The organism is Roseomonas acroporae (genome assembly GCF_023223525.1).
Lineage (GTDB): Bacteria > Pseudomonadota > Alphaproteobacteria > Acetobacterales > Acetobacteraceae > Roseomonas_E > Roseomonas_E acroporae.
Genome location: NZ_JALPRX010000034.1, coordinates 1 through 56,717, shown reverse-complemented (window position 1 = coordinate 56,717; position 56,717 = coordinate 1). Strand labels below are relative to the sequence as shown.

General features: G+C 74.0%; 46 protein-coding genes and 2 riboswitches. Of the genes, 11 read left to right on the top strand and 35 right to left on the bottom strand.

All coding sequences use genetic code 11. The features are described 5' to 3' along the window. Positions 1-171 precede the first annotated feature (171 nt). The 24 genes from M0638_RS08965 to gcvT form a co-directional block, all read right to left on the bottom strand. Positions 172-933 (bottom strand): ABC transporter ATP-binding protein, encoded by a 762-nt coding sequence (locus tag M0638_RS08965; RefSeq protein ID WP_248666634.1) that lies wholly within the window; start codon positions 931-933, stop codon positions 172-174. Next, entirely contained in the window at positions 930-1,859 is a 930-nt protein-coding gene (locus M0638_RS08960) for a branched-chain amino acid ABC transporter permease (RefSeq protein ID WP_248666633.1), read from the bottom strand. The genes M0638_RS08965 and M0638_RS08960 overlap by 4 nt, the downstream gene beginning before the upstream one ends. Next, the gene (locus M0638_RS08955; RefSeq protein ID WP_248666632.1) at positions 1,856-2,788 is read right to left on the bottom strand and encodes a branched-chain amino acid ABC transporter permease; all 933 of its coding nucleotides are present in this window, start codon (positions 2,786-2,788) and stop codon (positions 1,856-1,858) included. Before M0638_RS08955 ends, M0638_RS08960 begins: the two co-directional genes overlap by 4 nt. Positions 2,789-2,819: 31 nt before the next feature. Beyond that, complete coding sequence (locus M0638_RS08950) at positions 2,820-4,181, bottom strand: ABC transporter substrate-binding protein (protein ID WP_248666631.1); 1,362 nt, start codon at positions 4,179-4,181, stop codon at positions 2,820-2,822. 80 nt (positions 4,182-4,261) lie between these two features. After that, complete coding sequence (locus tag M0638_RS08945; RefSeq protein ID WP_248666630.1) at positions 4,262-4,720, bottom strand: MarR family winged helix-turn-helix transcriptional regulator; 459 nt, start codon at positions 4,718-4,720, stop codon at positions 4,262-4,264. A 194-nt stretch (positions 4,721-4,914) separates the two neighbouring features. Beyond that, positions 4,915-6,324 carry a gamma-glutamyltransferase gene (locus tag M0638_RS08940; protein WP_248666629.1) on the bottom strand — a complete coding sequence of 470 codons (1,410 nt, stop codon included), beginning with the start codon at positions 6,322-6,324 and terminating at the stop codon, positions 4,915-4,917. Positions 6,325-6,567: 243 nt separating this feature from the next. Further along, positions 6,568-7,986, bottom strand: coding sequence for an aldehyde dehydrogenase family protein (locus M0638_RS08935; protein ID WP_248666628.1), 1,419 nt, complete (start codon positions 7,984-7,986; stop codon positions 6,568-6,570). Between the two features lie 3 nt (positions 7,987-7,989). Then, on the bottom strand, positions 7,990-9,045 hold the full coding sequence (locus M0638_RS08930) for a DODA-type extradiol aromatic ring-opening family dioxygenase (protein WP_248666627.1): 1,056 nt from the start codon (positions 9,043-9,045) through the stop codon (positions 7,990-7,992). Between the two features lie 44 nt (positions 9,046-9,089). Next, positions 9,090-10,136 carry an ABC transporter substrate-binding protein gene (locus M0638_RS08925; RefSeq protein WP_248666626.1) on the bottom strand — a complete coding sequence of 349 codons (1,047 nt, stop codon included), beginning with the start codon at positions 10,134-10,136 and terminating at the stop codon, positions 9,090-9,092. Positions 10,137-10,211: 75 nt separating this feature from the next. Next, the gene (locus M0638_RS08920; RefSeq protein WP_248666625.1) at positions 10,212-11,213 is read right to left on the bottom strand and encodes an amidohydrolase family protein; all 1,002 of its coding nucleotides are present in this window, start codon (positions 11,211-11,213) and stop codon (positions 10,212-10,214) included. A 15-nt stretch (positions 11,214-11,228) separates the two neighbouring features. Beyond that, positions 11,229-11,705: a (2Fe-2S)-binding protein gene (locus M0638_RS08915; protein ID WP_248666624.1), complete on the bottom strand. Its 477-nt coding sequence runs from the start codon at positions 11,703-11,705 to the stop codon at positions 11,229-11,231. Beyond that, positions 11,702-12,529, bottom strand: coding sequence for an FAD binding domain-containing protein (locus M0638_RS08910; protein ID WP_248666623.1), 828 nt, complete (start codon positions 12,527-12,529; stop codon positions 11,702-11,704). Before M0638_RS08910 ends, M0638_RS08915 begins: the two co-directional genes overlap by 4 nt. Beyond that, positions 12,526-14,883 (bottom strand): xanthine dehydrogenase family protein molybdopterin-binding subunit, encoded by a 2,358-nt coding sequence (locus tag M0638_RS08905; protein ID WP_248666622.1) that lies wholly within the window; start codon positions 14,881-14,883, stop codon positions 12,526-12,528. Before M0638_RS08905 ends, M0638_RS08910 begins: the two co-directional genes overlap by 4 nt. Positions 14,884-14,887: 4 nt before the next feature. Next, positions 14,888-16,105, bottom strand: a complete 1,218-nt coding sequence (locus M0638_RS08900) for an FAD-dependent oxidoreductase (protein WP_248666621.1) — start codon at positions 16,103-16,105, stop codon at positions 14,888-14,890. 112 nt (positions 16,106-16,217) lie between these two features. After that, a complete protein-coding gene (locus M0638_RS08895) occupies positions 16,218-17,423 on the bottom strand; it encodes an FAD-dependent monooxygenase (protein ID WP_248666620.1) in 1,206 nt (401 codons plus the stop codon). 63 nt (positions 17,424-17,486) lie between these two features. Next, the gene (locus M0638_RS08890; protein WP_248666619.1) at positions 17,487-18,434 is read right to left on the bottom strand and encodes an ABC transporter permease; all 948 of its coding nucleotides are present in this window, start codon (positions 18,432-18,434) and stop codon (positions 17,487-17,489) included. Positions 18,435-18,537: 103 nt separating this feature from the next. After that, positions 18,538-19,347 carry an ABC transporter ATP-binding protein gene (locus tag M0638_RS08885; RefSeq protein ID WP_248666618.1) on the bottom strand — a complete coding sequence of 270 codons (810 nt, stop codon included), beginning with the start codon at positions 19,345-19,347 and terminating at the stop codon, positions 18,538-18,540. Next, on the bottom strand, positions 19,334-20,368 hold the full coding sequence (locus M0638_RS08880) for an ABC transporter substrate-binding protein (protein WP_248666617.1): 1,035 nt from the start codon (positions 20,366-20,368) through the stop codon (positions 19,334-19,336). Before M0638_RS08880 ends, M0638_RS08885 begins: the two co-directional genes overlap by 14 nt. Before the next feature lie 326 nt (positions 20,369-20,694). Then, positions 20,695-22,164, bottom strand: a complete 1,470-nt coding sequence (locus tag M0638_RS08875) for a sensor histidine kinase (RefSeq protein ID WP_248666616.1) — start codon at positions 22,162-22,164, stop codon at positions 20,695-20,697. Positions 22,165-22,194: 30 nt separating this feature from the next. Continuing rightward, positions 22,195-23,298: an FIST signal transduction protein gene (locus M0638_RS08870; RefSeq protein WP_248666615.1), complete on the bottom strand. Its 1,104-nt coding sequence runs from the start codon at positions 23,296-23,298 to the stop codon at positions 22,195-22,197. 331 nt (positions 23,299-23,629) lie between these two features. Continuing rightward, entirely contained in the window at positions 23,630-24,811 is a 1,182-nt protein-coding gene (locus M0638_RS08865; RefSeq protein WP_248666614.1) for a fatty acid desaturase family protein, read from the bottom strand. A 661-nt stretch (positions 24,812-25,472) separates the two neighbouring features. Beyond that, on the bottom strand, positions 25,473-28,391 hold the full coding sequence (gcvP, locus tag M0638_RS08860; protein ID WP_248666613.1) for an aminomethyl-transferring glycine dehydrogenase: 2,919 nt from the start codon (positions 28,389-28,391) through the stop codon (positions 25,473-25,475). Then, the gene (gene gcvH / locus M0638_RS08855; RefSeq protein ID WP_248666612.1) at positions 28,388-28,765 is read right to left on the bottom strand and encodes a glycine cleavage system protein GcvH; all 378 of its coding nucleotides are present in this window, start codon (positions 28,763-28,765) and stop codon (positions 28,388-28,390) included. Before gcvH ends, gcvP begins: the two co-directional genes overlap by 4 nt. A 78-nt stretch (positions 28,766-28,843) precedes the next feature. Next, on the bottom strand, positions 28,844-30,025 hold the full coding sequence (gene gcvT, locus M0638_RS08850; RefSeq protein ID WP_345893012.1) for a glycine cleavage system aminomethyltransferase GcvT: 1,182 nt from the start codon (positions 30,023-30,025) through the stop codon (positions 28,844-28,846). A gap of 43 nt (positions 30,026-30,068) precedes the next feature. After that, a riboswitch (glycine riboswitch) is annotated at positions 30,069-30,179 on the bottom strand. A 3-nt stretch (positions 30,180-30,182) separates the two neighbouring features. Then, positions 30,183-30,289: riboswitch (glycine riboswitch) on the bottom strand. Between the two features lie 177 nt (positions 30,290-30,466). Here gcvT and M0638_RS08845 point away from each other — a divergent pair. From M0638_RS08845 to M0638_RS08825, 5 genes are all read left to right on the top strand, one after another. Further along, on the top strand, positions 30,467-31,834 hold the full coding sequence (locus M0638_RS08845; protein ID WP_248666611.1) for an Hsp70 family protein: 1,368 nt from the start codon (positions 30,467-30,469) through the stop codon (positions 31,832-31,834). Positions 31,835-32,075: 241 nt separating this feature from the next. After that, entirely contained in the window at positions 32,076-33,662 is a 1,587-nt protein-coding gene (secD, locus tag M0638_RS08840) for a protein translocase subunit SecD (RefSeq protein WP_248666610.1), read from the top strand. 5 nt (positions 33,663-33,667) lie between these two features. Then, on the top strand, positions 33,668-34,870 hold the full coding sequence (gene secF / locus M0638_RS08835) for a protein translocase subunit SecF (RefSeq protein ID WP_248666609.1): 1,203 nt from the start codon (positions 33,668-33,670) through the stop codon (positions 34,868-34,870). A gap of 44 nt (positions 34,871-34,914) precedes the next feature. Then, positions 34,915-35,889 carry a tripartite tricarboxylate transporter substrate-binding protein gene (locus tag M0638_RS08830; RefSeq protein ID WP_248666608.1) on the top strand — a complete coding sequence of 325 codons (975 nt, stop codon included), beginning with the start codon at positions 34,915-34,917 and terminating at the stop codon, positions 35,887-35,889. Positions 35,890-36,154: 265 nt separating this feature from the next. Next, positions 36,155-37,129 carry a Gfo/Idh/MocA family protein gene (locus M0638_RS08825; protein ID WP_248666607.1) on the top strand — a complete coding sequence of 325 codons (975 nt, stop codon included), beginning with the start codon at positions 36,155-36,157 and terminating at the stop codon, positions 37,127-37,129. Between the two features lie 413 nt (positions 37,130-37,542). Here M0638_RS08825 and lpxB read toward each other — a convergent pair whose 3' ends face one another. Continuing rightward, positions 37,543-38,715: a lipid-A-disaccharide synthase gene (gene lpxB, locus M0638_RS08820; RefSeq protein WP_248666606.1), complete on the bottom strand. Its 1,173-nt coding sequence runs from the start codon at positions 38,713-38,715 to the stop codon at positions 37,543-37,545. Next, complete coding sequence (locus M0638_RS08815; protein ID WP_248666605.1) at positions 38,712-39,224, bottom strand: Fur family transcriptional regulator; 513 nt, start codon at positions 39,222-39,224, stop codon at positions 38,712-38,714. Before M0638_RS08815 ends, lpxB begins: the two co-directional genes overlap by 4 nt. Before the next feature lie 153 nt (positions 39,225-39,377). On the opposite strand from M0638_RS08815, the gene hisI reads away from it, so the two are divergent. Continuing rightward, positions 39,378-39,794 (top strand): phosphoribosyl-AMP cyclohydrolase, encoded by a 417-nt coding sequence (hisI, locus tag M0638_RS08810; protein ID WP_248666604.1) that lies wholly within the window; start codon positions 39,378-39,380, stop codon positions 39,792-39,794. A 144-nt stretch (positions 39,795-39,938) separates the two neighbouring features. On the opposite strand, the gene M0638_RS08805 is transcribed toward hisI, so the two are convergent. The 3 genes from M0638_RS08805 to M0638_RS08795 all read right to left on the bottom strand — a co-directional run bounded on the left by M0638_RS08805 (position 39,939) and on the right by M0638_RS08795 (position 42,302). Then, positions 39,939-40,496 carry a lipocalin family protein gene (locus tag M0638_RS08805; protein WP_248666603.1) on the bottom strand — a complete coding sequence of 186 codons (558 nt, stop codon included), beginning with the start codon at positions 40,494-40,496 and terminating at the stop codon, positions 39,939-39,941. 179 nt (positions 40,497-40,675) lie between these two features. Further along, positions 40,676-41,614 carry a polysaccharide deacetylase family protein gene (locus M0638_RS08800; protein WP_248666602.1) on the bottom strand — a complete coding sequence of 313 codons (939 nt, stop codon included), beginning with the start codon at positions 41,612-41,614 and terminating at the stop codon, positions 40,676-40,678. 160 nt (positions 41,615-41,774) lie between these two features. After that, on the bottom strand, positions 41,775-42,302 hold the full coding sequence (locus tag M0638_RS08795; RefSeq protein WP_248666601.1) for an MOSC domain-containing protein: 528 nt from the start codon (positions 42,300-42,302) through the stop codon (positions 41,775-41,777). Between the two features lie 129 nt (positions 42,303-42,431). On the opposite strand from M0638_RS08795, the gene hutI reads away from it, so the two are divergent. The 3 genes from hutI to M0638_RS08780 all read left to right on the top strand — a co-directional run bounded on the left by hutI (position 42,432) and on the right by M0638_RS08780 (position 45,892). After that, positions 42,432-43,691, top strand: a complete 1,260-nt coding sequence (gene hutI, locus M0638_RS08790) for an imidazolonepropionase (RefSeq protein WP_248666600.1) — start codon at positions 42,432-42,434, stop codon at positions 43,689-43,691. Beyond that, entirely contained in the window at positions 43,688-44,314 is a 627-nt protein-coding gene (locus M0638_RS08785; RefSeq protein WP_248666599.1) for a PaaI family thioesterase, read from the top strand. The genes hutI and M0638_RS08785 overlap by 4 nt, the downstream gene beginning before the upstream one ends. 174 nt (positions 44,315-44,488) lie before the next feature. Then, a complete protein-coding gene (locus tag M0638_RS08780) occupies positions 44,489-45,892 on the top strand; it encodes a CoA transferase (RefSeq protein ID WP_248666598.1) in 1,404 nt (467 codons plus the stop codon). A 175-nt stretch (positions 45,893-46,067) separates the two neighbouring features. On the opposite strand, the gene M0638_RS08775 is transcribed toward M0638_RS08780, so the two are convergent. The 5 genes from M0638_RS08775 to M0638_RS08755 form a co-directional block, all read right to left on the bottom strand. Next, positions 46,068-47,267 carry a CaiB/BaiF CoA transferase family protein gene (locus M0638_RS08775; protein WP_248666597.1) on the bottom strand — a complete coding sequence of 400 codons (1,200 nt, stop codon included), beginning with the start codon at positions 47,265-47,267 and terminating at the stop codon, positions 46,068-46,070. A gap of 158 nt (positions 47,268-47,425) precedes the next feature. Beyond that, complete coding sequence (locus tag M0638_RS08770; protein ID WP_248666596.1) at positions 47,426-48,721, bottom strand: aspartate aminotransferase family protein; 1,296 nt, start codon at positions 48,719-48,721, stop codon at positions 47,426-47,428. Between the two features lie 99 nt (positions 48,722-48,820). After that, positions 48,821-49,423 (bottom strand): nitroreductase family protein, encoded by a 603-nt coding sequence (locus M0638_RS08765; protein WP_248666595.1) that lies wholly within the window; start codon positions 49,421-49,423, stop codon positions 48,821-48,823. Between the two features lie 476 nt (positions 49,424-49,899). Then, positions 49,900-51,111 (bottom strand): 3-oxoadipyl-CoA thiolase, encoded by a 1,212-nt coding sequence (gene pcaF, locus M0638_RS08760; RefSeq protein WP_248666594.1) that lies wholly within the window; start codon positions 51,109-51,111, stop codon positions 49,900-49,902. 353 nt (positions 51,112-51,464) lie between these two features. Beyond that, the gene (locus tag M0638_RS08755; protein WP_248666593.1) at positions 51,465-53,084 is read right to left on the bottom strand and encodes a lytic transglycosylase domain-containing protein; all 1,620 of its coding nucleotides are present in this window, start codon (positions 53,082-53,084) and stop codon (positions 51,465-51,467) included. An 869-nt stretch (positions 53,085-53,953) separates the two neighbouring features. Here M0638_RS08755 and M0638_RS08750 point away from each other — a divergent pair. Both M0638_RS08750 and M0638_RS08745 read left to right on the top strand, forming a co-directional pair. Then, positions 53,954-55,402, top strand: coding sequence for a leucyl aminopeptidase family protein (locus M0638_RS08750; RefSeq protein ID WP_248666592.1), 1,449 nt, complete (start codon positions 53,954-53,956; stop codon positions 55,400-55,402). A 261-nt stretch (positions 55,403-55,663) separates the two neighbouring features. Beyond that, entirely contained in the window at positions 55,664-56,065 is a 402-nt protein-coding gene (locus M0638_RS08745; RefSeq protein WP_248666591.1) for a MarR family winged helix-turn-helix transcriptional regulator, read from the top strand. A 167-nt stretch (positions 56,066-56,232) separates the two neighbouring features. On the opposite strand, the gene M0638_RS08740 is transcribed toward M0638_RS08745, so the two are convergent. After that, the gene (locus tag M0638_RS08740) at positions 56,233-56,649 is read right to left on the bottom strand and encodes a hypothetical protein (RefSeq protein ID WP_248666590.1); all 417 of its coding nucleotides are present in this window, start codon (positions 56,647-56,649) and stop codon (positions 56,233-56,235) included. Positions 56,650-56,717 lie beyond the last annotated feature (68 nt).

Sequence of the window (56,717 nt, the reverse complement as noted above, 5' to 3'; positions counted from 1 at the left end):
CCAGACCCCATCCGCCAGGAGGGCGAGGCCCTCCTGGACCTCTCTTCGTCTGGGCCTCGGTGGTTCGACGTGCGAGGCTCGCTTCCATAATGGGGTTTCCAAAGGGGCTTCGCCCTTTGGTGGGTGGGGGCGCGGGGGAGGGCAACGCCCTCCACCGCCACCGGGCGCCTCTCAAGCCACGGCATTCGGCACCACCCCGATCACCGTCCGCTGCACCTCGGGGTCGTTCAGGATCTCCCCCGGCGGCCCGAGCGCCGCGATCCTCCCCTGGCCCCACACCGCCACGCGGTCCGCGAAGCGCGCCACCACCTCCATGTCGTGCTCCACGAACACCGCCGTCACGCGCGCCTCGCGCAGCACGCGCACCAGCGTCTCCACCACCTGCATCTTGTCGGCGGCCGCGACGCCGCTGGTCGGCTCGTCCATCAGCAGCAGGCGCGGGCGCAGCGCCACCGCCATGGCGATGTCGGCCAGCTTGCGCGCCCCTTCGTTCAGCGCATCGGCGCGCCGGTCGGCCAGGTGCAGCAGGCCGAAGCGTTCCAGCAACTCCTCCGCCTCGGCGCGGATGGCGGGGCGCAGCAGCGGCGCGAAGGGCCGCCAGATGCCCTCGCGCGCCGCCAGCGCCAGCGCCGCGTTCTCCAGCACCGTGTGCTCGGTGAAGAGCTGGGGAAGCTGGAAGGAACGCCCGACGCCGAGCTTCACGATGCGCCGCGGCGGCAGGCCGAGAAGCTGGTGCGTGCCGTCATAGGTGATGCTGCCGGCCTGCGGGCGCAGATAGCCGGTGCTCATGTTGATGAAGGTGGTCTTGCCGGCGCCGTTCGGCCCGATGATGGCGAGGAATTCGTGCTCCATCACGTCGAGGTCGATGCCGTCCGCGGCCTTCACCCCGCCGAAGGCGAGGCGCAGCCCGCGTGCGGAGAGCAGCGCGCTCATGCCGTGCGCCTCCCGCGCAGCAGGGCCCAGAGGCCGCCGGGCGCGAACAGGATCACCGCCAGCAGCACCGCGCCGAGGATGAGCTGCCACGCATCCGCGACCGCCGCCGCCGCGTAGACCCGCGTCAGCTCGTAGGCCACGGCGCCGAGGAACGGCCCGACCACGCTGCCCGCCCCGCCCAGGATGCCGATGAACACCAGCTCGCCCGAGGCGGTCCAGTAGGCCAGGGCCGGCGTGACGTGCCGGCTGGTCATGGCGATGATCGCCCCGCCCACGCCGCCCATCAGCGCCGAGAGCACGTAGGCCGCGAGCAGCACGCGCCGGCCGGAGACGCCCATGAACTCCAGCCGCGTCTCGCGCGTCTTGATGCCCATCAGCGCCTGCCCCATCGACGAGGCGAGGTAGACGCGCACCAGCGCGCCGAAGGCCAGCGCCAGCACCAGCGCGATGCCGAACACGGTCCACTCGTAGGTGGCGCCGGTCAGCGCCTGCCCGGCGATGGTGACGGGCGGCAGGCGGATGCCGTCCGTGCCCTTGGTGATCGAGTAGAACTTCTCCAGCAGCGAGTAGAAGACCATGCTGATGGCGAGGTTCAGCATGCCGAAGAAGATCTCGCGGTAGCGCACCACGAACAGCCCGACCACGAGGCCCACCAGCGCCGAGCCCAGCGCCGCCAGCGGCAGCAGCAGCAGCGCCTCGGGCACCGAGGGCGCCGCGAAGGCCACCGCATAGGCCGCGAAGGCGACGAACAGCGCGTGGCCGAAGGAGACCTGCCCGGCGCGCAGCAGCAGCAGCAGGCCCAGCACCGCGATGCCCTTGGCCAGCGCCACGGTCAGCACGAAGCGCAGCCAGGGCGCCGACCAGGCCAGCAGCACCAGCAGCGCCGCCCCCAGCAGCGCCGCCAGCCATTCGATGTGGCGGCTCATATGCGTCGCGTCTCCGCCACCCCGAACAGGCCCTGCGGCCGCAGCAGCAGCACCGCCACCATGATGAGGTAGGGCACCACCACCTCGAGCTCCGGCTCGAAGTAAACGGCGAAGGAACGGCCGAGGCCGATCAGCAGCGCGCTCACCGCCGCGCCCTCGATCTGGCCGAGCCCCGCCGTCGCCACCACGGCGAAGGAGAGCACGATGGTCGAGGCGCCGATGCCCGGCACCATCGCGGTGGTGGGGACCGCCAGCGCGCCGCCGAGGGCGGCCAGCGCCGTGCCGCAGGTGAAGGTGAGCATGGTGACGCGCGCGGCGTTGATGCCCATCGCCGTCGCCGCCTCGCGGTCCGTGGTGACGGCGACGATGATCCGTCCCGTCAGCGTCCGCCGCAGGAACCAGGCGAGCCCGACCAGGGTGAGGATCGCGATCCCGGGCAGCACGTAGAGCTGGTAGGCGGTGAAGGGGATCACGTCCTCGCCGAAGGGCACGTCCACCGTGCCGAGCAGCTTCAGCGGCGTGTCGTAGGAGACCGGCTGCACGCCCCAGATCAGCTTCTGCACATCCTCCAGGATCATGAACAGCGCGAAGGTGACGAGGAGCTGCAGCACCGGCTCCTGCCCCTCCACGCGCCGCAGCAGCAGCCGCTCGATCGGCGGGCCGAGCACGAGGCCGACCAGCGCCGCCGCCACCAGCAGCGCCGGTAGCGACAGCCAGGAAGGCAGCCCCGCCGCCGCGATGGCGAGGCCGATCGAGGCCGCCGTGTAGGCGCCGATGGCGTAGAAGCTGCCATGCGCGACGTTGAGCACGCGCATCACGCCGAACACGAGGTTCAGCCCGACCGCCACCATGAACACGGACGCCGCGTAGGCCAGCCCGTCCAGCGCGGCGAGGCCGAGCAGCAGCCCGTTCTCGGAAAGCCAGCCCATGGCGGCGTCCCCGCTCCCCTGCCTCGCCGGTTCAGCGGAACGGCGCGGTGGCCGGCAGCTGCGTCAGCAGCTCGGGCTTGAGCGTCTTCAGCCATTCCGTGCTCTTCTGCCCGACCGGCGCCGTCACCTGCGCGGCGGGGAAGACCATCATGTCGGTCATCACCGCGAAGGGGTAGCGGTCGCTGTGATGGGTGGTGCCCATGATCTGGTTCTCCAGCCCCTGGCCGTCCTCGCGGATGGTCACGCTGCTGGTCAGCGAGGGGAATTCAAGCCCGCGGAAGGCCGCCGCCAGCTCCGAATCGTTGGGCCAGCCGCCGTTCTTCGCCGCGATCGCCTTGGCATAGGCGGTCTTCATCGCCGAGACGGCCTGGAACATGTGGTGGCAGGGGTAGATCGGCCAGTTGTTGAAGCGCTTGCGGTAATTCTCCGTGAAGCGCGCAAGCTGCGCCGGATCGCGCGGGCTCGGGTGCAGGAACCAGTGGTCGCCGCGCGCGCCGATCAGGTGCCCGGCCGGCAGCGCCTTGCCCACGCGCTCCAGCGAGGATTCGGCGAGCGGCATTAGGAAGGTGGAGCGCTCGAACAGCTTGCGCTCGGCCGCCTGGCGGATGAGGGCGTCGAGGTCGCCGCCCCAGGAGGTGGAGAGGATCACCTCCGGCCGCAGCGCCAGCAGCCGGGTGATCTCGGTGGAGAAGTCGGTGGCGCCGAAGCGCGGGAACAGCTCGGCCGCGACGCGCACGCCGGGCTTGAGCGCGTTCAGGCCGGTGCGGAAGATCTCCCAGGAATCGCGGCCCCAGGCGTAGTCCTGGTTCACCACCGCGATGGAGCGGAAGTCCGGCTTCACCTTCAGCAGGTAGAGCAGCGCCGAGAGCACCTCGGGCGTCGCGTTGGCCTGGGTGCGGAAGGCGTACTGGTAGCGCCCGTCCTCGAAGACGCGCTGCGTGCCGCAGTCCCACAGCAGGGTCGGGCGCTTCATCTCGTCGGCCAGCGGCGCGCAGGCGAGGCAGTCGGCCGAGGAGATGGCGGAGAAGATGATCGCGACGTCCTCGTTCTGCACGAGGCGCCGGTACTCGCCCATGAAGTGGTCGACGCCCGGCCCCTCGTCGACGAAGATCGGCCGCACCTTCACGCCGGCGATGCCGCCCTCGGCGTTGATCTCGTCGAACAGCATCTCCGCCGCCTGCCGCCCCGGCACGCCGAACACGCTGGCGGGGCCCGACAGGTAGGTGGCGATTCCGACCTTGATCTCGGCCGGCTTCTGCCCGGCCCCCTGGGCATGGGCGGAGCGCCCGGCCAGGGCCAGCGTGCCGACCGCGGCGCCGAGCAGCGCGCCGCGCCGCGAGATTCCGGCGGCCGTCGTGGCGGGCACGCCCGGCTGATCGGCGATGCTGGTCATCGTTTCCTCCGCAACCTGGGTATCGGGTTCCGGGCAGGGTTCCATGCGCCGGGCGCGCCGTCAAACCGCGGCGCGCCTGCCTATTCCGCGGGCATGCGCAGGCTCGTCCGGCCGATGCCGTTGTTGCCGTCGATCAGCAATTGCACGAGGTGCAGGAAGGTGGCGCGCTGCGCCGCGTCGAGCGGCCGGAGGAAGCGGTCCTGGATGCGCGCCAGCCGCGCCGCGCCGCGGCGGGCGAGGTCCTGGCCGGCCTCCGTCAGGAACACCTCGCGGTAGCGCCGGTCCTGGCGCGACACACGCCGCTCCGCCAGCCCGTTCGCCTCCAGCCGCGCCAGCACGTCGCCGGCATTGGCGCGGTCGATGCCGAGTTCGGCGGCGATGGCGGCCTGGTCCACGCCGGGGCGATTGGCGATCACCGAGAGAGCGCCGAACTGCACCGGCGTCAGGGCGAGGTCCGCCATCTCCTCCAGGAACACCGAGACGGAAAGCTGGTGCAGCCGGCGCACCAGATAGCCGGGCCGGCTCCAGAGGCCGATCATCGGCTCGGCGGGCGGGGCGTCCGGCGGCGTGTCGGGCGACGTCCGGGTACGGCGGGCCCGGGGCGGTGGACTGGCGGGGATGGGGCTGCTCCCTTCCGGTGATGGCGCTTCCCGGCGGCCAGCATAATGGTCGGCCGGAACGAATCCTCAACCCGCGCCGCGCGGGGTGCCTGCCGGGGCGATGCCCGGCGGCATCAGTAGGCGGCCAGCGCCAGGGCGATGCTGCGCGGATCGGCCGCCGACTCCGGCAGGCGACCCGGCCGGAGATGGATGATCTGCTGCGCCGAGCCGTTCGCGAAGGCCGCGACCGGGCGCGCGCCCGCTTCCGCCGGCAGCACCGCGCCCGGCTCGGCGGTCAGCTCGTCCGCCTCGCTCAGCGCCCAGCGCGGGCTGGTGACGGTGGCGGCGATGTCGGCGCCGCCCGCCGGGCCAGCCAGCAATTGCAGCACGCTCTGCGCGTTCCACGGAAGCTGGTTGATGCCGCCCGGCGTCGCGCCCAGCAGCAGCTCGCCGTCGCGCGCCAGCGACCAGGCGTGCAGCGTGGTCAGCGGCACGCGCCCCGGCGCCGGGGCGTTGGCGGCGGCCGGCGGCGCCTCCAGGTCGAAGCCGCGCCCCGGCCGGTTGCTGAGCACGAGGCCGCTCGGCAGCACCACGCCGGAGCCGAAGCGCGGGAAGGAATTGCTGTGCACCACCACCACGGCGTTGCCCTCGGCATCGGCCGCCGTGACCACCGAGGTGCCCCCGTCCGTCGCCAGCCGGCCGCGCCGCTTCGCCTCCAACCGCTCGGCGCGGATCACCGGCAGCAGCGCCTCCGGCCGGCCGCAGGCTTCCGCCACGATCGCGGCGAGGCGCGGCCCGCCGGTCGGCGCCGGGGTGGCGCGCAGCACCGTGCCGTCCGGCAGCGTGGCCTCCAGCGGCGGGGCGAGCCGGGCGTGGCGCCGCCGCAGATCCTCCACGCTCAGGAAGCCGCCGCCCGCCCGTACCGCCGCGACCACGCGCTCGCCCTCCTCGCCGGCGAACAGGTCGGCGCCGTCGCGGATGAAGGCCCGCAGCAGCGCGCCGAGCCCGGGCAGGCGAAGCAGGTCGCCGGCCTTCGGCATCCCGCCGGCCAGATACGGATTCCCCGGGCTGTACCGCTCCAGCAGCGCCACCGAATCGCGCAGGTAGTTGATGCCGACGCGGCTCCAGGCGACGCCCGTCTCCGCCATGCGCAGCGCCGGCGCGGCGATGGTGGCGAGCGGCAGGCGCGCGAATCCGTGCAGCGTCGCGAACCCGTCCGGCGCGCCCGGCACGCCGACCGAGCAGGGGCCGAGCCGCTGCATCCGCGCGCCCTCGCCCAGCGCCAGCGCGCCGCCGCCGACGCTGACCAGCGTCCGCACCGTCCCGTCCGATCGGCGGAAGATCGACACGAGATCGCCGGCGAGGCCGCACTTCATCGGCAGCGCGACGTGCTCGGCGAAGCAGGCGGCCAGCGCCGCGTCGAAGGCGTTGCCGCCGGCGGCATAGGCGGCGACGCCCGCCGCGGCGGCGGCCGGATGGCCGGCGGTGACGAGGCGGGGGCCGCTGGCCAGGGCCAGCTCGCGCAGACGGGCTTCGGCGGTCATCTCGGGGCTTTCACTGCTGGCGTGGCGGCATTTCGGGGCGCTGCCCCGGACCCCGCCAGGGAAGGCTCCGCCTTCCCTGGACCCATCCGCCGGGGCCGGGAGGCCCCGGACCCCGTTCGTCTGGACCCGATCGGTCGCAACGTGCGAGGCCCTGGAACAAACGGGGTTTCCAAAGGGGCTTCGCCCTTTGGCGGGGTTCCAAGGGGCAGCGCCCCTTGGCGGGGTCCGGGGCGGAGCCCCGGCTCAAGGCCGCATGCCGATGAACTTCACCTGCGACAATTCCTCGATCGCGTAGCGCACGCCCTCGCGCCCCACGCCGCTGCTCTTCACCCCGCCGAACGGGTACATGTCGAGCCGGAAGCGGCTGGCCTCGTTGATCCAGAGCGAGCCCACCTCGATCTCGTCGGCGAGGCGCAGGGCGGTGGCGAGGCTGCCGGTGAAGGCCGCCGCCTGCAACCCGAAGGGCGTGTCGTTCGCGAGCGCGATCGCCTCCTCGATGGTGTCGAAGGGCCGCACCAGCACGACCGGCCCGAACACCTCCTCGCGCCAGAGCCGCGCCGTGTCCGCCACGTCGAGCAGGATGCCGGGCGAGACCAGCGCGTCGCGCCGCTCCGGCACCAGCACGGCGCGGGCGCCGAGGGCGATCGCGTCCTCCACCATCGCCATCACGCGCTCGGCGGCGGCGAGATGCACCATGGGCCCGACATCGGTGGCCGGATCCTCCGCCGGGCCGACGCGCAGCGCGCGGGCGGCAGTGGCGAAGGCGGGCAGGAAGTCGTCCAGCGCCGAACGCTGCACCAGCACGCGCTGGGCGGAGATGCATTGCTGCCCGCTCGCCTCGAAGCCGGCGGCGGCGATCTTCCTCGCCGCCGTGGCGAGATCGGTGTCCGCGAAGACCAGGTTGGCGGCGTTGGAGCCCAGCTCGGCCAGGAACTTCTTCGCCCCCGCCACGCGCGCCAGCGCGTCGCCCGCCGCCGTGCCGCCGGTGAAGGTGACGGCCCGCACATCGGGATGCGCGGCGAGCGCCGCCGCCGTCTCGCGGTCGCCGGAGACGACGTTGAACAGCCCGGCCGGCCAGCCCGCCTCGACGCAAAGTGCCGCGAGCCGCAGCGCGGCGCGCAGGCCCCCCGGCGCCGGCTTGACCACCACCGAATTGCCGGCGGCGATGGCGGGGGCGAGCTTCTGCACCAGCAGGTTGATCGGCGCGTTGAACGGCGTGATCGCGCCGACCACGCCGTAGGGCACGCGCCGGGTCATGCCGATCGTGCCGGCGCCGTTCGCCGCGGCGTCGAGCGGCAGCACCTCGCCGCCGAGCTGCGACGCGGCGGCAGCGGTGGCCTCGAGGAATTCGACGCCGCGCCGGGCCTCGAAGCGCGCGGCGCGGATCGGCTTGCCGATATCGGCCGAGATCAGCCCGGCGATCTCCTCGGCCGCACCCTCCAGCGCGCGCGCGGCGGCGCGCAGCCAGGCGAGGCGCTGGTGCAGCGGCGCGCGCCGCTGCGCGAGGAAGGCGGCACGCGCCGCGGCGACGGCGGCCTCGACGCCCTCGGCGCCGGCCTCCAGCATGGTGCCGATGACATGGCCGTCGCCCGGCTGCACCAGGTCGAAGGCGGGTGCGCCGGGGGTGGCGGCCTCGCCGCCGATGAAGGAACCGATCACCATGGCTCAGCCCCGCCGCAGGCGCTGCATCTGCATGTTGGCCAGGAACGGCACCAGCGGGTGCGTGCCCATGGCGACGATGGCCGGCATGTCGAGCCCGACCAGCGCGGCGTGCTGCGCCGGCGTCAGCCCGTAGCGATCGGCGAAGGCGGCGGGATCGGCCATGTAGGCCTCGCGCGCCGGCTGCTCGTGCGCCAGCGCGTGCAGGGCGGTGACGAGCGGGACCAGCTCGGGCTTCGTCTCCGGGTAGTGCGGCTGCTTCGCCGTCGCGGCGCCGCCGAACCAGCCGAGCGAGGCGTAATTGTGGTGCCAGCTCGGGTTCATCTGCGCGATGTCCGGCACGCGGTCGCCCAGCGCGCCGGCGGCGCAGGCCCAGCAGCGCAGCTCGATGTTGCCGGTGTCGTCCAGCTCCTCCGCGCCGAGGCCGATCAGCGACTTCAGCTTCCCCTCGCGCAGCCTGGCGAGCACGGCGTTGTCCCAGTCCAGCTCCGGGTTGGAGTAGCGGTCCGTGCCGGGGAAGTGCGACATGCCGCCGGAGGAAAGCACCACGGTCCGCAGGCCGAGCAGCGTCACCGCGCGCGCCACCGCCTGGCCGAAGGCGTAGCAGCGTTCCATCGAGGGCTGCGGCGGCAGGTAGGCGTTGACGTAGATCGGCAGCACCGGCGCCGTGTGGCCGAGATGGGTCAGCGGGATGCCGATCGCGTAGTCGATCTTCGCCGTGCTGCTGAAGGCCGGGTCGAAGCCCTGGTCGTAGAGCGCGCGCACCAGGGCGAGGCCGATCTCGCCGGGGATCCGCCAGCGGAAGTCGCGGCCGGCGAAATGGCCGGTCGCCTCGCCGCCGACATGGATGGTGAAGGGCGGCGCGGCGTTGTGGAAGAACTGCTCGGCGTGGTCGTTGGAGAAGATGATCCAGAGATCGGGGTCGAGCGCCCGCAGCCGCGCGCCGATCTCGGCGCCGATCTGCTGCACGGCGGCGATGGTCGCCTTGTCCTCGGTGTCGGGCTGGGTGAAGAATTGCGGGGCGTGCGGCAGCATCGCCCCGCCGAGAATGGTGGTCTGCATGGCGCTGTCCTCCTCGTGCGGGGCCGTTGCGGCCGGATGTCCGCTCAGGCGACGCGGCGCAGCGCCGCGTCGGGGATGAATCGGCCGTCGAAGACCTGCTCGACGGTGGGCGGGTTCTGCATCTGGAAGCCCTCGGCCAGGATGGCGAGGCCGGAGCGCAGGCGCGCCTCGTCATAGGCGCCGATGCCGTTGCGCCGGACGTTCGGCGTCAGGATCAGCCTGTCCAGCACCCATTGCTGACGCTGCCGTTCCACGTTGCGGTCGGAGAGGCCTTCGCGCCGCATCATGCTGTCGATCGACCCGTCGGGATCCCTGGCCGCGCCGGTCCAGCAGCGGGTGACGGCGACCGCCATGCGCCGGCAAAGATCCGGGTTGCGCGCCAGCACCTCCTGGTTGACGATCAGCCCCTGGCCGTAGAAGTCGAAGCCGTTGTCGGCGAAGTAGATGCAGTTGACCTGCGCGGGCGGCAGGCCGCCGCCGAGCAGGTTGAACAGCACCGTGTAGTCCATGCCCACCACCGCGTCCACGCGCCCCTGCAGCAGCATGGTGTCGCGCAGCTTGATGTCCACCGCGACGCGGTTGAAGGAATCGGCCGGGATGTTCAACCGCTGCAGCAGCGAGGGCAGGATGCGCGAGGGTGCGTCGGACTGGCCGGTGCCCACCGTCTTCCCGCGCAGCGCGGCGAAGGAATCGAGGCCCCGCGACTTCGGGCTGATGATCGCGGCGGCGAAGCGATCGTAGATCGGCATCAGCACGCGCGGCGCGGCCTGCGGGTTTCGCCCGGCGAATTCCGCCACGGTGGAGATGTCGGCACAGCCGAACTCGTAGGTGCCGCTGGCGACCCGCGTCACCGCTTCGGCCGAGCCGGCGGCGCCGTCCACGCGCGCCTCGATGCCGGCCTCGCGGAAGTAGCCCTTGTCGAGCCCGTAGAAGAACGGCGCCGTGCCGCCGTAGATGCGGAAGTCGCAGCTGAAGCGGACGGAATCCAGGCTGCCCTGCGCGATAGCGGGGCGGCACAGCGAGGCGGCGGCAAGGCCGGCGGCGCCGGCGATGAATCCCCGGCGGCCACCATGGAAGGCGTGATGCGGCATCCTCGTATTCCCTTGGCTCGATTGCGCCGTGCGTTCCCGATGATGCGCGGGCGGTTCCCGATCCGCCCGTCCTGTTCAGCGCCGGATCAGGCGCCGCAGATTGCCCTCGAACAGCTTGCGCCGGTCGGTCTCGGAGATCTCCAGCTCGTCCAGCACGCGGATGGTGTCGCGGATGAACTGGTAGCCGCCCTCCGGGTCGAAGGGACAGTCGGAGGCGAACACCACCCGGTCCGCGCCGAAGAAGGAGAGGCCGCAGCGCGTGCCGGCCGCGGAGCCGAACAGCGCCGTATCGCCGTAGAACATGTGGAAGTAGTCGATCGGCCGCTTCTTCAGCGAGTGCAGCAGCGCGACGTAGTCCTCGTCCTCGGTGCGGGTGCCGAGCTGGTCGTTGCCGGGCCCGAAGCGCCCCTCGAAATAGGGGATCATCGCGCCGAGATGGTGGGTGATGATCTTGATCTCGGGCAGCCGGTCGAACAGGCCGGAGAAGACGAGGCGCGACATGGCGGCGCTGGTCTCGTAGGGCCAGCCGATGGTCCACCAGATCTCGTACTTCGACTTCGATTCCGAGCGGTAGTCGGGGAAGTTGGCGCCGCGCGCCGGGTGCAGCCAGATCGGCACGTCGTGATGCACGATGCGGTCGAAGATCGGCTGGAATTCGGGCAGGTCGAGCGGCCTGCCGGCGACGTTGGTGAAGATCTGGAAGCCGCAGGCGCCGATGGCGACGGCGCGGTCCACCTCGGCGACGGCCGCCTCCGGGTTGTTCATCGGCAGGCTGGCGATGAAGGCGGGGAAGTGGTCCGGGCGCTGGCGGATCAGCTCGGCGAAGCCGTCATTGCCCTGCCGCACGAGGTCGGGCGCGGCATCGGGGCCGACCACCACCTCGACCGGCGGCATGGTGTTGGCGAGTACCTGCTGGTAGTCGCCGAAGCTGTCCACCATGCGCATCCTGGCCTCGACATCCCAGAGCGTCGGCAGGTTCAGCCAGCGCTTCACCGGACCCTTGTCCGGCACCAGGTCCATCAGCCGCTGCATGTAGCCGCCGGGCGGGAAGAGATGGGTGTAGGCGTCGAGACGCATGATGCGGATTCCGGGTCAGCTCGGTTGGTTGGCCAGCTCGGCGCCGGCGCGCCGGATCGCCTCGACGATGCCGACATAGCCGGTGCAGCGGCAGATCTGCCCCGCCAGCTCGCGGCGTATGGTGGCCTCGTCGGGGGCGGGGAAACGTCGGAGGATGTCGCGCGCCGTCACCAGCATGCCCGGCGTGCAGTAGCCGCATTGCAGTGCGTGCGCCTCGTGGAAGTGGCGGCGCAGCAGCACGGTGAGCGGGTCGTCGCGCAGCCCCTCGATGCTGCGCACGTCGCAGCCATCCGCGCGCACGGCGAGATGGATGCAGGAACGCGCCGGCAGCCCGTCGATCAGCACGGTGCAGGCGCCGCAGGCGCCGTGCTCGCAGCCGAGATGCGTGCCGGTGAGGTCGCAGCCGTCGCGCAGGAAGTCGGCCAGGGTCTGGCGCGGCTCCACCTCGCGGTGTTGCGCGCGCCCGTTCAGGGTCAGGTTGATCCGGGTCATGCGCTGGTCGCCTGGGCGATGGCGCGCTGCACCGTGGCGAGGTGGCAGCGGCGGCGGTAGGAATCGGCATCCGGCTCGGCGGCCTCGATGTCGCCGAGCAGCGCATCGCGCAGCGTCGCCCCCGCCTCTCCACGCGCCAGGGCGGCGGCGGCGTGCGGCAGCAGGGCAGGGCGCGAGGTCGTGGCGCCGAGCACGATCCGCGGCGGCGCTCCGTCGCCGGGCAGCACCACGGCGCCGATGCTGTCCGCATAGGCCCCCTGCTTGCGCGCCAGCTTGCACCAGCCCCAGCGCGACGCGGCGCCGAGACGCGGCACGTCGAAGCCGAGCAGGATCTCGCCCGCTTCCAGCGCCGTCGTATAGGCGCCGAGCAGCAGCGCCTCCAGCGGCAGGCGCCGCTCGCCATCCGGCCCGGCGATGATCGCCACGGCATCGAGCGCGAGCAGGCAGGCGGGCCAGTCGGCGGCCGGATCGGCGAGCGCCACGGCGCCGCCGATCGTGCCGAAATTGCGCACGGCGCGATAGGCGATGCCGGCGGCGACACGGCGCAGCATGCCGCGCGACGGATCGGCGACGACACCGTCCTCGATCGCCGCATGGGTGACGCCGGCGCCGATCCGTATCCGCGCCGCCGTCTCCGTCACCTCCCGCAGCCCCGGCAGCCGCGCCAGATCGACGAGCAGCGACGGCGCGGCGACGCGCAGCCCCAGCATCGGCAGCAGCGACTGGCCGCCGCCCAGCGCCATCGCGCCCTCCGTGCCGAGCAGCGCGGCGAACGCTTCCGGGAGCGTCGCAGGGCGCGCGTAGTCGAAGGCGGGCGGCTTCATGTCGGCACCTCCGCCGCTTCCAGCGCCGCCACGACGCGGCGCGGCGTGCAGGGCGTCTCGTTGAATTGCGCGCCGCTGTCGCGGAAGGCGTCGGCCAGCGCGTTGGCGATGGCGGCCGGCGGCGCGATGGCGCCGCCCTCGCCCATGCCCTTGATGCCGTACTCGGTGATCGCGGAGGGGGTCACGAAGTGCGAGATGCGCACGCGCGGCATCTCGGTGGCGCAGGGCATGTGGTAGTCGGCGAAGGTGGTGGCGAGGGGCTGGCCGGACTCGTCGTAGGGCACCTCCTCGTACAGCGCCGTGCCGATGCCCTGGATCACGCCGCCCGTCACCTGTCCGTCCACGATCAGCGGGTTGACCATCGTGCCGCAATCCTCGGCCACCACGTAGTCGAGCAGCTCGGTGCCGCCGGTCAGCGGATCGACCGCGACCAGCGCGGCATGCGTCGAGTAGGAGAAGGTGCCGGAGGAGTCGGCGGGCTCGTAGGTGGCGGTCGCCTCCAGCACCGGATCGACGCCGGGCGGCATCATCTCCTGCCGCACATGCGCGGCGCGGCCGATCTCGGCGAAGGACACCGCCGCGCCGGAGGGGCCGACCACGTGCCCGTCCTCCAGCCGCGTCTCGACGGGATCGGTCTGGATCAGATGGCCGCCGATGCGGCGTATCTTCTCGGCCAGGATGCGGCAGGAACGCGCCACAGCGCCGCCGGCGAAGACGGTGGAACGCGAGGCGAAGGTGCCGAAGCCGAACGGGCTGACCGCCGTGTCGCCGTGCCGCACCGCGATGCGCGCGGGGTCCAGCCGCAATTCCTGCGCCGCGATCTGCGACAGCGTCGTCTCCAGCCCCTGGCCGTGGTTCTGGATGCCGACCAGCACCTGCGCCGAGCCGTCCGGCAGCATCCGCACCGTGCAGGTCTCGTAGCTCGGCATCACGCGCGCGCCGCGCCGCGCCCATTCCTTCAGCCCGTGGCCGCTCTGCTCGGTGTAGAAGGCGAAGCCGACGCCGATGCGCCGCCCGTCCGGCTCGCCCGTGCGCTGGCGCGCGCGGATCGCGTCCAGCCCGATCGAGCGCGCCGCCTCGTCGAGCGAGGCCGGGTAGTCGCCATTGTCGAGCCGCATGCCGGCGGCGGTGACGTAGGGCATCTCGCCCGCGGTGACCATGTTGCGGCGGCGGATCTCGATCGGCTCCAGTCCCAGTTCGCGCGCCAGCTCGTCCGCCAGCCGCTCCATGGCGAAGCAGGCGCCGGGACGGGCGACGCCGCGATACGGACCCATCGGCGGCTTGTTGGTGGCGACGGTGTGGTTGCGCAGCGCGATGTGGCGGATCCGGTAGGGGCCGGTCAGGTTGCGCACCGCCATGCTCGCCTCGGCGAAGGCGCCGGTGGGCCAGAGCGGATAGGCACCGGCGTCGATGTACACGTCGCCTTCCAGCGCCAGCATGGTGCCGTCGCGGTCGGCGTACAGCGTCAGGTCGTACACATGCTCGCGTGCCTGCGGCGCCGCCATCAGATGCTCGCGCCGGTCCTCGATCCAGCGCACGGGATGGCCGCGTTTCAGCGCCAGGGCGCAGACGGCGATCTCCTCCGGCGTCAGCCGGTTCTTGCCGCCGAAGCCGCCGCCCACGTCGGGGGCGATGACGTGCACCTTGTGCTCGGAGATTCCGAGTGCCTGCGCGATGCCGAGGCGCATCACATGCGCGCCCTGCGTCGAGAGGTACACCACCAGCTCGTCCAGCCGGTGGTCCCAGTAGGCGAGCGCGGCGCGCCCCTCCAGCGGCACGATGGACTGCCGGTTCATCCGCAGCCGGCGCGTGATCCGCACCGGCGCCGTGGCGGCGACGGCGGCGGCGTCGCCCGCCCGCGCGCCGCTGGTGATGAAGGCGTTGTCCGGCCAGGCATCGTGGATGCGCGGGCTGTCCGGCGCCATGGCCAGCACCGCGTCGGTGACGGCGGGCAGCGCGTCGAGATCCAGCTCCACCAGCCCGGCGATGTCCTCGGCCTCGCCGCGCGTCGGCGCCACCACGGCGGCGATCGGCTGGCCGGCGAAGCAGACCCGATCCGTGGCGAGCACCGGATAGGCGACGTTGCGATAGCCCGGTATGTCCGGCCCGGCGGGCAGCGCCTGGAACGGCCCCAGCTCGTCGTGCGTGTAGACGCGTTCGGCCCATTCCGCCGGCCTGCGCAGCCCGCGCAGCGAGGCGTGCCCCATCGGGCTGCGCACGAAGCACGCATCCTCCAGCCCGGGCAGGCGGATGTCGGCGACGAACTGCCCCTTACCGATCAGGAAGCGCGCATCCTCGCGCCGCAGCAGGCTGGCGCCGATCCAGTCGCCCGGCGCGGGCTTCGTCTCCGCCATGAGGTCAGGCCACCGCGTTGGCGGTGTCGAGGCTGTCGATCAGCGAGGAGCGCCGCAGGAACGCCTTGTGCAGCGCCGGATCGGCGGCGGTGCGGCGCAGCCGGTCGAGATGCTCGCGCCGCTTCGCCGGATCTCGCTCGCTGAGCGACTGCTTGTTGGCGACCGACTGCGCCTGCACGAAATCGGTCTGCGCCTTCCGCCGCTGGCGGGTGTAGCGGTCGAGCGCCTCCATCCCCGCGCCGCCGTCGCGGATCGACTCCAGCTTCCCGGCGAGGTTCACCGCGTCGTGCAGGCCGCCATTCATGCCCATGCCGCCGATCGGGTTGTTGACATGGGCGGCGTCGCCGGCGAGCAGCACGCGGCCGAGGTTGAAGGTGGCCGCGACGCGCTGGTGCACCTTGTAGAGCGCATGGTAGGCGATCTCGTAGCCACCCTCGCGCGGCAGGAACTTCTGCAACCGTCGTTGCACGCCCTCGTGGCTGAGCGCCGCCTCGTCCGGCTCCTCGGGCGGCACGGGAAAGATGCCGCGCCAGATGCCCGGCTCGCCGGGCCCCTTCACCTTGAACAGGTTCAGCCACTCGTCGGGGTCGGAGAAGTAGTTGCGGGTGCAGTAGCCCTTGCCCGCCTCCAGGAAATCGTAGGTGGTGCCGATCTTGATGAAGCGCTCCGGCCAGGTGAAGCCCTCGAACTCGATGCCGGCGAGCTTGCGCACCGTGCTGCGGCCGCCATCGGCGCCGATCAGCCAGTTGGCCGTGAGCGTCTCCGTGCCGCCTTCCGTCTCCACCAGGGCGTGCACATGGTCGGTATCCTGGGTGAAGGAAAGCAGGCGCGTCGCGAAGCGCGTGGTCAGCAGGCCCGTCCCGGCCGCCTTGTCCAGCGCCGCCAGCACCAGCTTGTACTGCTCCCATTGCAGCACGAAGGGGTAGGGGACCTCGCCTTCCAGCATGCCGACGTCGAACTCGGCCACCAGCTCGCCGGTGATCCGGTCGCGGAAGTGGAACAGCGGCGAGAGCAGGCCGGTTTCCCAGGCCGCGTCGCGCAGGCCCATCGCCGCCAGCATCTCCACCGTCGGCGGATGCACCGTGGCGGCGCGCTGGTCCTCGACCGGGCCGGGCTCCGCCTCGATCAGCGTCACCGGGAAGCCGCGCTGGCACAGGGTCAATGCCATCACCGCCCCGACCGGACCGGCGCCGACGACCAAGACGTGGTCCTGCACTGCCATGCCGAAAAGCTCCCTCACGGCCTATTAGTAAGTATACACATCATTGACCGGCGTCGCGCAAGCGCTCTCTTGCGGGCGTCGATGCGGATGCCGTCCCGGCGGCGCGCCGCCGCTACGCCGCCTCGCGCAGCGGCGGCGCCGCGGTCGCGTCGTAGCTGTACACCCAGTTGGTCTGGATGCCGCTCCTGTGCGGGTTGATGAGGCTGCGGAACCAGTAGGAGACGTCGCGCCGAAGCTGCGCGATGGGCGAGGCGAGATGGTAGGTCCGCCCGCGCTCGCGCGATTCGAGCTGCACGCGCGCGGTGCGCGGCCGCCGCAGCGCCTCGTAGGCCCTGAGCGCCACCGTCGGATCCGCCTCGGCGGCGAGGCGGTCGGCCAGCACGTAGGCATCCTCGATCGCCATCGCCGCGCCCTGCGACAGGAAGGGCAGCATCGGGTGGGCCGCGTCGCCGAGCAGCGTGACCCGGCCCACCGACCATGCGGCCATCGGGTCGCGGTCGAACAGCCCCCACTTGAACACCGCGTCGGTGCGCGAGAACAGGGTCTGCAGGTTCTCGTGCCAGCCGGCGTAGCCCGCCGTCAGCTCGGCGCGGCTGCTGGGGACGTTCCAGGATTCCTGCACCCAGTCCTTGGTCTCCAGTACCGCCACGATGTTCACGGCGCGGCCGCCGCGAACGTAGTAGGTGACGACGTGGCCGTTCGGCCCCATCCAGAAGGAGGAGTCCGGGCTGACGAAATCGACCGGTCCGTCCACCGGCACCACGGCGCGCCAGCACATGTTGCCGGTGAAGCGCGGCGGCGCCTCGCCGAACAGGTCGCGGCGCACGGTGGAGTGGATGCCGTCGGCCCCCACGATCACGTCCGCCTCCGCCTCGCGGCCATCCTCGAAGCTGGCCACGGCGACGCCGCGCTCCTGCCGGATGCCGGTGCAGCGCGCCCCGAGGGTCGCGGCGTTCTCCGGCAGCAGCCCGACCAGGATGCGGTGCAGGTCGGCACGGTGGACGTGGAAGAATTCCGCGCCGTACAGCTTCGGGCACTCGTCCCGCAGCGGCGTGCGGAACATCACCCGCGCGGTGCGCCAGTTGCGGCCGACGATCGCCGCCGGCAGGAAGCTCGCGTCGCGCAGCGCCTCCCACTGCCCGAGCGCGCGGATCACCTTCACCGCGTTCGGCGTCATCTGGATGCCGGCGCCGACCTGGCCGAAGGCAGGAGCGCGCTCGTACAGCCGCGCCTCGATGCCGCGTTGCGCCAGGGCGCCGGCCAGCGCCGCGCCGCCGATGCCGCCGCCGATGATTCCCACGCGAAGCCTGCGCTGCACCGTCATCCTCCCGGGGGCGGCGCCGTGCCGCCGCCCTTCCTGTCCGTCCGCCGCCGGGCGGCGTCAGCCCGTCGCCTGGCGCGGGGCGGCGACGCCCGGCGGCCGCTCCGCGGCGGCTCCCGGCCGCCGCCCCGCGGCGGGATCAGGTTGCCGCTCCGCGGCGGGATCCGGTTGCCGCTCCGCGGCGGGGTCCAGTTGCCGCTCCGCGGCGGGATCGAGTTGCCGCTCCGCGGCGGCGGCCCGCGGCCGCTGCCGGCGCACCGAACGGTGCCGCCAGGGCATGGCGAGATGCTCCGCCAGGTCCACGGCGCCGATCAGCGCCACGCCCAGCACCGCGAGGATCGTCAGCGCCGCGAAGACGCGGGCGGTGTCGAAGGTCCCCTGCGCCGAGAGGATCACCTGCCCGAGCCCGTTCTGCGAGGAGACGAACTCGCCGACGATCGCGCCCACCAGCGCCAGCGCCATCGCCACCTTCAGCCCGGCGAACAGCGAGGGCAGCGCCGCGAACAGCTTGATCCGCAGCAGCACCTTCAGCCGCGAGCCGCGCAGCGCGCGGGCGAGGTCGAGCACGTCCGGATGCACCGAGCGCAGGCCGAGCGAGGCGTCGATCACCACCGCGAACACCGCCACCAGGAAGGCGATGGCGACCTTGGGCAGCGCGCCGGTGCCGAACCAGATCAGGAACAGCGGCGCGATCGCCACCTTCGGGATGCTGTTCAGCGCCACGAAGAGCGGGAAGAGCAGCCGGTCCAGCAGCGGCGATTCCGTGATCACCACGGCGAACAGGAAGCCGAGCACGGCGGCCAGCACGAAGCCGGCCAGCGTGACCATGGCGGTGTAGGCGGTCTGCTCCGCGTACCAGCCGGGGAAGGCGATCAGCTCCTCGTACACGGCGCTCGGCGCCGGCACCAGGAAGGAGGGGATGCGGAAGACGTCGACCGCCGCCTCCCACAGCAGCACGAAGGCCACCATGCCGATCGTCGGCAGCAGCAGGCCGCGCAGGGTACGCATGCCGGCCCCGCCCCGCATGCCCCCGCCCATGGAACTCGTGCCCGTGGAACTCGTGCCCGTGGAACCCTGGCTCATCGCGCGGCCTTCCCCATTCCCGCCCCACTCATTCCCGGATCAGCCCCATCGCCTCGAACTGGCTGCGGAAGCGGCGGGCATAGGCGCCGAATTCGGGTGTCTCGCGCAGGGCGAGGCGACGGTGCTCCGGCAGGTCGAGCGTCACGTCGTCCACCGGCCGGCCCGGGCGCGGCCCGAACAGGACGACCCGCGTCGAGAGGAACAGTGCCTCGGCGATGCTGTGGGTCACGAACACCACCGTCATCCGGTTGGCCTGCCAGAGCTTGCGCAGGTCGACGTTGAGCTGGTCGCGCGTCAGCGCGTCGAGCGCGCCGAAGGGCTCGTCCATCAGCAGCAGCGGCGGGCTCATCAGCAGGGCGCGGCAGATCGCCACGCGCTGGCGCATGCCGCCGGAGAGGGTGCGCGGATAGGCATGGACGAACTCGCCGAGCCCGACCATGCGCAGCAGCTCCAGCGCCCGCGCCGTGTGCCGCGCGCGCGGGGCGCCCGCGAATTCGGCCGGCAGAAGCACGTTGTCGAGCACGTCCAGCCAGTCGAGCAGCGCGTCCCGCTGCAGCGCGATGCCGAGCTCCGCCGGCGGGGCGGTGATCGGCACGCCCTCCAGCGTCAGCCGCCCGCCGGTCGGCCGGTCGAGCCCGGCGAGGCAGCGCAGGAAGGTGCTCTTGCCGCAGCCGCTCGGGCCGAGCAGGCTGACGAACTCGCCGCGCCGTATGTCGAGCGTCACGCCGTCGAGCGCCAGCGTGCCGCCCGGCCCGCCGAAGCGCTTGGCGACGCCGCTCGCGGAGATCAGGGGCGGGGCTGCCGGCGCGGCGCCGCCCGTCGCGTCAAGCGGCGCCACGGCCGACGGTCGCGATCAGGTCGCGGTCGAGCAGGTCGTTGGTGAAGTAGCTCGCCACCGGCTGCTGCGTCTCGATCAGCTTCGCGTCGGACAGCACGCGCAGCCCGGCCTCCCAGTCGGCCGTCGCCATGATCCCGAGCGGCTCGCCGCGGGTCGCATCGGTGGTTAGGAAGGTGCGGATCAGGTCGATCTGGGCGCGCACCACCCCGGGCGGCAGCTTGGCCTGGGCGCGCGCCGCCAGCACGGCCTGCACCGCCTCGTCCTCGTGGCCGTCGAAGATGTAGGTCCAGGCGCCGCTGATGACGCTGGCGAAGCGGCGCAGGGCGGGGCCGCGCTCGGCCATGTTGCGCTCGTTGGCGATCAGCCCGAAGCTCGGGAAGGTGAGGCCGTGGTCGGCGAAGCGGATCGCCATGGTGGGCTTCTGCGCGTTCACGATCGGCAGCAGCGAGGGCACCGAGGAGAACACGCCGTCCATCCGCCCGGCCAGCAGGACGCCCGGCTTGGCCGCCGCGTCGATCGCGATCAGCTCGACATCGGCACGGGTCAGGCGGCCGGCGGCGAGGAACTGGTCGAGGAAGGGAGTCTCCAGCGAGCCGTTGGTGAAGCCGAGCTTCTTGCCGCGCAGCCCCTGCACCGTGGTGGGCGAGCCCTGCGGCATCATCAGGCCGATGTCGTTCTGCCGGATGAAATTGGCGATCGCCTTCACCGGCGCGCCGCGGCTGCGCCCCATGGCCATCGGCCCGAGCGAGGCATGGCCGACATCGAACTGGCCGTTGCCGATGAGCTGCACGGTGGTCACCGAGCCGTTGCCGTCCTCCAGCCGCACGTCGAGGTCGTGCCGGGTGAACCAGCCCTTGGCGGCGGCGAGGTGGAAGGGGGCGTGGACGCCCCAGGGCAGCCAGTCCAGCCGGACCGAGAGCCGCTCGGCACCGGCGGCGCGGGCGAGACGCGGCGCGGCGAGGGCGGACAGGCCGAGCGCGGCCAGCAGCGGGCGTCGTTGGATCGGTCGAGCGGATGTCATGGGCTGGCCCCCTTGGCGCGGCCTCGGCCGCGGCGGCCGGGCCGCCGGCCGTGCCGGATCGCCGGGCCCGGATCGCAAGGACCATGCCAGACCGGGTCGTCCTCGTCGGCCGGCGCGGCGGAAGGCGGGCCGCATCACGGACCGACGCCGCCGCCCCGCGCCGGGCGCCGCCGCCCCGTGCCGCGGCTCCGGCCGGGCCGGTGCCGAAAAACCCGTCCGACGCTGCACATGTTGTCGGCATATCCGTGGTGCACCCACACATCGGCGGCGGCGCGGCGCGGGGCGTGCGTCCGGTCACGCGGCGGCGCCGGGCCGCCGCGCCGCGTTCAGCGCGCGGCGTCGCGCGGCGGCGCCGTCGGGCGGTCGGTGCCGATCACGAACAGCCCGGCGGGCAGCACGAGGCGGACCGTGGTGCCGGCGCCGGGGCGGCTCTCCAGCTCGAAGCCGATGCCGTGCGCCTCGGCCAGCCCCTTGGCGATCGGCAGGCCGAGCCCGGTGCCGCCGGCCCGGCGCTCCAGCACGTTGCCGGCCTGCTGGAACGGCTCCAGCACGCGCGGGATGTCCGCCTCGCTCATGCCGATCCCTTCGTCGCGCACCTCGATGCACAGCGCCGATGGCGTCGGGCCGCACGGCGCCGATGGCGCCGGGGCGCCGATCGCCGATGGCGCCGGGCCGCCGATCGCCGACGGCAGCTGCGGCGCCGACGGCGCCTGCTGCGCGGTGCGCAGCGACACGGTGCCGCCGGCATGGCTGAAACGCACGGCGTTGCTCAGCAGGTTGTCCAGGATCTGCCGGAACCGCACCCGGTCCACCCAGACCCAGATGCGCTCCGCCGGCACCGTGGGCACGACGGCGACCGCGCGGTCGGCGCCGACGCCGGAGGCCGCGCCGGCCGCCTCGGCCAGCAGGTAGGCGAGGTCCTCCCAGGCGCAGCTCAGCGCCACGCCGGCGCGCGACAGGCTGGAATAGTCGAGGATCTCGTTGATCAGCGAGAGCAGCTGGCGGGCGGAGCCGAGGATGTAGCTGTTGAACTCCTCGAACTGCTCCTCGGTCAGGCTGTAGCCGGAGCGCCGCGACATCATCTCCGAGAAGCCGATCACCGCGTTGAGCGGCGTCCGCAGCTCGTGGGTGAGGGTGGCGAGGAAGCGCGAGCGGGTGGAGCTCGCTTCCTCGGCCAGGAGCTTGGCCTTCATCAGGTCCGCCTCGGCCTGCTTGCGGACCAGCACGTCGATGTAGACCGAGAGCGCCCCCTCGACGAGCTCCTGGTCGCCCTCCTCGAAGGGGCGGCTGACATTGCCCTCGGTCTCGTTGCCGAGGATCAGCGCGTGGCCGGAGGCGGCGTCGTAGGCCCAGAGCACGTAGGGCAGGCGCAGGATGCTGGTCAGCTCGTAGACCGGCGGCTCGATGCGGGTGCGGGAGGTGGTGAAGAAGAAGGGCGGGGCGGAAGCGAGGCGGATGCGGGCGCCGACGGCGTCGTCGCCGAGGCCGAGCGCATGGGCGATGCGGAAGTCGCCGCTGCCGGGCACGAGCTCCTGCAGCAGCGCCGCGCGGTCGCACATGGCGTTGTCGACGATGATGTCGAGCATCAGCCGGCCGATCTCGCCCGGCGTGTAGCCGAGATGGATCAGGCGGTAGGCCTCGCGGAGCAGCTTGGCGACGGTGCGCGAGCGGCGTGCCTCGCGGTAGGCCTGGCTCTGCTCCTCCTGCAGCCGCAGCAGGCGGGAGCCGAGGACGTTGCACTCGCGGCGATAGTAGGCCAGCTCGCGGTCCTTCTGGGCTTCCTGGACGGCGTTCATGGCGGGCGGCGTCTGCGGCAGCTCGATCTCCTAACGCTCGCAGAGCACGGTCAGCACGCCCGTCCAGTCCAGCGGCCGTGCCTGGCCGCCGAAGGGTGCGACCTCGACGCCCGAGTAGAAGCCGAGGAAGGGCAGGTCGGGCGGCAGGCCGCGCAGCACCAGCTCCGCCTCCTCCGTCGGCGAGCCGGAGCGCGCGCTCGCGCGGCCGGCGCAGTCGATGTAGAGGCCGAACAGCGGGCTGCGCCGGCGGATCGCCGCGCCCAGGGCCTGCATGCCATCGCGCACCGATTCCAGCATCAGCAGGTTGTCGCGCCCCATGATCTGCACCATCGCGCCCGGCGTGAAGTCCGGCTCGAACAGCGTGACCGAGCCGGTCCGCGGATTGGCCTTCAGGATCAGACGGTTGACGTAGTCGTTCTCGTCGTAGGGCGCGTAGGGGTCGCCCTGCTTCTGCCCGAGCGTCGCGATCAGCGACAGGTCCTGCCCGCCCGGCGCCCCGAGCGAGACGCCCAGCATGCGCTCGATCACGTCGAGGGCGGGCTCGCCATCCAGCTCGAACACCTCGCTGCCCTCGATGCGGGTGATCCGCATGAAGGTGCTCACCGGCCGGCAGCCGTGCAGGATCACCGTCTCGGCCTCGACGCGCGGCGGGAAGACCAGCGCCAGCGCCAGGTGCTTGCGCACCTCCCGCCCGTCGAACACCCAGCCGTCGCCGAGGTTCATGTTGGTGAGCAGCCCGCCGCCGAGCAGGTGCACCCGATGCCCTGCCAGGCCCTGGTGGACGCCGCGCACGATCTCGCTGGCCGGGTGCAGCCGCAGCGGCGACTGGACGGCGACGCTGTCGAACAGCAGCAGCACGGCCGCGTCCTCGGCGGCCACGTCGCGGATGCCTTGGCCGAGGCGGCGCCCGGCCTCCTCCTCGCCGGGAAGGAGTTCGGCGATCAGCACCTCCGGCACCGGGTCGTCCGCCCCGAAGGCGAGGAGGCCGATCTCGAGGCCGCTGTACCCGTAGCCCGAACGCGTGATCGCGCCGGCCGCCGCGCCCCCGACGACGGGAACGTCGCCGAAGCGGTCCCGGAAGGCGGTGAGCACCAGGGCGGGGTCGAGCTTGCCGCCGCAGAAGACCAGCAACATCTGCGGTTTCATGGACCCGAGCATGGCGAGGCAACGCTGCACCGCGATGGATGCCTGCGTATGTCGGCCATAGCCTACTCCGACCATGCCGGAATCTCCCGGTGCGAGGACCGGTACCCTCCACCGGTTCGCCTCTTAGGGGGAATTGGCGGCCCAGGCAACATCAGGAGTTGCCTTGTGCGCCGGCCTGCATCCCGTTCGTGGCGGAGGGCGCGGCGCCACCGATGCCGGCTGCGCCCGTCTCCCCCGTCCCTCCCGGCGGCGCCGGAAAAGGGGCCCGCCGCCTCGCGGGGGGCGGGCGCGACCCGGATCGCGCCGCGCCCCCGTGCCATCAGGCGACGAGGCCCGGCGGGGTCGCCGCCAGCGTGCCGAGGTTGTGGTCCACGGCATGCAGCAGCCCCCAGTTCTCCGTGTAGTTCATCGGGAAGCCCGGCGAGCCGGCATCCTGGTCCAGCTGGCGTGCCTGGGCGTAGCTCGTCCACTTGCGGGATGCCGGCCGGCGATGATGGTAGTCGTGGCAGGGCGCGTCGCCCACCAGCACGAAGAGGCGCGCGAACAGCGTCACGGTCAGCATGTCGGCCCACCAGAGCGTCCAGGCCGCGAGGCCCCGCGCCGTGGCGGCGCTCGCCGCCGGCGGCATGGCGCCGGGGAACACGCCGATGGTCGAGGCGCAGACGAACGCCTTGCCCCGCGCGTGGATCAGCGCCTCGTCGGGGAAGCGGTGCTCGCAGAGGATGCGGAACACGGTCGCCACCTGCAGCAGCACCGTCACCGGCAGCACCCAGGCGACCAGCAGCCAGGTCAGGCTGCCGGTCGCGGCGGCGATGCCGAACAGGGCGGCCCAGAACGCCCAGCCCGGCAGGTCGTGCCGCAGGTCTCCCGACAGCAGCGCGGACTGGACGCGGCGCGAGAGGAAGCGGGCGTGGAAGCCGGGCGAGACCAGGCCGAGCGCCACGCGGCGCCAGAGCTCCCGCTTGCCGATGCCAGGTTCCAGCCGGCACATGCCGAACACGAAGCCGGTGAACTCGTCCTCCTCGGTCAGCAGCTTGTTGGCGGAATGGTGCAGCATGTGCTCGCGCTGGTAGTCGTCGAAGCGCTTGAACAGCAGGAAGGCCGAGATCAGCCGCCCGGCGCGCCGGTTGGCCTCGCGCGTGCGGAAGACCGTCCCGTGCGAGCAGTGGTGGAAGAGCACCACCTGGAACAGGCCGAGGCCGCAGCAGGTGGCGGTGAGTCCGAGGAAGACGGGCAGGAGGCCCGCCGCATGGCCGCTGGCGAGGCCGAGGCAGGTCAGGACGACCCCGCCCAGGATCCAGGCGAGCGCGCCGAACAGGAAGCTCCGCGGCGACCGCTGCCGCAACTCCTCGCCGGGGGCGGGCTTGGCGGTCAGCCAGGTCAGGAAGGGCTGAAGCCGCGCCGGCAACCTTTCGGCCATCAGGGCACGCGGATCCTGCCGAAGCGGCCGCGACGCGGCGATCTCGTCGCCGAGGACGAGGTCAGCGGAAAGATAGGTCATGAAACGTTCCTGGTTGTGGGCTGGATTGCTGGGCTGGTTATCTGGGCAGGGCATGCCTGCCGCCGCCCATACTTACGCAGCCGTGTCGGGACTATAGCCATCCATAATAATGAAATTTCATATTTTCGGCGCGTACATCGCCGCCCGCGGGATGCCGCGCGTCTACGGCGAACCGCAGTCCGGTTGGGACTGCGGTTCGCCGTGGCTCGTTGTTCCCGGCGCGGATTCACGCCGCCGGGCGTGTCCGCCCGTCGGCGATCCGCTCTGGGCATCGCCGACGCTTCCCGCCCGGCCCGGAGACAGGTCGCGCGGAACGCGTGGCCAGCGGGAGCCGATCAGGGCGTGCGCAGGCGGTGTCGGGGGCGGGCGTCGGGCCGCCGGCCGGGCGGGGTAGTCGGCACGCCCGCTTCGGTTCGCCGCTTCGGGGCGGCTTCAGGCTTCCGGGCGTGCCCGCCCGCCGACGATCCGCGCGGTTCGCGGAGGGCGGCCATCATGGGCGATGCCGGCGTCGGGTGGTCCCTCGCTCGACGGCCGAGGGAAGGGGCGGTGCCGTGGACGGCCGTGGCACGGCCGGCCGTCGGGACAGGAGCGGCGTGCCACGCCCCCCGTGAACCGGAAGGACCCGGCGCGCCCGTCCGCGGCGCGCCGGACCGTGCGGCCGCTACTCGGCCGCCTGGAGCTGCATCCGCTCCGCGTAGTCCTCCAGCGGCGCGCAATTGCAGACGAGGTTGCGGTCCCCGTACACGTTGTCCACGCGCTTCACCGGCGGCCAGTACTTGTGCGCCGCGACGAAGGGCAGCGGGAAGGCCGCCTGCTGCCGGCTGTAGGGATGCGTCCACTCCGCCGCCGTCACCTCGGCGGCGGTGTGCGGGGCGTTCTTCAGCGGGTTGTCGGCGCGGTCGCTGCGGCCCTGCTCGATCGCCCGTATCTCGGCGCGGATGGCGATCATCGCGTCGCAGAAGCGGTCCAGCTCGGCCCGGCTCTCGCTCTCGGTCGGCTCCACCATCAGCGTGCCGGCCACCGGCCAGGACATGGTGGGGGCGTGGAAGCCGTAGTCCTGCAGCCGCTTGGCGATGTCCTCCACCAGCACGCCGCCATTCTGCCCGAAGCCGCGGCAGTCGAGGATGCACTCGTGCGCCACCATGCCGCGCGTGCCCCGGTACAGCACCGGGAAGTGCTCGCCGAGCCGCCGCGCCACGTAGTTGGCGTTGAGGATCGCGACCTCGGTGGCCCGCTTCAGCCCTTCCGGCCCCATCATCCGGATGTAGGCGTAGGAGATCGGCAGGATCGAGGCCGAGCCGAAGGGGGCCGCGCTCACCGGCCCGTAGCCGGTCTCCGGCCCCGCATCCGCCCGCAGCGGGTGGTTCGGCAGGTGCGGCGCGAGATGCGCCGCGACGCCGATCGGCCCCACCCCCGGCCCGCCGCCGCCATGCGGGATGCAGAAGGTCTTGTGCAGGTTGAGGTGGCAGACATCGGCGCCGATCGCGGCCGGGCTGGTCAGCCCGAGCTGCGCGTTCATGTTGGCGCCGTCCATGTAGACCTGCCCGCCATGCTCGTGCACCAGCGCGCAGATCTCGCGGATGCCCTCCTCGAACACGCCGTGCGTCGAGGGGTAGGTGACCATCAGCGCCGCCAGCCGCCCCGCATGCTCGGCCGCCTTGGCCCGCAGGTCGGCGGGATCGACGTTGCCGTCGCGGTCGCAGGCCACCACCACCACCCGCATGCCCGCCATCGCCGCCGAGGCCGGGTTGGTGCCGTGCGCCGAGGCGGGGATCAGGCAGACGTCGCGCTGCCCCTCGCCGCGCGCGCGGTGCCAGGCGCGGATCGCCAGCAGCCCGGCATACTCGCCCTGGCTGCCGGCATTGGGCTGGAGCGACACGGCGGCGAAGCCGGTCACGGCGCAGAGCCAGGATTCCAGCCGCGTCAGCAGCGCGCGGTAGCCCTCGGTCTGCGCCGGCGGCGCGAAGGGGTGCAGCTCGGCGAAGCCCGGGAAGGTGACCGGGATCATCTCCGCCGTGGCGTTCAGCTTCATCGTGCAGGAGCCGAGCGGGATCATGCTGCGGTTCAGCGCGACGTCCCGGTCCTCCAGCCGCTTGAGGTAGCGGAGCATGGCGTGCTCCGAGCGGTGGCTGCCGAACACCTCGGCGGTGAGGAATTCGGAGCGGCGCAGCAGCGCCTCCGGCAGCCGTGCCGGCGGGTCCAGGGATTCCAGCGGCGGCGCCGGGACGCCAGCGCCGCCGGCGATGGCCTGCACCAGCCGGATCAGCTCGTCCCGCGTCACCGTCTCGTCCAGCGCCACCGCGACGCAGCCGGCATCGACGCGGCGCAGGTTGAAGCCGGCCGCCAGCGCCGCCTCCATGATCGCGCCGGCCCGGTCGCCCGCCTCGATCGCCACCGTGTCGAAGAAGCTGTCGTGCCGCAGCCCGAGCCCCATGGCGCGCGCCGCCTCGGCCAGCAGCGCCGCCTGGAGGTGGACCCGCCGCGCGATGCGCCGCAGCCCGTCCGGCCCGTGCCAGACGGCGAACATCGCGGCCATCACGGCGAGCAGCACCTGCGCCGTGCAGATGTTGCTCGTCGCCTTCTCGCGGCGGATGTGCTGCTCGCGCGTCTGCAGCGCGAGGCGCATCGCCGGCTGCCCGGCGGCATCGACCGAGACGCCGACCAGCCGCCCCGGCAGCAGCCGCTTGTGCGCCTCGCGCACCGCCATGTAGGCGGCGTGCGGGCCGCCGAAGCCCATCGGCACGCCGAAGCGCTGGGTGGAGCCGATGGCGATGTCGGCCCCCATCTCGCCCGGCGCGCGCAGCAGGCAGAGGGCGAGCGGGTCGGCCGCGACGATCGCCATCGCCCCGGCCGCGTGCGCCGCCTCGATCGCGGCCTGGAGGTCGCGCACCGCGCCGGTCGTGCCCGGGTACTGCAACAGCACGCCGAAGGGCCTGGCCGCCGCCGCCGTGGCGGCGATCCCGTCGGCCGGCAGCACCCGCACCTCGATGCCCACCGGCTCGGCGCGCGTCCGCAGCACGGCCAGCGTCTGCGGGTGCAGGTCGTCGGCGGCCAGCAGCACGCGGCCCTTGCCCTTGTGCGCGGCCTGCGCCAGCGCCATCGCCTCGGCCGCCGCCGTGCCCTCGTCCAGCAGCGAGGCGTTGGCGATCGGCAGCCCGGTCAGGTCCGCCACCATGGTCTGGAAGGTCAGCAGCGCCTCCAGCCGCCCCTGGGCGATCTCCGCCTGGTAGGGGGTGTAGGCGGTGTACCAGCCGGGATTCTCCAGCACGTTGCGCAGGATCACCGGCGGCACATGCGTGCCGTGATAGCCGAGGCCGATCAGCGACCGCTTCACCTGGTTGCGCGCGGCCAGCGCCCGCAATTCCGCGATGCAGTCCGCCTCGCCGACCGGCGCCGGCAGGTCGAGCGGCGCCCGGGTGCGGATCGCGTCCGGCACGGTACGCCCGGCCAGCTCCTCCAGGCTTCCGGCGCCGACCACCCGCAGCATGCCGGCGATCTCGGCCTCGGAGGGGCCGAGGTGGCGGGCGGCGAAGCCCGTGCCCTGCTCCAGCGCGGCCAGCTCGGCCAGGGCCCCGCTCATGCGCCGCTCTCCACGTGCGCGGCATAGGCCTCGGCATCGAGCAGCGCGTCGAAATCGGCCGGGTCGGCCGGCTCCATGCGGAAGAACCAGCCGCCCGTGCTCGGCTCGCGGTTGACCAGACCGGGGTCCTCCTCGATGGCGGCGTTCTTCTCGACCACCCGGCCGGTGAGCGGCGCGTACACGTCGGAGGCCGCCTTCACGCTCTCCACCACCGCCACCGCCTCGCCCAGCGTCACCGTGCGGCCGGGCTCGGGCAGCTCGACGAACACCAGGTCGCCGAGCGCGTTCTGCGCGTGGTCGGTGATGCCGATGACGGCGACGCCGTCCTCCAGCCGCACCCATTCATGGTCCTTGGTGTACCTGGTCTCGGCCATCGTCTCGTTTCCCTGGTCGGCTGTTCCGGTGGTGCGGGCGTCGCGGCGGAAGGGGGCGGAAGGGGAGGGGGCGGCGCGTCAGGCCCTGGCCCGGTGGTAGCGGTGCGGCACGAAGGGCAGCGGCGCCACCGCGGCCGGCAGCGACCTGCCGCGCACCGACAACGCAAGCGGCGTGCCGTCCGCGGCCTGCGCGCGCGCCACGTAGCCCATGGCGACCGGCCCGCCCGCCGAGGGGCCGAAGCCGCCCGAGGTCACCTCGCCGATCGTGGCGCCGATCGTGGCGCCGCCCGGCGCCGCCTGCACCGGCGTGTGCGCCCGCGCCGGCTGCCGCCCCTCGGGCCGGATGCCGACGCGCAGCCGCCGCGGCCCCTCGGCCAGTTCCGCCCGCACCCGTTCGGCACCGGGGAAGTCCCAGGCCGTGCGCCGGCGCTTGCCGATCGACCAGACCAGCGCGGCCTCCACCGGGCTGGTCGTCTCGTCGATGTCGCTGCCGTAGAGGCAGAGCCCCGCCTCCAGCCGCAGCGAATCCCGCGCCCCGAGCCCCGCCGGCAGCACGCCGGGCAGGGCTAGCAGGTCGCGCGCGAAGCCCTCGGCCTGCTCGCCCGGCACCGAGATCTCGAACCCGTCCTCGCCCGTGTAGCCGGAGCGGCTGACGATCGCCTCGACGCGCCCGAGGCGCAGCTCCGTCACGCCCATGAAGGGCAGCTCCGCCACCGCCGGCGCCGCCTCGGGCGCCAGCGTCGCCAGCGCCCCCGCCGCGCCCGGCCCCTGCAGCGCCAGCAGCGCCCGGTCCTCGCGCCGGCGCAGCCGCACGCCGGGCGGCAGGGCGGCGCCGATCCGCTCGAAGTCGTGCGCCTTGCGCGAAGCGTTGACCACGAGGAACAGCCGGTCCCCGTTCGCCGAGCCGGCGAGGTTGGTCACCATGAAGTCGTCGAGGATGCCGCCCTCCTCGCCCGTCAGCAGCGCGTAGCGCTGCCGGCCCGGGCGCAGGCCCAGCACGTCGGCCGGCGTCAGCCGCTCCAGCGCCGCCGCCGCCTGCTCCAGCCCGGCGGCGCAGGACAGCTCGCCCTGGCCCATGTGCGAGACATCGAACAGCGCCGCCCCGGCGCGGCAGTGCAGGTGCTCGGCCATGATGCCGGCCGGGTACTGCACCGGCATGGCGTAGCCCGCGAAGGGCACCATGCGGGCGCCCAGCTCGCGGTGCAGCGCGGCGAGCGGGGTTTCCCGCAATTCCTCGGTCGGAACCTGTTCCTCGGCCACGAATCCCCCAGGCCGCGCGCGGCGGCAACGGTGTCGTGGCCCCCCTCTGTCCGATGACCTGAGAGATTCGGCCGCCCGCCTTCCTGTGGCCGGGCCGGCCTTACTCCGTCGGTGCCGAGGCGCGGGCAGGGCCCGGCCGCGGGCTTTCCAGAGGCCCCTTCCCCGCGCGGTCCTTCTGCCTGAGCGTTTCCGGGGGCCGGTTGCGCCTTCGGCGGCGCCCCGACCGGTCCTCCCGGGCGGAACGCTCTCTCCCGCGCGGAATCAGCGGGTGGCCGACAGCCTGCCCGAACGGCCGGGCCGGCGCAACGCGGCCGTTGGGGCGGCCGTTGGGGCGGCCGCTCGGCCTGCCGCCGGGGGCGGCCGCGCGGGCGGCGCGGTTGCCGTCCCGCCGGCTTTGCGCTTGAACCCGCCGCCTTCGGCAACGGGCGCGGGGCGGCAGGCATGTCCGGACTGGTCGGCATCGACTTCGGCACCACCAACAGCGTGATCGCCCTGGTCCTGCCCGGGGGCGGCACGCGCGCCGCCACCTTCGGCGCGATGCCCCAAGGGAGTACCCAAGGGAGTACGGGAGGGAGCGCCGGGGGAGGGGCCGCCACCTTCCGCTCCGTGCTCTGCTTCTCGCAGCCCGGCGGGCGCGGCGCGGTGCGGCACGCCGCCGGCCCGGCGGCGGTCGAGGCCTATCTCGACGACCCGCTGGACAGCCGCCTGCTGCTCTCCATGAAGTCCTACCTGGCGCAGTCCTCCTTCCGCGAGACCCGCGTCTTCGGCCGCCCCTGGACGCTGGAGGCGCTGATCGCGCTGTTCCTGCGCGAGCTGCTCGCCGCCGCCGGGCTGGACCCCGCCCAGGTCCACGTCACCGCCGGCCGCCCCGTGCAGTTCGCCGGCGACTTCCCGGACGACGCGCTCGGCGAGGCCCGCCTGCGCGCCGCCTTCGCCGCCGCCGGCTTCGCCTCGCTCGGCCTCGCCATGGAGCCCGAGGGGGCCGGCCACCGCTTCGCCAGCACGCTGGACGCCCCCGCCACCGTGCTGATCGGCGATTTCGGCGGCGGCACCAGCGACTTCTCGGTGCTGCGCTTCGACCCGGGCGGGGCGCGCCGGGGCGCCCAGGGGGGCGCCCAGGGGGACGCCCAGGGGGACGCCCAGGGGGGCGCCCGCCGTATCGCCCCGCTCGGCCATGCCGGCATCGGCATCGCCGGCGACAGCCTCGACTACCGCATCATCGACCGGGTGATCGCGCCGCGGCTCGGCAAGGGCAGCACCTACACGGTGATGGGCGGCGCGCCGCTGCCGGTGCCGGCCGAGTGGTATGCCGGCTTCGCCCGCTGGCACCGTCTCTCCCTGATGCGCACCCCGCGCACGCTGCGCGCCATCGAGGAGGTGGCCCGCACCGCCTCCCACCCGGAGCGGCTGCGCGACCTGATCGCGCTGCTGGAGGACGAGCAGGGCTACCCGCTCTACCAGGCGGTCTCGGCCGCCAAGGCGGCGCTCTCCTCGGCGGAGTCCACCGTGCTGCGCTTCCGCCACGGCACGCTCGACATCGAGCAGACCATCACCCGCGCGGAATTCGAGGGCTGGATCGCCGACGAGCTGCGCCGGCTGGACGCGACGGTGGGGCAGGCCCTCGCCGCCGCCGGGCTGGACGAGTCCGGCATCGACCGGGTGTTCCTGACCGGCGGCACGGCGCTGGTGCCGGCGGTGCGCGGGCTGTTCGAGCGGCGCTTCGGCGCGGAGCGGATCGCGGGGGGCGGGGAGTTCCTGTCCGTGGCGGAAGGGCTGGCGCTGATCGGGGCGGAGCGGGCGCGGGGATAGGCGGCCGGCGCGGCCGCACCCGCACGGTCCCGTCCGCCCGCCGCCGGGACGCGGCACCCCCGCGCTGGCCGCCGGGGCCGGCATGGAGGGCTTTCGGGTGCCGGAACGGACAGGGGGCGGCAGAGGGGCGGCAGAGGGGACGGCCCTGGCCGGCGGCGCTTCCGCCGGCGCCCCCGGGGTTGCATCCCCGCCCCCCCGACGCCAAACTCCGCCGCTTTTCGACCGAGGCCCGCCAGTACCCATGCTTTACTTCTCGCCCTGGAAGACCGCCGCGATCCTCGGCGTGTGTCTGCTCGGGCTGCTGCTCAGTATTCCGAACCTGTTCCCGCGCGACAGCTTTCCCTCATGGCTGCCCGTCCGGCAGGTGAGCCTCGGCCTCGACCTGCGCGGCGGCTCCTACCTCCTGCTGGAGGTGGACATGGACGCGGTGGTGAAGGAGCGGCTGGAGGGCCTCGCCGACGGCGCCCGCACGAAGCTGCGCCAGGCCGGCATCGGCTACGTCAACCTCGCGACCAACGCGGCCGGCCGCAGCGTCAGCTTCCGCGTGCGCGACCCGGCGCAGGCCGAGGCGGCGGCACGGGCGATGCGCGAGCTGGCCAACCCGATCACCGGCGCCACCGGCGGCAGCACCCCCGACATCGAGGTGGCGACCGCCCCGGACGGCACCGTCACCACCACCCTCTCCGAGGCCGGGCTGCGCAGCCGCGCCACGGGCGCCGTGGAGCAGTCCATCGAGATCGTCCGCCGCCGCGTGGACGAGACCGGCATCGCCGAGGCGCTGGTGGCCCGCCAGGGGCAGGGCCGCATCCTGGTGCAGCTGCCCGGCGTCGAGGACCCGAACCGCATCAAGCAGCTCCTCGGCCGCACGGCGCGGATGACCTTCCGCCTGCTCGACCCGAACGCCAACCCGGCCGGCGGCACCCCGCCGCCCGGCGTCGAATTCCTCCAGGGCGACAACCCCAACGAGCGCTACGCGGTGCGCCGGCGCGTCGAGGTGGACGGCGCCAACCTGCGCGACGCCCGCGCCGGGCAGGACAGCCGCAACGCGCAATGGGTGGTGAATTTCGAGTTCGACAGCGTCGGCGCCCGCCGCTTCGCGGAAGTCACCCGCCAAAACGTCGGCCAGCCCTTCGCCGTGGTGCTGGACGACAAGGTGATCACCGCCCCGCGCATCAACGAGCCGATCACCGGTGGCCGCGGCCAGATCTCGGGCAACTTCACCGCCGCCTCCGCCAACGACCTCGCCGTGCTGCTGCGCGCCGGCGCCCTGCCGGCGCCGCTCACCGTGGTCGAGGAGCGCACCGTCGGGCCGGAGCTGGGGGCGGACGCGATCCGCGCCGGGCTGATCTCGCTCGCCGTCGGCTTCGTGCTGGTGGTGCTCTACATGGGCATCTTCTACGGGCTGTTCGGCTGGTTCGCGAACGTCGCCCTGCTCGCCAACCTCGTCATCATGGTGGCGGTGCTCTCGCTGCTCCAGGCGACGCTGACGCTGCCCGGCATCGCCGGCGTGGTGCTCACCCTGGGCACGGCGGTGGACGCCAACATCCTGATCAACGAGCGCATCCGCGAGGAGGTGCGCAACGGCCGCACCCCGATCGCCGCCATGGAGGCCGGCTTCAAGCGTGCCTTCGGCACCATCGTCGATTCCAACCTGACGCACCTGATCGCCATGGCGGTGCTGTTCGCCTTCGGCTCCGGCCCGGTGCGCGGCTTCGCGGTGACGGTCGCGATCGGCACCCTCTCCTCCTTCTTCACCGCGACGACACTGGTGCGGTGGATGATCGCGCTGTGGTACCGACGCACGCGCCCCGCCCTCCTGCCGGTCTGACGCCGATGTTCCTCCGACCGCTGTTCCGGATCGTCCCGGACGACACCCGCATCCCCTTCATGAAGGGGCGCATCGCCGGCCTCGTCACCTCGGCGGTGCTGTCGATCGCCTCGCTCGTGCTCGCCGTGCATCCGGGGCTGAACAAGGGCATCGACTTCGGCGGCGGCGTGCTGATGGAGCTGCGCACCCCGGGCCCGGCCGATCTCGGCACGCTGCGCGGCGCCTTCAACGCGCTTGACCTCGGCGATGTCGGGCTGCAACGCTTCGGCGACGACAATTCCGTGCTGCTGCGCCTGCCCGTGCAGCACGAGCGGACCGCCGCCCCAGCCTCCCCGGGCGCCACCGCGCCGGAGGCGCCAACCGCCGGACAGCCATCCGGGCAGCCGGCCGGGCAACCGGCGGGGGCGCCCGCCGCGGGCCAGCCGGCGCAGGCGGCCGAGGGCGCGACGCAGTACGCGGTCAACGCCGTGCGCGCCGCCGCCGAGCGGGCCATCCCCGGGACCCGCGTCGTGCGCGTCGAGGCCGTCGGCAGCCGTGTCTCGAACGAGCTGTTCACCAACGGCATGATCGCCCTCGGCATCTCGCTGCTGGCGATGCTGTTCTACATCTGGTTCCGCTTCGAGTGGCAGTTCGGCGTCGCCGCCGTGGTGACGCTGATCCTGGACGCGACCAAGGTGGTGGGCTTCCTCGCCCTCACGCGCCTCGAATTCAGCCTGACCACCGTCGCCGCCATCCTGACCATCATCGGCTGGAGCGTGAACGACAAGGTCGTGGTCTACGACCGCGTGCGCGAGAACCTGCGCCGCTACAAGTCGATGCCGCTGCGCGAGCTGATCGACCTCTCGATCAACGAGACGTTGAACCGCACGGTCGGTACCTCGATGACGATCCTGCTCTCCACCCTGCCGCTGGTGCTGTTCGCTTCCGGCCAGGTGGCGGACTTCGCCTGGGTGATGCTGTTCGGCATCGTCATCGGCACCTCCTCCTCGATCTTCATCGCCGCCCCGATCCTGCTCTTCCTGGGCGAGAACCGGCTGCGCCGGGACGCGGCGCCGGCGGCCCCGGCGAAGGGCAGGGGCCGGGGCACGGGCGGTGGCGGCGCGGCGGGGCAGCCCCCCCCGAAGGGCGAGGCCGCCAACGGGGCTTCCGCCGCCGCGCCCGGGGGCGCGACCAGCCGGCCGCGCGCCCCGGCGCCCGTCAACCGCTAGCGCGGGCCGGTCGGCGCGGCATGGTCCGGCGGGCGCATGCTCCGATGGCACCGTGCCGCCTTTCCCGACGCGCGCTGCTGGCCGCCGCTCTGCTGCCCGGCCGGCCCGGCCTGGCCGCGCCCGGGGCCGCACCCGGGGCCGAGCCCTGGCGCGGCGCCATCTCGCTGCTGGTGGGCGCCCGGCCGGGCACGGCCGGCGACCAGTGGGCGCGCGGCTTCGCGCCGTTCCTGGAGCGGCACCTGATGCGGGTCAGCGTCGGGGTCAGCAACCTGCCGGGGGAGGGCGGCCTCGCGGCGCTGCGCGCCACGGCCTCGGCGGCGCCGGACGGCCACACGATCGGGCTGATCGCCACCCCGGTCACCCTGGCCAGCGCGGTCGAGCGCGACGCCACCGCCCTGCTCGACGCGGCCGACCCCATCGCCGGGGTGGCCGAGGAGACGCTGGTGCTCGTCGTGCCGCCCAACGCGCCGGCCGAGCTCGCCGCGCTGCGCCAGCCCGCCGAGGGCGCGGTGCTGGCAACGCCCCCCGCCGGCAGCGGCGGCCACCTCGCGGCGCAGTCGCTGCGCGAGGCGCTGCCGCTCTCCATCCTCGCCTTCGCCTCGGCCGCGGCGGCGCGCCAAGCGGCGCAGGCCGGCAACGTCGCCGCCGCGCTGGTGCCGCTGCCCGACGCCATCGCCGCGCTGCGCGACGACCGGCTGGGGGCCGCCGCCATCGCCACCCCGGCACGCAGCCCGCTGCTGCCGGAGGTGCGCACCTTCAAGGAGCAGGGCGTCCGCTTCGCCTTCCTCGCCCAGCGCGGCGTGGTGGCGCCGCCCGGCCTGCCGGACGGGATGCGCGGCACCCTGGTCGCGGCGCTGCAATCCGTGGTCGGCGACCCCGAATTCGCCGCCCAGGCCGACGACAACGGCTTCGTGCCGCATTTCATGCCCGGGGCGGAATGGCGGGGCTCGATGCGGCAGTCGCTGGAGGAATTGCGCGCGCGCTGGCGGGCGACGCCCTGGATCGACCGCCACGGCTGAAGTGCCCCTCCCGCGCCGCCGGCCGGCCGATTTCCGCCCGGCCCGGAAATGCTCTAGAGCATTTTCAGGCTGGGTGTACCCACCCGGCGACTCGGAAGATGCGAATAACCAAAAGGCTGGAGCCGTTCCGGCCTGATCCGGTCAGGCCGGAACGGCTCTGGTCGTCCGCCACGGACCGCGCCCCCGACCGCGCCCCGCGCCCGCTCCGGGCGGCCGGTGGCGCCTCACGGCATTCGCGGCGATGCGGCAGGGAGTCCGATCCGCCATGCAGCTACCCATGGGCATCCTCGGCGTCGGCCATTTCGGCCGCTTCCACGCGCTGAAGGTCGCCGCCTCGCCGCGCGCCCGGCTCGTCGGCGTGCACGATGCCGACCCGGCCCGCGCCGCCGCCGTCGCCGCCGAGCTGGGCGTGCCCGCCATGCCGGCCGAGGCGCTGATCGAGGCCGCCGCCGCCGTGGTGGTCGCGGCGCCGACCCGCGCCCACTTCGCCCTGGCCGACGCCGCGCTGCGCGCCGGCCGCCACGTGCTGGTGGAGAAGCCCATCGCCGCCACCGCCGAGGAGGCCGGGCGCCTCGTCGCCCTCGCCGCCGAACGCGGGCTGGTGCTGCAGGTCGGGCACCTCGAACGCTTCTCCGCCGGGCAGGCGGCGCTGCGCGACGGCGGCGTCGGCCGGCCGCTCTACATGGAGGCGGTGCGCGTGGCGCCGTTCCGCCCGCGCAGCCTGGACGTCTCGGTGGTGCTGGACCTGATGATCCACGACCTCGACCTGGTGCTGGAACTGGCCGGCAGCCCGATCGAATCCGTGGACGCCGTCGGCGCCGCCGTGTTCTCGCCGCACCCCGACATCGCCAATGCCCGCCTCCGCTTCCGCAACGGCGCCGTGGCGACGGTGACGGCCAGCCGCGCCAACCTCGTCATGGAGCGGCGCCTCTCCGTGTTCGGCACCGAGGGGCACCTCTCGGTGGATTTCCTCGCCCGCTCGCTGCGCCGCCTGCGGCGCGGGGCGGGGGAGGCGGTGGAGGCGCTGCCGGGCTTCGGCGCCGAGACGCGCTCCTGGCAGGACCACGACTCGCTGGAGGCTGAGCAGGCGGCCTTCGTGGCCTCGGTGCTGGACGGGGCGCCGGTGGTGGTGGACGGGCAGGCGGGGCTGCGGGCGCTCGCCGCCGCGTCGCAGGTGGAGGCGGGAATCGCGGCCTCGCTGGCGCGGGTGCGGGAGTCGGGGCTGTTGGCGGGGGAGTGAAGGGGCGGCCCGGGGGGCACTTTCCAAGGAGGGCTTTGCCCTCCTTGGGTATCCTCCCACCAAAGGGCGAAGCCCCTTTGGAAACCCCGTTTGTTTTTAAGAAAGAACAATAAGGGAGCCACACCCGAACGAATGGGGTCCGGGGCCTCCCGGCCCCGGCGGATGGGTCCAGGGTAGGCGGCGCCGTCCCAGGCGGGGTCCGGGGCCGCCCGGCCCCGGCGGATGGGTCCAGGGTAGGCGGCGCCGTCCCAGGCGGGGTCCGGGGCCGCCCGGCCCCGGCGGAGGGGTCCAGGGAAGGCGGCGCCTTCCCTGGCGGGGTCCGGGGCAGCGCCCCGAAAATGCCCCGGCGCTGGAGCGGAACGCAGCCCGGTCGGGACCGCGTTCCGCGACCTCTCATCGTTCTCCGAGCGGATTCATGCCTCCGGGCGTACCCGCCCTCCGATCTCCGCCAGCACCGCCGCCGCCGCCGCGTCGCCCGGCGCTCCTTCGGGCGCGCGCAGCCGTGCCAGCACCGTCCCGAACGCCGCCCGCTGCGCCGCGCGCGCCGCCGGCTCCGTTGCCAGCCCCGCCAGCGCCTCGGCCAGCAGTGCCGGGGTGCAGCGTTCCTGGATGAATTCCGGCACCGAGGGCGCGTCGCCCAGCAGGTTCACCAGCGAGGCGTGCTGTACCTTGATCAGCCGGCGCGCGATCGCGGCCGTCGCCGGGTTCATGCGGTAGGCGACGAGGTGCGGCACCCCGGCCACCGCCAGCTCCAGCGAGGAGGTGCCGGACTTGGTCAGCGCCACCCCGTCCGCCGCCGCCACCGCCGCGAAGGCGTCGAACTTGGCCGGCCCGTCCTCCAGCACCAGCACCGGCATCGGCCAGCGCGCGACGCCGGCCCGCACGGAATCCGCCACCGCCGCCGAGACCGGCACCACCGGCAGCAGGCCGGGCAGGCGCGGCGCCGCGCGCGCCAGCGCCTCCCCGAACAGCGCGAGCAGGCGCCGGATCTCGCCGTGCCGGCTGCCGGGCATGACGATCACCGGCCGCGCGCCCGGCGGCAGCGGATGCGCGGCGTGGAAGCGGGCCGGATCGCCCGCGGCGGCACCGCCCTCCAGCACGGGATGGCCGACGAAGCTGACCGGGATGCCGGCCTTCTCGAAGAACGGCGCCTCGAAGGGCAGCAGCGCCAGGATGCGGTCCACCAGCGGCGCCCACTTGCGCACCCGCCCGGGGCGCCAGGCCCAGACCTGCGGCGCCACGTAGTGGACCAGCGGCACGCCGAGCGGCTTCACCCGCGTCATCAGCCGCCGCGCGAAGCCCGGCACGTCGATGGTGACCACCGCCGCCGGGCGGCGCGCGGCGATGTCGGCCGCCGCCTCGTCCAGCCGGCCGAGCAGGCGGCGCAGCTTCGGCACCACCTCCAGCAGGCCCATGTTCGCCAGCTCGTGCATCGGGAACAGGCTGGCGAGGCCCTGCTCGGCCATGCGCGGGCCGCCGATGCCGGCGAATTCGATCCCCGGCGACTGCCGCCGCAGCGCCGCCATCAGCCGGGCGCCGAGCACGTCGCCCGAGGCCTCGCCGGCCACCAGGTAGACCAGCGTCATGCGTCGGCGCGGCAGCGGGCGCAGAGGCCCTCGATCTCGACCGTGGCGCGGGCCATGGCGAAGCCGGCGCCCTCGGCGGCGCGGCGCAGCGCCTCGGTCACGGCCGGGTCGCTCAGCTCGTGCGCCGTGCCGCAGCGGCGGCAGATCAGGAATTGCGTGGGATGGTCGCGCCGGTCCGTGCCGGGATCCCGCGCATGGTCGTGCCGGTGGCCGTCCCCGTGCCCGTGATCGTGGCCGGCCTCGGCGCAGCCGACGAAGGCGTTGAGCTTCTCGACGCGGTGGATCAGCCCGTGCTCCAGCAGGAAGTCGAGGGCGCGGTACACGGTGGGGGGCGCCGCGCCGCCGCGCAGGCCGCGCAGCCGGTCGAGCAGGGCGTAGGCGCCGACCGGCGCCTCGGAGTCGAGCACCAGCCCCAGCACCTGCCGGCGCAGCTCGGTGAGCTGGCCGCCCTGGCGCAGGCAGGTCGCCGCGGCGCGGTCCAGGCGCGATTCCAGATCCGCCGCCGCCATGCCGGTCTCCCTCGTCCCGCCCGCCTCCATACCGCCCCTCTCCATGCCGTCCCCCTCCATGCCGTCCCTCGGGGCCGGACCGTCGCCCGCCGCATGCCCGTGCATCGCCATGGCCTCTATATAGGGCGCCGAACCGCCGATCCGGGAGCCGCCATGCTGTCCCAGCCCATCGCCGATCCCGCCGCCCGCGCCCGTCTGCTCGACGCCATCCGCTTCGACGCGCGCGGCCTGGTGCCCGCCATCGCCCAGCAGCACGACACGGGCGAGGTGCTGATGCTGGCCTGGATGAACCGCGAGGCGGTGGAGGAGACGCTGTCCACCGGCCGCGTCTGCTACTTCTCGCGCAGCCGCGGCGGGCTTTGGCGCAAGGGCGAGACCTCGGGGCAGGTGCAGGGCCTCGTCGAGCTGCGGGTGGATTGCGACGGCGACACGCTGCTGGCGCTGGTGGACCAGACCGGCGTCGCCTGCCACACCGGCCGCCGGAGCTGCTTCTTCAGCGCGCTGCGCGACGGCGAGGTGGTGCCGATCACGGCGCCCGAGGTGGATCCGGCGGCGCTCTACGGCGGCTGAGCCGGGCCGCACGCCCGCCGGCGCCCCGGCGCGCCTTCAGGCGGGGATGCGGGCGCGGCGGCGCGGGCCGCGGGGTGGGCGGTGCCCGGCCGCCGGGGCGGGCCGGCAGGGACGGCCTGCCGACGACGCATCCGGCGACGCGGCTCAGGCGCCGCCATCCCGCGCCACCCGGCCGGCATCCGCGTGGCTGGTGGCCGACTGGGCAGGCAGGATGAGCTTGTTCAGGTCGAAGCCCTCGCGGCGCGCGACGCCCAGCGCCGCCTCGTACTCGGCCGGCGGCAGGACGGGGGTGCGCGACAGCACCCAGAGGTAATCCCTTCCCGGCGCCCCGACCACGGCCCAGCGGTAGTCGGGATCGAGTCCGATCACCCAGTAGTCGCCGTAGAAGGGCCAGAAGAAGCTGACGCGCAGGCGGCTGTTGTTCGTCCCCTCGACGGCATAGGCCGAGCCCTCCGCCCGGTCGACGCGCCCGTCCGGCTTGCGGCAGGTGTTCACGACGCCGATCCGCCCGTCCGGCCGCAGGCCGTACTCGGCGGTGATGTCGCGGCAATCCGCGTCCTCGAAGCGGTTGGGCAGGCGGGCGACCTCGTACCAGGTGCCGAGGTAGCGGGCGAGGTCCACCCGGGCGACGGTGCGCGGCGGATCGGCCGGCGTGGCGCAGGCGGCGAGCAGCGGCAGGAGGAGCGCGAGACGGCGCAGCATGGGAAACCTCGTCGGTTGCGTCGGTGACTAACGCGCGTCGCCGCCCCGGGCTGCCTGACGCCGTTTCGCGGCCCGCCGGGCGCGCGGCGGCGATGCCGTCCGCCGGCATCGGGTCCGTCGTGGCCCGCGTCCCGCCACCCAACAGGGGGGATGATCCGCCGGCCCTCGCGCCTCGCCCCCTATGCTGCGCCGGGTACGGCGCCCGACGGCAGGGTGCGCGCATGCGCGTCGATCGCCGCCGCCGTGGTCAGCCACAGCGCGTCCCGGCGCGACGCCAGGTGCCGCAGCGCCCGGCGCAGGTGCCGCAGCCTGTAGGGCTGGCCGATGACGTAGGGGTGCAGCGCGATTCCCATCACCTGCGGGACGCCGTCCCCCGCCACCTGCTCCAGCCGCTCCTCCAGGTCGTCCACGATCATCTCGGCGAATTGCGACGCGCTGTCCTTGCGCGCGACGATGGCGGGGATGTCGTTCACCTCCTGCGGGTAGGGGATGGCGAGCAGCCGGCCATGCGCGGTGCGCATCCACACCGGCTGGTCGTCGTTGCACCAGTTCAGCGTGTAGCGGTAGCCGGCCTCGGCCAGCAGGTCGGGCGTGGCACGGCTCTCGGCGATCCAGGGCGAGAGCCAGCCGGTGGGCGCCTTGCCCTCGTGGCGGCGGATCGCCTCGGTGGCCTCGGCGATCATGCGCCGTTCCTCGGCCTCCGGCATGGCGCTCTGCCGCTCGCTGTTGGTGCGGCCGTGGCCCGCGATCTCGTCGCCGCGCGCGCGGTGCGCGGCCACCAGCGCCGGGGCGTGGTGGTACATCGCGCTGTTCAGCAGCACCGTGCAGGGCAGGCGCAGCTCGTCCAGCACCGCGAGCAGGCGCCACGCGCCCACCCGGTTGCCGTAGTCGCGCCAGGCGTAGTTCAGCACGTCCGGGTATGGTCCGACCCCCGAGGCCGGGCCCGGCGCCAGTTCCGCGCCCAGCCCCTCGCCGAAGGCGAAGTGCTCCAGGTTCACGCCGAGATAGACGGCGAGCCCCGTGCCGCCCCGCCCATCGCCGGACCCGCCTCCCGGCCACAGGTAACGGGCGCGTCCGGGCAGGTCGTGATGGTCGTAGCGGCCATGGGTGGGCAGCATCGCGTCGAGGGTCTCCGTCGGAGTCCTCCGCTTCTCCACGAGGGCGGGGGCGCGCCGCAAGGGCGGCGGCCGCCGTGGCCGGGAGTCGGCGCGAGGAGGCCGGCCTCGTTCCCGTACCTTCTCCGGGCCGCCGGGCGAGCGCGCCCTGCCCGGACAGGCGCTATTCGCGCGCCAGCGCGTCGCCGATCCCCGCCTCGCCCGCCTCCAGCACGCGCGCCGTGATGCCGCCATGCCCGCGCACGGCGTTGTAGCCGCCCACCCCCAGCACCTCCTCCATGCGCGAGCACGGGTGGCACTCGCCGGTATGCTCCAGCAGCGCCGTGCCCAGCCGGAAGCGGTGGCCCTTCAGTGCCGACAGGTTGATCCCGGAGACCAGCACGTTGCGCCGGAGCATGTCGGGCGCCACCGCCTCGCGCCCCAGATAGGCGGCGATGGCCGCCAGGTCCTCGGCCCCGACCAGCGTCACCTGCCGGGTGCGGGCATGGGCGTTGCGGTAGCGGTCGCCGGCCAGGCCCCGCTCCGGGTCCAGCGCCACCCGCGCCACGGCCAGCATCGGCTCGCGCCGGCCGGGCCGCAGGCCGAGCCAGCGCACCGTGCCCGGCCGCACCGGCGCCGAGAGCAGCCGCGCGAGCGGCGATTCCGGGTTCGGGCCAGGGTTCGGGCCAGGGTTCGGCCCATGGTTCGACATGACCGCCGAGATGGCCCCGCCCGCGTCCCCGCGCATCCCGGCGGCGCGCCATGGCAGGGTTGCGCCGTGCCCTTGTGCTGCGGCCGGGGGCCGCCGAAGCTGTCGCCCGGTCCGCGGGAGGGAGCCGGCATGTTCGACCGCGTCTGGCTGAACGCGAATCTCTGCACGATGGCCGGGGCCGCGCCAGAGGGCGTGACGACGGGCGTGACGGCGGGCGGCGCCGCGCCGGGCGGCCTGGCGGCGGACGCCCTCGGCATCGTCGAGGACGGCGCCGTCGCCTGCCGCGACGGCCGCATCGCCTGGGTCGGCCCGCGCGCCGCGCTGCCGGGACCAGCCGCCGACACGGTGGATTGCGCCGGCGCCTGGATCCTGCCCGGGCTGATCGACTGCCACACGCACCTCGTCTTCGCCGGCGACCGCTCGGGCGAGTTCGAGCAGCGCCTCGGCGGCACCTCCTACGCCGACATCGCGCGCGCCGGCGGCGGCATCCTCGCCACCGTCCGCGCGACGCGCGCGGCCGACGAGGAGGCCCTTCGTCGCCTCGCCCTGCCGCGCCTCGACGCGCTGCTGGCCGAGGGCGTCACCACCGTCGAGATCAAGTCCGGCTACGGGCTCGACGAGGCGACGGAGCTGCGCCAGCTCCGCGTCGCGCGCGGCCTCGCCGCGGCGCGCCGCGCCGGCGTCGCCACCACGCTGCTCGCCGCCCACGCCGTGCCGCCCGAGTATCGCGGCCGCCAGCCCGACTACGCCGCGCTGGTGGCCGACGCCATCGTGCCGGCGGCAGCGCGGGAGAAGCTCGCCGACGCGGTGGACGTGTTCTGCGACAGCATCGCCTTCACCCCGGCGGAGACCGCGCGGATCTTCGAATCCGCCCGCGCCCACGGCCTGCCCGTGAAGCTGCACGCCGACCAGATCGCCGATTGCGGCGGCGCGGCACTCGCCGCGCGCTTCGGCGCGCTTTCCGCCGACCACCTGGAGCAGGCCAGCGCCGCCGGGCTGCGCGCCATGGCGGCCGCCGGCACCGTCGCCGTGCTGCTGCCCGGCGCCTACTACTTCATCCGCGAGCAGCACGCGCCCGACATCGCGGCGATGCGCGCCGCCGGGCTGCGCATGGCGGTCGCGACGGACATGAATCCCGGCTCCTCGCCGGCGCTGTCGCTGCTGCTGATGCTCAACCTCGCCTGCACGCTGTTCCGCCTGACCGTGGCCGAGGCGCTGCTCGGCGTCACGCGCCACGCCGCCGCGGCGCTCGGCCTCGCCGATCGCGGCATGCTGGCGCCGGGGCTGCGTTGCGACCTCGCCCTGTACCGGATCACGCGGCCGGCCGAGCTCTGCTACTGGCTCGGCGGCAATCCCTGCCTCGGCCGCGTCGTGGGAGGCGAGGGATGAGCGGCACCATGCGGGATGCCGGCGCGGCCGCGCCCGGCGAGCCCGCGCCCCGGACGGGCCAGGCCCCCTCGCCGGAGGCGAGCCAAGCCCCCTCGCCGGAGGCGAGCCACGCCCCCTCGCCGGAGGCGAGCCAAGCCCCCTCGCCGGAGGCGAGCCACGCCCCCTCGCCGGAGGCGAGCCAAGCCCCCTCGCCGGAGGCGAGCCAAACCCTCTTGCCGGAGGCGATCCAGAACATCGTGCGTGCCGGCGTGCCGCTGGCCGGCGCCTGGGGCGTGGAGGTGCTCGCCGCCGACGCCGGCACCGCGCTGCTGCGCCTGCCGCACCACGCCGACCTGCTGCGCCCCGGCGGCTCGATCTCCGGCCCGGCGCTGATGGCGCTGGCCGACGTCGCGATGTGGGCGGCGCTGCTCTCCATGACCGGCGGGCGCGACGAGAGCCTGACCTCGAACCTCAACATCACCTTCCTGCGCCGCCCCGCGCCGCGCGCCGTGCTGGCCGAGGCGCGCGTGCTGAAGCGCGGCGCGCGCCTGGCCTATGGCGAGGTGGCGCTGCGCTCGGAAGGCTCGGCGGACGTGGTGGCGCACGTCACCACCACCTGGGCGGTGGTGCAGCCGCCGTCCTGAGCGCGCGGCACGTGCCCGGCCGCGCCGGACACGCGATCGGGCGCGGCCACCCTCCGGGGCGCCGCCACGCCCACGGGCGCATCCGGCCGCGGGCGGGCCGCGCGCCGCGACCGCCCCCTTCGCCCGTCCCCGCCGCCATGCCACCCTGACGCCCCGGGGGAAAGGAGACGAGGAATGGCCACCACCGATCCCGCGCTGGCGCTTGCCGGGCTCTGGCGCACGGCCGGGCTGGACCCGGCGGCGCTCGACCGGCTCCGGCTCGCGGGGCGCGAGCCCGCGCTGCCCTCCACCTACGCGATCGGCACGGCGGCGCAGGCCAGCATCGCCGCCTCGGCGCTGGCCGCCGCCGAGCTGCACCGAAGGCGCGGCGGCGCGGCGCAGCAGGTGGCCGTCTCCATGCGCCACGCCGCGATCGAATTCCGCAGCGAGCGCCACATCCGCACCGAGGGCAGCGATTCCGGCGCCCGCTGGGACCCGATCGCCGGCCCCTACCGCTGCGGCGACGGTCGCTGGGTGCGCCTGCACACCAACTTCCCGCACCACCGCGACGGCGTGCTGCGCCTGCTCGGCTGCGCCAACACGCGCGAGGCCGTGGCCGCCGCGCTGTCCCGGCGCAAGGCGCTGGACTTCGAGGCGGACGCCGCCGCCGCCGGCCTCTGCGTCACCGCCACGCGCAGCACCGCCGAATGGCTCGGCTCGCCGCAGGGCCGCGCCGCCGCGGCGCTGCCGCCGGTGCTGATCGAGCGCATCGGCGACGCCCCGCCCCGTCCGCTGCCGCCCGCCGCCGACAGGCCCCTCGCCGGCTTCCGCGCGCTGGACCTGACGCGCGTGATCGCCGGCCCGGTCTGCGGCCGTGTCCTCGCCGCGCACGGCGCCGAGGTGCTGCACCTCACCGGCCCCGACCTGCCCAACTTCCCCGACCTGATCCCCGATACCGGCCGCGGCAAGCGCCCCGCGCATCTCGACCTCGGCACGGAGGCCGGCCGCGACCGGCTGCTGGCGCTGGCGCGCGGCGCCGACCTGTTCGTGCAGGGCTACCGTCCCGGCGCCCTCGCCGCGCGCGGCTTCTCGCCCGCGGCGCTGGCCGCCGAGGCGCCGGGCCTCGTCTGCGTCGGCCTCTCCGCCTACGGGCATCTCGGCCCCTGGTCGGGCCGGCGCGGCTTCGACTCGCTGGTGCAGAACGCCAACGGCATGAACCTGGAGGAAGCAGCCGCCGCCGGGACCGAGGGCCCGAAGCCGCTGCCCTGCCAGGCGCTGGACCACGCCTCCGGCTACCTGCTCGCCCTCGGCGCCATGGCGGCGCTGATTCGGCGCGCCGAGGAAGGGGGCTCCTGGCTGGTGCGCGTCTCGCTGGCCGGCACCGGCGAGTGGATCCGCGGCCTCGGCCGCCTGCCGGACGGGCTGAGCGCCCCGGAACCCGAGGCCGCCGAGGTCGAGGCGCTGCTGGAGGAGAGCGACAGCGGCTTCGGCCGGATGCGCGCGGTGCGCCACGCCGGCCTGCTGGCGGCGACGCCGGCCCGCTGGGACCGGCCGGCCCTGCCGCTGGGCAGCGTGGCGCCCGCGTGGCTGGACGGGTGAGCCGGGGAGGGCGCCGCCTTCCCCGCCGCGCCCTTGCGGAAGACGCTGCCTGCTCCGGCGGCCTTCGGGGAGCGCCGCCCCCATCGGTCGGCAGGCGCGGGTCTCCCGCGCCGCTTCCCGCCCCGGGTCCGGATGCGGCGGCGCCCGAAGCCACCCGCCCCGGCGCCGGGCGCCGTCAGATCGCCCCTTCCTCCCGCAGCTGCGCGATGTCCTCCCGGCTGTAGCCCAGCTCGGCGAGGCAGGCCTCCGTGTCGGCCGAGAGCATCGGTGCCGGCCCGCGCGGCGCCGGGTTGCCGTCGCCGAAGCGGAAGCCGCCGCGCGTCACGCGCTGCGTCCCGCCATCCGCGCCGGCAAGCTCGGCCACGAAGCCGCGCCCTCGAAGCTGCTCGTGCCCGAGGATCTCCGGCACGCCCAGCACCTGGCCGGCCGGCACGCCCGCCTCGACCAGCAGCGCCTCCCATTCGGCGGCACCGCGCGCGGCGAGCGCGGCTTCCAGTTCCCCGGTCAGCGCGTCGCGGTTCACCTTGCGCGACTGCCGGTCGGCGAAGCGCGGGTCGTGGCGCAGCGCCGGGCGGCCGACCACGCGGCAGAGCGCGGCGTACTGCTTGTCCTCGTTCGCGGCGATGTTGAGCAGCCCGGCGGCGGTGCGGAAGGTGCCGGAGGGGGCGGCGGTGAAATTGGCGTTGCCCATCGGGCGCGGCTCGACCCCGGCGTTGAGCTGGTTCGACACCACCCAGCCCATGGCGGCGAGCGTCGATTCCAGCATCGAGACGTCGAGGAAGCGGCCCTCGCCGGTGGCGCGCGCGCCGAACAGCGCCGAGGCGACGGCGAAGGCCGCCGTCAGCCCGCCCAGCGTGTCGCAGGCCGGGTAGCCGACGCGCAGCGGCGCCGATTCCGCGTCGCCGGTGATGCTCATCACCCCGGCCATGCCCTGGATGATCTGGTCGTAGGCGGGGCGGGTGGCGAGCGGGCCGTCGGCGCCGAAGCCGGAGATGGCGCAGAAGACCAGCGAGGGGCGCAGCGTACGCAGCGCCTCCCAGCCGAGGCCGAGCCGGTCCATCACGCCGGGACGGAAATTCTCCACCACCGCGTCGGCGGTGCCGACCAGGCGGCGGAACACCGCCTTGCCCTCCGGGTGCTTGAGGTCGAGCGAGAGCGACCGCTTGCCGGCGTTCACTGCGACGAAGGAGGCGCCCATGCCGCGCGCGGCCGCCTCCGGATCGGCGCCGAGGCGGCGGGCGAGGTCGCCGCGCCCGGGCTGCTCGACCTTGATGACCTCCGCCCCCATCAGCGCGAGCTGGTAGGTGCAGAACGGCCCGGCGAGGACGTTGGTGAGGTCGAGGACACGCACCCCCGCGAGCGGCGGCGCCGTCACGCCCGATGCCCGTTCGTCGTCATGCCGCCTGCTCCCTGGCCGTTCCCGCTGGATATTTCCCGTTGGGCGTTTCCCGGATGCAGGGTCGCGCCGCGGGGCGGTGGCGGCAAGGGGCGGCGGCCCGCGCCCGCCTCAACGGGCGGCGGCCCGCACCCGCCTCAACGAGCGGCGGTCTCGGCGGCGAGCGCCCGCGCGGCCGAGTCGAAGGCGGCCAGCGCGTCGCGCACGCAGGATTCGTCGTGCGCCAGGGAGACGTAGATCTTGCCGTCGCTCTTGAACACGCCGCGCTCGCGCAGCAGCACGGTGAGGCGCTTCGCCAGCGCCGCGTCGCCCGCCATGGTGCTGCGGTAGTCTCGCACCTCGCCCCTGGTGAACACCGCGTCGAACATCGGCGGCTCGCCGGGGACCTGCACGGCGAAGCCGGCCTCGCGCAGGGCGCGGCCGAGGCCCTCGCGCAGCGTGCGGCCGGTCGCGAACAGCGATTCGTAGGCGCCGGGGCGGCGCAGGATCTCCAGCGTCTTCAGCCCGGCGACGGCGGCGACGGGGTTGCCGCTCAGCGTGCCGATCTGCGGCAGGAAGCCGTCCTCGCCGACGCGGGCGCGGTCGAGATGCGCCATGATGTCGGCGCGACCGGCGACGGCCGAGAGCGGGAAGCCGCCGCCCACCACCTTGCCCAGCGTGCAGAGGTCGGGCGTCACGCCGTAGTATTCCTGCGCGCCGCCATAGGCGAGGCGGAAGCCGGTCACCACCTCGTCGAAGATCAGCGGGATGCCGTATTCGCGCGTGATGGCGCGCAGCCCCTCGAGGTAGCCGGGCGCGGGCGGCACCAGGCGCTGCATCGGCTCCACGATCACGCCGGCCAGATCCTCGCGATGGGCGTGGATCAGCGCCTCGGCGGCGGCGAGGTCGTTGAAGGGGCAGACCAGCATGCTGTCGCGCACCTGGGCGGGGATGCCGGCGGAATCCGGGGCGGCCTGCGGGAAGTTGCCGGGGCGGGACGGCCACAGGCTCATCAGCCCGTAGTCGCTCATGCCGTGGTAGCCGCCCTCGAATTTCAGGATCCTCTCGCGCCGGCGGAAGGCGCGGGCGAGGCGCATGGCGTAGAAATCGGCCTCGGTGCCGCTGCTGGCGAAGCGCACCTGCTCGGCGCAGGGCACGGCCTCGACGATCGCCTCGGCGAGGCGGATGCCGGGCTCGTTGTTGGCGAAGTAGGTGGTGCCGCGTTCGAGCTGCGCCGCGACGGCCGCGTTCACCTCCGGATGCGCGTGGCCGAGCAGCATCGGGCCGGAGCCGATCAGGAAGTCCACGTACCCGTTGCCGCTGACATCCCAAATGCGGCCGCCCCGGCCCTCGCGGATCACCGTCTCGGCCGGGATGTTGCCGAAGCCGCCGGCGGGGAGGACGCGGCGCGCCGTCTCCCGCAATGCCAGCTCGGCCTCGCTGATCGTGGTCATCGGCACTCGCTCCTCGCTGGCCGGCCGGGCTCGCCGGCGGGCCGTCTGCCGGGTCGCGGCGCGCGGGCCGTGCAGGGACCGCGCGCCGCGACCCCCGTGTCACTCGGCCCTGAAGCCGCCCTCGAAGGCGATCTCGGCCAGCGGCTTGCGCGGGCTCGGCGTCTCGCGCGCCTGCAGGCCCTCGGGCAGCTTCGACTTGTCGGCCTTCCTGCCGATCGCGTAGGCGGCCTCGACGCGGTAGCCGCTCGGCACGTTCAGCTCGGCGAAGGCGCGGTCCATGTCGAAGCCGACCATGCCGTGCGCGTACCAGCCCATCCTCGTGGCCTGGAGCATGACCTGGGCGATGGCGTTGCCGGCATCCATCGAGTGGCTGTGCGAGGGGATGTCCTTCTCGGCGCCGGGCGGGCGCATCACCGAGTTCGACACCAGCACGACCAGCGCCGAGGCGTCCTTCGCCCAGGAGCGGTTGAACTCGTTCAGCAGGCCCAGGAACTTCTCCCAGTGGGCGGTGCCGCGGCGGGCGTAGAGGAAGCGCCAGGGCTGCGAGTTGTAGGAGGAGGCGGCCCAGCGGCCGGCCTCCAGCATGGTCAGCAGGTCGGACTCGGCGATCTCCTCGCCGGTGAAGGCGCGGGGGGACCAGCGCTCCAGGAAGAGCGGGTCGATCGGGTGCTCGGCGGTGCGGCTGTTGACGGTGATCGACAAGCGGGCGGCTCCTTGCGTCGGGGAGGGCCGGCCGACGTCCTGGCATGCATCCCGGGGCCGGCCGGTATCGGCGCGACTTTTCTCCTCATGCTGCGCTGCCGCAAGGGGGCGTTCGTCGGGCAGGATGCCGCCGGCCGGGCCCGTCCGGGTCGGGGACGGGCGGCTCCGCGCCGGCGGGGACGAAGCTCCCCACGAACCACCCCTCTCGGGGGATGGGCCGGAGCATCCCGCCGCTCACCTCACACGCCCGGCGGGATTGTTCGACCCGTCCTCATGAATCCGGGGGTCTCGAAGGGGGCTTCGCCCCTTCGCGGGGTCCGGGGCAGCGCCCCGGAACGTGTCGACGAATGACGCCGTCGGCATGATTCCGGCCCGCGTGGATGCGGACCGGCACGATTGCCGGGGACGGCGCATGGCCGCCCCGCCGGCCGCGTGCGCGATGCCGCCCCGCGGGCCGGGAATCGCGCGGGGTGCCGTCAGTCCCCGACGCGCTCCAGGATCATGGCGATGCCCTGGCCGACGCCGATGCACATGGTGCAGAGCGCGTAGCGGCCGCCGCGCCGGTGCAGCTCCTCCACCGCCGTGAGCGCGAGGCGCGCGCCCGAGGCGCCGAGCGGATGGCCGAGCGCGATGGCGCCGCCGTTCGGGTTCACGTGCTCCGCGTCGTCCGCCACGCCGAGCTGGCGCAGCGTGGCGAGCGCCTGGCTGGCGAAGGCCTCGTTCAGCTCGATCACGTCCATGTCGGTGATCTTCAGCCCGGCCTTCTCCAGCACCTTCTTCGAGGCCGGGGCCGGGCCGATGCCCATGATGCGCGGCGGCACGCCGGCCGCGGCGGTCGCCACGATGCGCGCGCGGGGCCGCAGCCCGTGCTTCTCGGCCATGGCGCGGGAGGCGACGATGATCGCGGCGGCGCCGTCGTTCACGCCCGAGGCGTTGCCCGCCGTCACCGTGCCGTCGGGGCGCACCACCGGCTTGAGCTTGGCCAGCGCCTCCATCGTGGTCGCGCGCGGGTGCTCGTCGCGGTCGACGACGATCGGGTCGCCCTTCTTCTGCGCGATGGAGACGGGGGTGATCTCGGCGGCGAGACGGCCGTTCTTCTGCGCCGCGGCGGCGCGCGACTGCGAGCGCAGCGCGAAGGCGTCCTGGTCCTCGCGCGAGACCTGGAAGTCCTGCGCCACGTTCTCGGCCGTCTCCGGCATGGAGTCGACGCCGAACTGCTTCTTCATCATCGGGTTGACGAAGCGCCAGCCGATGGTGGTGTCGTAGATCTGGTTCTGCGTGCGGGAGAAGGCGGTCTCGGCCTTGCCCATCACGAAGGGCGCGCGGGTCATGCTCTCGACGCCGCCCGCCAGCATCAGCCCGGCCTCGCCGGACTTGATGGCGCGGCCGGCGATGCCGAGCGCGTCGAGGCCGGAGCCGCAGAGGCGGTTCACCGTGGAGCCCGAGATGCCCTCGCCGAGTCCGGCCAGCAGCGCCGCCATGCGGGCGACGTTGCGGTTGTCCTCGCCGGCCTGGTTGGCACAGCCATAGACCACGTCCTCCAGCGCCGCCCAGTCGAGGCCGGGGTTGCGCTGCATCAGCGCCTTGATCGGCGTCGCGGCGAGGTCGTCGGCGCGGACGGCGGCGAGCGCACCGGCGTAGCGGCCGATCGGGGTGCGCACGGCGTCGCAGACATAGGCGTCGGTCATCTCCGGTGTTCCTCCTCCGCGCGGGCGACCCGCGAGCGGGCAAGGACAGCACCGCGGCGGTGTCTGTCAATGGCCGGAGGGGCAGGAGTCGGCAGGAAGGGTGCGGAAGCGGGGCCGCGGTCCGGCGCCGCGAGAGTCCGACGCGTCCGGAAGCCGGGCGCCCGATGCCGGTGGTGGCGGTCCCGCCGGATCGGGCCGCCGGAGAGCGGGACCACCTGAGAGCGGAACCACCTGGAGGCATGAATCCGCGCGGGGCACGGCGGCACGCGGCAGGCTGCGGTCCCGGCCTGTCGCGGGCGGCGATCAGCCGGGATCGCCGCCCTGGCGATCCCGGCGCCGTGGACGCGCCCGGTTCAGCTCTGCGCCTCGGGCGAGAGCACGACGCACTCGGCGCGGCTGCGCAGGCGGCCGCAGGCGGCCTCGGCGGCCGAGCGCGACAGGCCGGTGACGCGGGCGCGGTAGAGCGTGTTGCGCCCCTGCGAGACCGGCATGACCGTCGGCCCGCCGGCCCCCGCCGTTTCGCGCGCCTGGCTGGCGGCGGTGCGGGCGAGGTTGGACGAGGCGAAGGCGCCGACCTGCACGGCCCAGTTGCCGTTCCCGGTGTTGGCCGAGGCGGCGCGCAGGCTGCTCGGCAGGGTGCCGGCATTGGCGCTCGGGATCAGCACGAAGCCGCGCGGGGCGGTGAGCGAGTAGCCGCGCGGCTCCGGCTGGGCCTGGCCGCGCGGGGACGACGCGGCCGAGGCGGAGGCGACGGCGATCGAGGGCGGGACCGGCGGCGACGGCAGGGCGGCGTACTGCCGCGGCGCCTCCGTGGCGCGTGCCGGCTCGGCGGCGCGCGGGGCCTCGGCGTAGCGGGGCGGCAGCGGCAGCGTCGCGGCGGCCAGGGCGGACGGCACCGCCGCGACGGCGGGCGAGCGCGGCATCGGCGCCGGCTCCGGCGGGTTGGGGATCGGATCCATGGCGATCACCTCGCCGCGGCCGCGGGAAGCGGGCGCCGGGCTGGAGGCGTAGGTGGAGCCGTCCGGGATCGGGTCCATGCTGACGACCTGACCGGCCGGCGGCGCGGCGGCGGCGAGCTGCACGGGAGCCGGCTCCGGGGCCGGCGCGGCAGCCGGGGCGGCGTAGGTGGAGCCGTCCGGGATCGGGTCCATGGCGATCACGGCGCCGTCGCCACGGCTGCGCGCGGCGCCGCGCGACGTGGTCGCCGAGGCGAGCAGCACCGGCGCCGTCTCCGGCTGGCTGGCGTAGCTCGGCGCGGCGCCGTTGCGCTGCTCGCGCAGGGCCAGCATCGTGCCGGCATCCATCTGCCGCGGCCCGGCCGGGATGCGGATCGGGATGTCGGCGGCGGCGTAGATCTCGGGCGCGGCGCGGCGGTTCGGATGGGTGTCCACGATGCCGGGCGCGATGCGCGCGACGTAGTTGCGCGTCTCGGCGGGCAGGCCGCGGCCGCCCCAGAGATAGCCCTCCAGCCGGCGCGGCCCCGCATTGTAGGCGGCGAGGAAGGCGGGCGAGCCGTACAGGTCGTACATCTCGCGCATGTACGCGGTGCCGGCCATCAGGTTGTCGTAGGGATGGTACGGGTCGTTGCCGAGGCCGTAGCGGTTCTGCATCTCGGCGTAGGTGCCGGGCATGAGTTGCAGCAGGCCCATCGCGCCGACATGCGAGGTGGCGGTGACGCGGCCGCCGGATTCCTGGCGCATCACGCCGCGGATCCAGCGCTCCGGCACGTCGAAGCGGCGCGACGCCTCGCGGATCCACGGCCCCCACGGATCGCTCGCCGGACCGGGCGGATCGTAGCTCGCCGGCCGGTTGTAGGAGCCGTAGGTGCGGACGCCGGTGCTCGCACCCTGGTGCGAGGGTTGCTGCGCGCAGGCAGCGAGCAGGGCGAGGAGGGCCGCTGCACCGGCCGGACGCACGCGGCGCAGCAGCACGGCGGGACGAGCGGCACGGGCACGCCGTCGGGACTGGTTCATTCCCTGATCTCCGTCGGGTCTGGGCTTGCCCTAGAGCCCGGAGCCTGCCCCCCTACGGAATCGTCCACACGCAGCAGTCGATGGCGCGCAAGACCGATCCCAGGCTGCCCCGTCGTTCAGGCGTTGCGTAAGTCGACGCGTAACTCCCTATCGGATGCGGGCGGCCCAGGCAAGAAAGAGTTCGTATCAAGGGGATTTTCTGAAACTTTATCTTGCCTGTTGCACGAAAGGCACGATCTTTTCCGCAATCTTGCCAAGATCGGCGGGAAGAAACGATTCGGCCGGACTGCCGAACGCCCGGCAACCGACGCGCCGCCGCGTCCCGGCCGATGCGGGTGACGACATCGCCATTCGCGATCCCGGCAGATGATGTCTGCAAGAAATGAAAGCCGCGTCAATGCGCCGGGTGGCCGCGTCGTGTCCCGGCCGGGCCTGCGGAACTGGCGTGGCGCGCATCGCTGCCGGCGCGCGAGACATCCTCGGCAGGTCGGAAGGCGGGCGCCGCGCGCCGTGCCTCGCGCGCATCCGTTTCCTGGTCACGCATCGACGCGACCTCGCCGCCGCTGCGGCGGGCCGCGTCGCCATGCCATGGGCGCGATGACCAGCGGGATGCCCAGCGGGATGCCCAACGGGATAGCGGTTCGGCGGGAGGCTCGCCGGAAGCGCGGTGTGCCCCGCTTCACGGTCCGGCCGGCGCCTGGTCGCCACGCCGTGCCGGGGCCGCCGGCGCCGGCATGCCGCGTCGTCGGGCGCCGCGATTGCGGCCGGGACTCCAGCCGCTATGGTGCCGTCACGGCGCGGCGACGGTCGGTCGCCCGACAGGCCGCGCCGGCCGTCGCCGTGCCGGGAACGCTCGCTGAGGATCTGCCATGCCGGACCACGCCTTGCCGGACTGCCTGGCGGAAGGCCAGGTGGCGGCCCTGCCGCTGTACCTCGTCACGCCGGCCGGGCTCGACCGCCTGCGCGGCGCCCTGCCGGCGGCGGCGGTGGCCTGGCTCGGCGCCCAGGGCTTCGCGGCGCGGCCGCAGGAGCTGGTGCTGCTTCCGGGGCCGGAGGGCCTGGCCGGCGCGGCACTCGGGCTCGGCGCCGAGCCGGCCTGGGAGTCGCCCTGGAGCTTCGGCACGCTGCCCTACGGCCTGCCGGCCGGGACCACCTGGCGGCCGGACGCCACCCATGCCGGCAACGGGGCCGGAAGCGGGTACGAGCCCGGCGTGCTGGCCCTCGGCTGGTGCCTCGGCGCCTACCGCTTCACCCGCTTCAAGGGGGAGGCCGCCCCGGACGGCGCCGCGCGGCGCGCCCCGGCGCGGCTGGTGCCCCCGGCGGGCACCGAGGCGGCGCTGCGCCAGGCGGCGGCGATCTGCCGTGGCCGCGACCTGATAAACACCCCCGCCAACGCGCTCGGCCCGGCCGAGCTGGTCGATGCGGTGTCCGTCGTCGCCGACGCCCATGGCGCGACCTTCGAGCGCATCGCGGGCGAGGCGCTGCGCGAGGGCTATCCGGCGCTGGCGGCCGTCGGTGCCGGCAGCCCGCGCGCGCCCGAGGTGGCGATCCTGCGCTGGCAGCCCCCGGACCATGCCGACGCCGCCTCGCTGCCGCTGCTGGCGCTCTGCGGCAAGGGGGTATGCTTCGACACCGGCGGCCTGGACCTCAAGCCGTCCTCGGCCATGCTGCGCATGAAAAAGGACATGGGCGGGGCCGCCTCCATGCTGGCCCTGGCCGAATCGGTCATGGCGGAGCGCCTGCCGGTGCGGCTGCTGCTGCTGGTCGGCGCGGTGGAGAACGCCGTCTCCGGCACCGCCATGCGGCCGCTCGACGTGCTGCGCACCCGCGCGGGCCTGACCATCGAGGTCGGCAACACCGACGCCGAGGGCCGCATCGTGCTGGCCGACCTGCTGGCCCGCGCCGCCGAGGAGCGGCCCGCCCTGATCCTCGACGCCGCCACCCTGACCGGCGCCGCTCGGGTGGCCCTCGGCCCCGACCTGCCGGCGCTGTTCGCCAACGACGACGTCCTGGCCCGTACCCTGTTCGACGCGGCCGGGACCGCGGCGGACCCGCTCTGGCGCCTGCCGCTGCACGCCGGTTACGCTTCGTGGCTGGAAAGCACCGTCGCCGACCTCAACACTGTGGCCACCCGCCCGATGGCGGGTGCGATCGTGGCGGCGCTGTTCCTGCAGCGTTTCGTGCCGTCAGGGATGCGCTGGGCGCATATCGACACCTACTGCTGGAACGACGGCAGCCGGCCGGGCCGGCCGGAGGGTGGCGAAATCCCCGCCGTACGCGGCCTGCTGGCGGGCATCAGGAGGATCCTTGCGGAATGAACCCGTGACCGCCGCGGATCATCATTAGGGTAACGATCCCGAGATTTCGGCGAAACTCTGCGTCCGCAGTTGCTATGTCATCTCGCAGCCGCAAACGTGGCCACCATCTAGTGTGGTGCACCCACCGATTCGCAGGAAAGGGCGGCCGCCCTCTCCGGCGGAGCGGAAGTGCCGGGGACGGCAACACCGGGATCGGAATCACAGCGGTGAGCCGGCGACCGGGTGGCCCGTGGCCGACCGGCGCCAACAAGGAGAGTCAACATGGTATCCAATGCAAGCACGCCTGACCAACTCGTCGGCATCCTGCGCGACACCGTCGTCGCCCTGGTCCGTCGCGACGGACCCGACCTGTCCGCCCGCCAGCTCGGCGTGTTCCTGACGGTCTACCTCACCGATGCCCCCCACACGGTGCGTGGCCTGGCCGCCGAGCTGAACGTGTCCAAGCCCGCCATCACGCGCGCGCTCGACCGTCTGGGCGAGCTCGACCTCGCGCGACGCAAGGTCGATCCGATGGACCGCCGCTCCGTGCTGGTGCAGCGGACGCTGAAGGGCACCGCCTTCCTGCGCGACATGCGCAGCATCATGGCCGAGGCCGAGACGCAGAAGCGCGACATCCAGATCGGCGAGACCGCCGGCGCCGAGCCGGTCCGCAAGGCAGGCTGAAGCATCGGGGCGCCCCTCCCGCCCCGATCGCCTCCGGTGGTCCTCCCCCCGGCCACCCAACCCGCCCGATCGCCGTTCGCGTGGCCGCGAGGCCGGTGCAGCCGGCCGACCCCCTGCTTCCCCCACGCGCCCCCTGCCCAGGACATCGCGGGGTTCCGGCATGCCAGTCAGGCCGGCGGCAGTGAACGCACGAAGGCCCGCCAGTCGTCGCGCCGCGTCGCGGCCCGCTTCGTCCCGTCCGGCAACTCGCTGAACAGCGACAGCACGCCCTTCTGCCAGAGCGTGTCGAAGGCCGCCTCGGATGCCAGCGCCAGCGCCGCGCTGCGGTCGAACACCTCGTCGCGGATTCGCGGCTGCACCTTGGCCAGCCAGTACCACATGCCCACGGCCAGGATCGCGGCGCCGAGGTAGAAGTGGATCAGCGCTGTGGCCGCGAAGGACGCCACCAGCAGCGCCGCCGGCAGCGCGATGTTGCGCTTCCAGTCGTAGACCGGCGAGCCCGGGCTGTTCATCGAGCGGATGTGGATGCCGAGCTTCACGCGGCCGGTGTCCAGAAGGTCGCGGAGTGTTTCCAACTCGGTCATCGTGGTTCCCGGGCGTGGGGGCCCTTCGGGGCTCCGCCCCGGACCCCGCCAGGAAGGGCGCCGCCCTT

Coding starts and splice junctions, on each gene's coding strand:
- M0638_RS08965 (WP_248666634.1), bottom strand. CDS start 933: ATGAGCGCGCTGCTCTCCGCACGCGGGCTGCGCCTCGCCTTCGGCGGG.
- M0638_RS08960 (WP_248666633.1), bottom strand. CDS start 1,859: ATGAGCCGCCACATCGAATGGCTGGCGGCGCTGCTGGGGGCGGCGCTG.
- M0638_RS08955 (WP_248666632.1), bottom strand. CDS start 2,788: ATGGGCTGGCTTTCCGAGAACGGGCTGCTGCTCGGCCTCGCCGCGCTG.
- M0638_RS08950 (WP_248666631.1), bottom strand. CDS start 4,181: ATGACCAGCATCGCCGATCAGCCGGGCGTGCCCGCCACGACGGCCGCC.
- M0638_RS08945 (WP_248666630.1), bottom strand. CDS start 4,720: ATGATCGGCCTCTGGAGCCGGCCCGGCTATCTGGTGCGCCGGCTGCAC.
- M0638_RS08940 (WP_248666629.1), bottom strand. CDS start 6,324: ATGACCGCCGAAGCCCGTCTGCGCGAGCTGGCCCTGGCCAGCGGCCCC.
- M0638_RS08935 (WP_248666628.1), bottom strand. CDS start 7,986: ATGGTGATCGGTTCCTTCATCGGCGGCGAGGCCGCCACCCCCGGCGCA.
- M0638_RS08930 (WP_248666627.1), bottom strand. CDS start 9,045: ATGCAGACCACCATTCTCGGCGGGGCGATGCTGCCGCACGCCCCGCAA.
- M0638_RS08925 (WP_248666626.1), bottom strand. CDS start 10,136: ATGCCGCATCACGCCTTCCATGGTGGCCGCCGGGGATTCATCGCCGGC.
- M0638_RS08920 (WP_248666625.1), bottom strand. CDS start 11,213: ATGCGTCTCGACGCCTACACCCATCTCTTCCCGCCCGGCGGCTACATG.
- M0638_RS08915 (WP_248666624.1), bottom strand. CDS start 11,705: ATGACCCGGATCAACCTGACCCTGAACGGGCGCGCGCAACACCGCGAG.
- M0638_RS08910 (WP_248666623.1), bottom strand. CDS start 12,529: ATGAAGCCGCCCGCCTTCGACTACGCGCGCCCTGCGACGCTCCCGGAA.
- M0638_RS08905 (WP_248666622.1), bottom strand. CDS start 14,883: ATGGCGGAGACGAAGCCCGCGCCGGGCGACTGGATCGGCGCCAGCCTG.
- M0638_RS08900 (WP_248666621.1), bottom strand. CDS start 16,105: ATGGCAGTGCAGGACCACGTCTTGGTCGTCGGCGCCGGTCCGGTCGGG.
- M0638_RS08890 (WP_248666619.1), bottom strand. CDS start 18,434: ATGCGTACCCTGCGCGGCCTGCTGCTGCCGACGATCGGCATGGTGGCC.
- M0638_RS08880 (WP_248666617.1), bottom strand. CDS start 20,368: ATGACATCCGCTCGACCGATCCAACGACGCCCGCTGCTGGCCGCGCTC.
- M0638_RS08875 (WP_248666616.1), bottom strand. CDS start 22,164: ATGAACGCCGTCCAGGAAGCCCAGAAGGACCGCGAGCTGGCCTACTAT.
- M0638_RS08870 (WP_248666615.1), bottom strand. CDS start 23,298: ATGTTGCTGGTCTTCTGCGGCGGCAAGCTCGACCCCGCCCTGGTGCTC.
- M0638_RS08865 (WP_248666614.1), bottom strand. CDS start 24,811: ATGACCTATCTTTCCGCTGACCTCGTCCTCGGCGACGAGATCGCCGCG.
- gcvP (WP_248666613.1), bottom strand. CDS start 28,391: ATGAGCGGGGCCCTGGCCGAGCTGGCCGCGCTGGAGCAGGGCACGGGC.
- gcvH (WP_248666612.1), bottom strand. CDS start 28,765: ATGGCCGAGACCAGGTACACCAAGGACCATGAATGGGTGCGGCTGGAG.
- M0638_RS08845 (WP_248666611.1), top strand. CDS start 30,467: ATGTCCGGACTGGTCGGCATCGACTTCGGCACCACCAACAGCGTGATC.
- secD (WP_248666610.1), top strand. CDS start 32,076: ATGCTTTACTTCTCGCCCTGGAAGACCGCCGCGATCCTCGGCGTGTGT.
- secF (WP_248666609.1), top strand. CDS start 33,668: ATGTTCCTCCGACCGCTGTTCCGGATCGTCCCGGACGACACCCGCATC.
- M0638_RS08830 (WP_248666608.1), top strand. CDS start 34,915: ATGGCACCGTGCCGCCTTTCCCGACGCGCGCTGCTGGCCGCCGCTCTG.
- M0638_RS08825 (WP_248666607.1), top strand. CDS start 36,155: ATGCAGCTACCCATGGGCATCCTCGGCGTCGGCCATTTCGGCCGCTTC.
- lpxB (WP_248666606.1), bottom strand. CDS start 38,715: ATGACGCTGGTCTACCTGGTGGCCGGCGAGGCCTCGGGCGACGTGCTC.
- M0638_RS08815 (WP_248666605.1), bottom strand. CDS start 39,224: ATGGCGGCGGCGGATCTGGAATCGCGCCTGGACCGCGCCGCGGCGACC.
- hisI (WP_248666604.1), top strand. CDS start 39,378: ATGCTGTCCCAGCCCATCGCCGATCCCGCCGCCCGCGCCCGTCTGCTC.
- M0638_RS08805 (WP_248666603.1), bottom strand. CDS start 40,496: ATGCTGCGCCGTCTCGCGCTCCTCCTGCCGCTGCTCGCCGCCTGCGCC.
- M0638_RS08800 (WP_248666602.1), bottom strand. CDS start 41,614: ATGCTGCCCACCCATGGCCGCTACGACCATCACGACCTGCCCGGACGC.
- M0638_RS08795 (WP_248666601.1), bottom strand. CDS start 42,302: ATGTCGAACCATGGGCCGAACCCTGGCCCGAACCCTGGCCCGAACCCG.
- hutI (WP_248666600.1), top strand. CDS start 42,432: ATGTTCGACCGCGTCTGGCTGAACGCGAATCTCTGCACGATGGCCGGG.
- M0638_RS08785 (WP_248666599.1), top strand. CDS start 43,688: ATGAGCGGCACCATGCGGGATGCCGGCGCGGCCGCGCCCGGCGAGCCC.
- M0638_RS08780 (WP_248666598.1), top strand. CDS start 44,489: ATGGCCACCACCGATCCCGCGCTGGCGCTTGCCGGGCTCTGGCGCACG.
- M0638_RS08770 (WP_248666596.1), bottom strand. CDS start 48,721: ATGACCACGATCAGCGAGGCCGAGCTGGCATTGCGGGAGACGGCGCGC.
- pcaF (WP_248666594.1), bottom strand. CDS start 51,111: ATGACCGACGCCTATGTCTGCGACGCCGTGCGCACCCCGATCGGCCGC.
- M0638_RS08755 (WP_248666593.1), bottom strand. CDS start 53,084: ATGAACCAGTCCCGACGGCGTGCCCGTGCCGCTCGTCCCGCCGTGCTG.
- M0638_RS08750 (WP_248666592.1), top strand. CDS start 53,954: ATGCCGGACCACGCCTTGCCGGACTGCCTGGCGGAAGGCCAGGTGGCG.
- M0638_RS08745 (WP_248666591.1), top strand. CDS start 55,664: ATGGTATCCAATGCAAGCACGCCTGACCAACTCGTCGGCATCCTGCGC.
- M0638_RS08740 (WP_248666590.1), bottom strand. CDS start 56,649: ATGACCGAGTTGGAAACACTCCGCGACCTTCTGGACACCGGCCGCGTG.